General features: G+C 69.7%; 46 protein-coding genes. 27 read left to right on the top strand and 19 right to left on the bottom strand.

Going from position 1 to position 55603, the window contains the following annotated elements:
* Positions 1 to 113: 113 nt before the first annotated feature.
* Both H9652_RS03375 and H9652_RS03370 read right to left on the bottom strand, forming a co-directional pair.
* The gene (locus H9652_RS03375) at positions 114 to 758 is read right to left on the bottom strand and encodes a dihydrofolate reductase family protein (RefSeq protein WP_191794737.1); all 645 of its coding nucleotides are present in this window, start codon (positions 756 to 758) and stop codon (positions 114 to 116) included.
* Between the two features lie 351 nt (positions 759 to 1109).
* Positions 1110 to 1853 carry a DUF305 domain-containing protein gene (locus H9652_RS03370; RefSeq protein ID WP_191794733.1) on the bottom strand — a complete coding sequence of 248 codons (744 nt, stop codon included), beginning with the start codon at positions 1851 to 1853 and terminating at the stop codon, positions 1110 to 1112.
* A gap of 161 nt (positions 1854 to 2014) precedes the next feature.
* On the opposite strand from H9652_RS03370, the gene H9652_RS03365 reads away from it, so the two are divergent.
* Complete coding sequence (locus H9652_RS03365; protein WP_225227662.1) at positions 2015 to 3748, top strand: carbohydrate-binding protein; 1734 nt, start codon at positions 2015 to 2017, stop codon at positions 3746 to 3748.
* 197 nt (positions 3749 to 3945) lie between these two features.
* Positions 3946 to 4173 (top strand): hypothetical protein, encoded by a 228-nt coding sequence (locus H9652_RS03360; protein WP_191794731.1) that lies wholly within the window; start codon positions 3946 to 3948, stop codon positions 4171 to 4173.
* A 62-nt stretch (positions 4174 to 4235) separates the two neighbouring features.
* Here the strand turns inward: H9652_RS03360 and H9652_RS03355 are convergent, their stop codons facing one another.
* Together H9652_RS03355 and H9652_RS03350 are read right to left on the bottom strand one after the other, a co-directional pair.
* Positions 4236 to 4706: a (R)-mandelonitrile lyase gene (locus H9652_RS03355; protein ID WP_191794729.1), complete on the bottom strand. Its 471-nt coding sequence runs from the start codon at positions 4704 to 4706 to the stop codon at positions 4236 to 4238.
* Entirely contained in the window at positions 4706 to 5650 is a 945-nt protein-coding gene (locus H9652_RS03350; RefSeq protein ID WP_191794727.1) for a helix-turn-helix transcriptional regulator, read from the bottom strand. Before H9652_RS03350 ends, H9652_RS03355 begins: the two co-directional genes overlap by 1 nt.
* A gap of 101 nt (positions 5651 to 5751) precedes the next feature.
* Between H9652_RS03350 and H9652_RS03345 the strand changes: the two genes are divergently transcribed.
* The 6 genes from H9652_RS03345 (at position 5752) to H9652_RS03320 (ending at position 11699) form a co-directional block, all read left to right on the top strand.
* Entirely contained in the window at positions 5752 to 7149 is a 1398-nt protein-coding gene (locus H9652_RS03345; protein WP_191794725.1) for an MFS transporter, read from the top strand.
* Positions 7150 to 7204: 55 nt separating this feature from the next.
* A complete protein-coding gene (locus H9652_RS03340; protein WP_191794723.1) occupies positions 7205 to 8104 on the top strand; it encodes an aldo/keto reductase in 900 nt (299 codons plus the stop codon).
* A 78-nt stretch (positions 8105 to 8182) separates the two neighbouring features.
* Entirely contained in the window at positions 8183 to 9232 is a 1050-nt protein-coding gene (locus H9652_RS03335) for a zinc-binding dehydrogenase (protein ID WP_191794721.1), read from the top strand.
* 72 nt (positions 9233 to 9304) lie between these two features.
* Positions 9305 to 9550, top strand: a complete 246-nt coding sequence (locus H9652_RS03330; RefSeq protein ID WP_191794719.1) for a hypothetical protein — start codon at positions 9305 to 9307, stop codon at positions 9548 to 9550.
* Positions 9551 to 9804: 254 nt separating this feature from the next.
* Positions 9805 to 10323 carry a PadR family transcriptional regulator gene (locus H9652_RS03325; RefSeq protein WP_191794717.1) on the top strand — a complete coding sequence of 173 codons (519 nt, stop codon included), beginning with the start codon at positions 9805 to 9807 and terminating at the stop codon, positions 10321 to 10323.
* Positions 10230 to 11699: a DHA2 family efflux MFS transporter permease subunit gene (locus tag H9652_RS03320; protein WP_225227661.1), complete on the top strand. Its 1470-nt coding sequence runs from the start codon at positions 10230 to 10232 to the stop codon at positions 11697 to 11699. The genes H9652_RS03325 and H9652_RS03320 overlap by 94 nt, the downstream gene beginning before the upstream one ends.
* A gap of 152 nt (positions 11700 to 11851) precedes the next feature.
* On the opposite strand, the gene H9652_RS03315 is transcribed toward H9652_RS03320, so the two are convergent.
* Complete coding sequence (locus H9652_RS03315; RefSeq protein ID WP_191794713.1) at positions 11852 to 14509, bottom strand: replicative DNA helicase; 2658 nt, start codon at positions 14507 to 14509, stop codon at positions 11852 to 11854.
* 499 nt (positions 14510 to 15008) lie between these two features.
* On the opposite strand from H9652_RS03315, the gene H9652_RS03310 reads away from it, so the two are divergent.
* Positions 15009 to 16313 carry an MATE family efflux transporter gene (locus H9652_RS03310; protein ID WP_191794956.1) on the top strand — a complete coding sequence of 435 codons (1305 nt, stop codon included), beginning with the start codon at positions 15009 to 15011 and terminating at the stop codon, positions 16311 to 16313.
* A gap of 159 nt (positions 16314 to 16472) precedes the next feature.
* On the opposite strand, the gene rplI is transcribed toward H9652_RS03310, so the two are convergent.
* The 5 genes from rplI to H9652_RS03285 form a co-directional block, all read right to left on the bottom strand.
* Complete coding sequence (gene rplI / locus H9652_RS03305) at positions 16473 to 16922, bottom strand: 50S ribosomal protein L9 (RefSeq protein WP_138827012.1); 450 nt, start codon at positions 16920 to 16922, stop codon at positions 16473 to 16475.
* Positions 16923 to 16939: 17 nt separating this feature from the next.
* Positions 16940 to 17176: a 30S ribosomal protein S18 gene (gene rpsR / locus H9652_RS03300; RefSeq protein ID WP_030152654.1), complete on the bottom strand. Its 237-nt coding sequence runs from the start codon at positions 17174 to 17176 to the stop codon at positions 16940 to 16942.
* A 97-nt stretch (positions 17177 to 17273) separates the two neighbouring features.
* Complete coding sequence (locus tag H9652_RS03295; RefSeq protein ID WP_191791218.1) at positions 17274 to 17810, bottom strand: single-stranded DNA-binding protein; 537 nt, start codon at positions 17808 to 17810, stop codon at positions 17274 to 17276.
* A 148-nt stretch (positions 17811 to 17958) separates the two neighbouring features.
* A complete protein-coding gene (rpsF, locus tag H9652_RS03290; protein ID WP_030152648.1) occupies positions 17959 to 18249 on the bottom strand; it encodes a 30S ribosomal protein S6 in 291 nt (96 codons plus the stop codon).
* Between the two features lie 206 nt (positions 18250 to 18455).
* Complete coding sequence (locus H9652_RS03285) at positions 18456 to 20885, bottom strand: transglycosylase domain-containing protein (protein WP_191794711.1); 2430 nt, start codon at positions 20883 to 20885, stop codon at positions 18456 to 18458.
* Positions 20886 to 21241: 356 nt separating this feature from the next.
* Here H9652_RS03285 and H9652_RS03280 point away from each other — a divergent pair, with 356 nt between their 5' ends.
* From H9652_RS03280 to H9652_RS03265, 4 genes are all read left to right on the top strand, one after another.
* Positions 21242 to 21850, top strand: coding sequence for a PadR family transcriptional regulator (locus H9652_RS03280; RefSeq protein WP_138827010.1), 609 nt, complete (start codon positions 21242 to 21244; stop codon positions 21848 to 21850).
* A 51-nt stretch (positions 21851 to 21901) separates the two neighbouring features.
* Positions 21902 to 22993 carry an inositol-3-phosphate synthase gene (locus H9652_RS03275; protein ID WP_191791221.1) on the top strand — a complete coding sequence of 364 codons (1092 nt, stop codon included), beginning with the start codon at positions 21902 to 21904 and terminating at the stop codon, positions 22991 to 22993.
* A gap of 251 nt (positions 22994 to 23244) precedes the next feature.
* The gene (locus H9652_RS03270) at positions 23245 to 24582 is read left to right on the top strand and encodes an MFS transporter (protein ID WP_191794708.1); all 1338 of its coding nucleotides are present in this window, start codon (positions 23245 to 23247) and stop codon (positions 24580 to 24582) included.
* Between the two features lie 224 nt (positions 24583 to 24806).
* Positions 24807 to 26342, top strand: a complete 1536-nt coding sequence (locus H9652_RS03265; RefSeq protein WP_191794706.1) for an MDR family MFS transporter — start codon at positions 24807 to 24809, stop codon at positions 26340 to 26342.
* A gap of 81 nt (positions 26343 to 26423) precedes the next feature.
* On the opposite strand, the gene H9652_RS03260 is transcribed toward H9652_RS03265, so the two are convergent.
* Positions 26424 to 27842, bottom strand: coding sequence for a CCA tRNA nucleotidyltransferase (locus H9652_RS03260; protein ID WP_404821991.1), 1419 nt, complete (start codon positions 27840 to 27842; stop codon positions 26424 to 26426).
* Between the two features lie 183 nt (positions 27843 to 28025).
* Between H9652_RS03260 and H9652_RS03255 the strand changes: the two genes are divergently transcribed.
* The 8 genes from H9652_RS03255 (at position 28026) to H9652_RS03220 (ending at position 38950) form a co-directional block, all read left to right on the top strand.
* Entirely contained in the window at positions 28026 to 28685 is a 660-nt protein-coding gene (locus tag H9652_RS03255) for an NUDIX hydrolase (protein ID WP_138827005.1), read from the top strand.
* Complete coding sequence (locus H9652_RS03250) at positions 28682 to 31012, top strand: DUF6049 family protein (RefSeq protein WP_191794702.1); 2331 nt, start codon at positions 28682 to 28684, stop codon at positions 31010 to 31012. Before H9652_RS03255 ends, H9652_RS03250 begins: the two co-directional genes overlap by 4 nt.
* A gap of 158 nt (positions 31013 to 31170) precedes the next feature.
* Entirely contained in the window at positions 31171 to 32853 is a 1683-nt protein-coding gene (gene murJ / locus H9652_RS03245) for a murein biosynthesis integral membrane protein MurJ (protein ID WP_191794701.1), read from the top strand.
* Positions 32854 to 32912: 59 nt separating this feature from the next.
* Positions 32913 to 34808, top strand: coding sequence for a protein kinase family protein (locus H9652_RS03240; protein WP_191794699.1), 1896 nt, complete (start codon positions 32913 to 32915; stop codon positions 34806 to 34808).
* 142 nt (positions 34809 to 34950) lie between these two features.
* On the top strand, positions 34951 to 35997 hold the full coding sequence (gene trxB, locus H9652_RS03235; protein WP_191794697.1) for a thioredoxin-disulfide reductase: 1047 nt from the start codon (positions 34951 to 34953) through the stop codon (positions 35995 to 35997).
* The gene (gene trxA / locus H9652_RS03230; protein ID WP_138827001.1) at positions 35994 to 36320 is read left to right on the top strand and encodes a thioredoxin; all 327 of its coding nucleotides are present in this window, start codon (positions 35994 to 35996) and stop codon (positions 36318 to 36320) included. The genes trxB and trxA overlap by 4 nt, the downstream gene beginning before the upstream one ends.
* Positions 36321 to 36503: 183 nt before the next feature.
* Positions 36504 to 37835, top strand: coding sequence for an aminotransferase-like domain-containing protein (locus H9652_RS03225; RefSeq protein WP_318243963.1), 1332 nt, complete (start codon positions 36504 to 36506; stop codon positions 37833 to 37835).
* 164 nt (positions 37836 to 37999) lie between these two features.
* On the top strand, positions 38000 to 38950 hold the full coding sequence (locus H9652_RS03220; RefSeq protein WP_191794952.1) for a D-alanine--D-alanine ligase family protein: 951 nt from the start codon (positions 38000 to 38002) through the stop codon (positions 38948 to 38950).
* Between the two features lie 118 nt (positions 38951 to 39068).
* On the opposite strand, the gene H9652_RS03215 is transcribed toward H9652_RS03220, so the two are convergent.
* From H9652_RS03215 to rpmH, 8 genes are all read right to left on the bottom strand, one after another.
* Positions 39069 to 40319 (bottom strand): ParB/RepB/Spo0J family partition protein, encoded by a 1251-nt coding sequence (locus H9652_RS03215; RefSeq protein WP_191794695.1) that lies wholly within the window; start codon positions 40317 to 40319, stop codon positions 39069 to 39071.
* Positions 40316 to 41467, bottom strand: coding sequence for a ParA family protein (locus H9652_RS03210; protein WP_404821990.1), 1152 nt, complete (start codon positions 41465 to 41467; stop codon positions 40316 to 40318). The genes H9652_RS03215 and H9652_RS03210 overlap by 4 nt, the downstream gene beginning before the upstream one ends.
* Before the next feature lie 232 nt (positions 41468 to 41699).
* Positions 41700 to 42380 carry a 16S rRNA (guanine(527)-N(7))-methyltransferase RsmG gene (rsmG, locus tag H9652_RS03205; RefSeq protein ID WP_225227659.1) on the bottom strand — a complete coding sequence of 227 codons (681 nt, stop codon included), beginning with the start codon at positions 42378 to 42380 and terminating at the stop codon, positions 41700 to 41702.
* Between the two features lie 931 nt (positions 42381 to 43311).
* On the bottom strand, positions 43312 to 43833 hold the full coding sequence (locus H9652_RS03200; RefSeq protein ID WP_191794693.1) for a Jag family protein: 522 nt from the start codon (positions 43831 to 43833) through the stop codon (positions 43312 to 43314).
* Positions 43834 to 43907: 74 nt separating this feature from the next.
* On the bottom strand, positions 43908 to 44987 hold the full coding sequence (gene yidC / locus H9652_RS03195; RefSeq protein WP_191794691.1) for a membrane protein insertase YidC: 1080 nt from the start codon (positions 44985 to 44987) through the stop codon (positions 43908 to 43910).
* 58 nt (positions 44988 to 45045) lie between these two features.
* Positions 45046 to 45363, bottom strand: coding sequence for a membrane protein insertion efficiency factor YidD (yidD, locus tag H9652_RS03190; protein ID WP_404821989.1), 318 nt, complete (start codon positions 45361 to 45363; stop codon positions 45046 to 45048).
* Positions 45360 to 45725: a ribonuclease P protein component gene (gene rnpA / locus H9652_RS03185; RefSeq protein WP_191794689.1), complete on the bottom strand. Its 366-nt coding sequence runs from the start codon at positions 45723 to 45725 to the stop codon at positions 45360 to 45362. Before rnpA ends, yidD begins: the two co-directional genes overlap by 4 nt.
* Before the next feature lie 6 nt (positions 45726 to 45731).
* Entirely contained in the window at positions 45732 to 45869 is a 138-nt protein-coding gene (rpmH, locus tag H9652_RS03180; RefSeq protein ID WP_010849920.1) for a 50S ribosomal protein L34, read from the bottom strand.
* Between the two features lie 503 nt (positions 45870 to 46372).
* Here rpmH and dnaA point away from each other — a divergent pair.
* From dnaA to gyrB, 6 genes are all read left to right on the top strand, one after another.
* Entirely contained in the window at positions 46373 to 47806 is a 1434-nt protein-coding gene (dnaA, locus tag H9652_RS03175; protein WP_191794687.1) for a chromosomal replication initiator protein DnaA, read from the top strand.
* A 1338-nt stretch (positions 47807 to 49144) separates the two neighbouring features.
* Positions 49145 to 50275, top strand: a complete 1131-nt coding sequence (gene dnaN, locus H9652_RS03170; protein WP_191794685.1) for a DNA polymerase III subunit beta — start codon at positions 49145 to 49147, stop codon at positions 50273 to 50275.
* Between the two features lie 48 nt (positions 50276 to 50323).
* On the top strand, positions 50324 to 51223 hold the full coding sequence (gene gnd, locus H9652_RS03165) for a phosphogluconate dehydrogenase (NAD(+)-dependent, decarboxylating) (protein ID WP_191794683.1): 900 nt from the start codon (positions 50324 to 50326) through the stop codon (positions 51221 to 51223).
* A gap of 178 nt (positions 51224 to 51401) precedes the next feature.
* Entirely contained in the window at positions 51402 to 52616 is a 1215-nt protein-coding gene (gene recF / locus H9652_RS03160; protein WP_191794682.1) for a DNA replication/repair protein RecF, read from the top strand.
* On the top strand, positions 52609 to 53196 hold the full coding sequence (locus H9652_RS03155) for a DUF721 domain-containing protein (protein WP_318243962.1): 588 nt from the start codon (positions 52609 to 52611) through the stop codon (positions 53194 to 53196). The genes recF and H9652_RS03155 overlap by 8 nt, the downstream gene beginning before the upstream one ends.
* Positions 53197 to 53512: 316 nt before the next feature.
* Positions 53513 to 55582, top strand: a complete 2070-nt coding sequence (gene gyrB / locus H9652_RS03150; RefSeq protein WP_191794943.1) for a DNA topoisomerase (ATP-hydrolyzing) subunit B — start codon at positions 53513 to 53515, stop codon at positions 55580 to 55582.
* Positions 55583 to 55603 lie beyond the last annotated feature (21 nt).

Raw genomic sequence — 55603 nt, 5'->3', positions numbered from 1 at the left:
CCCCCCCCCCCCCCCCCCCCCCCCCCCGCGTCGCACGCTCCCAGCCCGACGGCGGCGCGCACCCCCGTCCGGACGGCTCGCCGCCCGCCACCCCGTCAGGGCGACAGGGCCGGTCACCGCCGCCAGAACAGGTGGTGCACCACGCCGCTCGGGCTCGGGACGACGTCGAGGTGGAAGCGGTCGAGCAGCTCGTCGGGCGACTCCCAGAGCCGCACCCCCGTCCCGAGCGTCACGGGCGAGACGGCGACGTGCAGGGTGTCGACGAGGTCGGCGTCGAGGAACTGCCGGATCGTCGTCGCCCCGCCGCCCAGGCGGACGCCCTTCCCGTGCGCCGCCTCCCTTGCCAGCGCCAGGACCGAGGCCGCGTCGTCGTCGACGAAGTGGAACGTGGTGTCCCCGAGCGTGATCGACGGGCGCACGTGGTGCGTCATCACGAAGACCGGGGTGCGGAACGGCGGCTCGTCACCCCACCAGCCCTGCCAGTCGAGGTCCTCCCACGGGCCGCGCTGCGGACCGAACTTGTTGCGGCCCATGATCTCGGCACCGATGCCCCGGTCGTAGTCGCGCGTGAGGTAGTCGTCCAGGCCACGGCTCCCTCCCGGCTCGGTGCGCATGGGCCAGCTCGCCGTCGCGCCTGCCCACGCGAACAGGCGCTCGGGGTCGACGTGGCCGAACGGCCTCTCGAACGACTGGTCCTCGCCCGCCGCGATGCCGTCGCTCGAGACGTTGAAGTTCTGAACTCTCACCAGCTGGGGCACGTGCTCCTCCTCAGGTCGTCGACGTCCTGTCCGGGATGAGACGCGTCGGAGCGGCGAAAGTCATCGCTCCGGTCTCCGGGACGCTGCCCGGCGGTGTCGCTCACCGTGCGACGGCTGCACCCCTGGCCACGATCTCCGGCTCGCCCGTCGTCGCGGCACGGGATGGTACGTCGCTCATCGCAGCGTCCTCACTGGCGTGCCGGACACGGCAGCGCCCGTCGGGAGATGGATCCGCGTGCGGGGGATGCGGCCGGTCGCCGGTCGAGACGCTCCGGAGGCTTCGGTCGCGTCCCTCGATGGTCGTACCGGGGCCCGGAGGCCGCAACACCTGGCGGGTCGTCGCCCCCGCGCTCAGAGCCCGTCGAGGAGGTCCCGCATCCGGTCGATCTCGCCGCCCTGGCCCGACGCCGTCTCGGCGGCGATCTCGTGCGCGAACAGGTCCTGACCGTCGACGAGCACGACGTCGACCATGTCGAGCGCGCCCCGGTGGTGCGCGATCATGCCCTCGAGGAAGAGCCGGTCGAACGTCGCGCCGCTCGCACCTGCGAGCGCCGCCATCTGCTCGTCGGTGAGCATCCCGACGACGGCCTCGCCGTGGCTCCCGTGCGTGCCGCCCGCCCCCTCGGGGACGCGCGGGCCCGTGCCGCCCGCGGCCTCCGCTCCCTCGGGCACCTCGACGTCGCGCGCCTGCAGCCACGACGCGAGCGCGTGGACCTCGGGCCCCTGCCCGACGGTGACGCGCTCGGCGAAGGCGCGGACGGCGTCGGACTCCGCGCGGTCCGGCGCGAGCGCAGCGATCTCGAGGGCCTGCAGGTGGTGCTCGATCATCCCGGCGACGAACCCGACGTCCGCCTGGTTCCAGGAGCCCTCGGCCGGGGCGCCGTCGAAGTCCTCGGGCGAGACGGTCTCGTTGCCCTCGCCAGGCAGCCCGGGCTGGACGACGACGCTCGACGGCGTGGACGTCGGCACCGGGTCGCCCGTGCACCCCGAGACCGCGAGCGCCAGCCCGACGAGGACGAACCCGCAGGTCAGCCCTCGGGCGCCCGGACGGGTGCCGCTCGACCACCCTGCGTTTCCACCGGGAAAACTCCGCATCCGCACTGTTCCCTCCGTGTAAAACCTCGCCGGAACCATCCCGTTTAAGTGGTGCATGTCACATTTGCCGGTCAGAATGCGCAGAACCCTATCAAGGAGGTGTTTCCCTCGTGCATCGAAGAACGCACAGGCGCAAGAGCCGGGTACTGCTCGCCTCGTCCGTGGCCGCAACCCTCGCCGTCTCCTCGCTCGCGGTCGCATCGGCGGCGTACGCCGAACCGTCCGACGGATCTCCCGAGGCGGTGGCCGACCTCCTGGAGCAGGCCCCGTCCTCGCTCCCCGCACAACGCCTCGCTCCCCTCGCCCAGGCCACCGACGTCCTGGCCCCCGGGGAGATCGCCGGCAGCCCCAACCTGACCCTCGTCGCCAACATCCCCAAGAATGGCGCCTTCGCGCCCGAGGGGCAGTACAACAGCGACCTCGCCTTCCAGGGCCGCTACGCGTTCGCCGGCAACTACGGCGGGTTCACGGTCTACGACGTCGCCGACCCGACGAACCCGCAGCAGGTCGCGCAGGTCGTGTGCGCCGGGTCCCAGAACGACATCTCGGTCTACGGAGACCTGCTCGTCCTGAGCACCGACTCCTCACGCAGCAACGCCTCGTGCGACAACGTCGCCCAGAGCGCCACGATCAAGGACTCGTGGGAGGGCCTCAAGGTCTTCGACATCTCCGACCCGACGTCGCCGCGGTACGTGTCGGCCGTCGAGACCCAGTGCGGCTCGCACACGAACTCGCTCGCACCGTCGAAGGACGGCAAGGACCTGTTCGTGTACGTCTCGTCCTACTCCCCCAACGCCTCGTTCCCCGACTGCAAGCCGCCGCACGACCTCATCAGCGTCGTCCAGATCCCGGTCGACGACCCGGCGTCGGCCGAGCTCGTCTCGACCCCCGTCCTCTTCCCCGACGGCGGCAACCCGGGCGGCAACGGCTCGAGCACGACGTCGGGCTGCCACGACATCACGACCTACCCGTCGAAGGACATCGCGGCGGGCGCGTGCATGGGCGACGGCATCCTCATGGACATCTCCGACCGCGCGCACCCCGTGGTCACCGAGGTCGTCCGGGACACGACGAACTTCGCGTTCTGGCACTCGGCGACGTTCAACAACGCGGGCACCAAGGTCGTCTTCACCGACGAGCTCGGCGGCGGCGGCGCACCGACCTGCAACGCGACGGTCGGGCCCGAGAAGGGCGCCGACGCGATCTACGACATCGTCGACGGCCAGCTCGTGTTCAAGAGCTACTACAAGATCCCGCGCGAGCAGGCCGCGACCGAGAACTGCGTCGCGCACAACGGCTCGCTCATCCCCGTCCCGGGCCGCGACGTCATGGTCCAGGCCTGGTACCAGGGCGGCATCTCGGTGTGGGACTTCACGGACTCGGCCAACCCGGTCGAGATCGCGTGGTTCGACCGCGGCGCGCTGTCCCCCGACCGGCTGATCCTCGGCGGGTCGTGGTCGGCCTACTGGTACAACGGCGCGATCATCTCGAACGACATCCAGAAGGGCCTCGACGTCCTGCTGCTCGACGACCCGGTGACCAACGCCGCGAAGTCGGTCCTGACGGACGAGCTCAACCCCCAGGCCCAGCCGACGTACGTGGAGCCGGCCGCCTGGTCGAAGAAGACGGCCTACGCGGGCGGAGCGACCGTCACGTACGGCGGCGCCGTCTGGCGGGCCCAGTGGTGGACCTCTGGCCAGACTCCCGGGGACCCGTGGGGTCCGTGGGAGGAGATCGCGGGCGTCGACTCGAAGGGCGTCGGGGCGTGGAAGCCGACCCGCGTCTACTCCTCGGGCGACACCGTGACCCACGACGGCACCACGTACACCGCGAAGTGGTGGACGAGGAACCAGGTACCGGGCGACCGCTGGGGTCCGTGGGCGCCGCAGGGCTGACCTGCGTCGCGCCCGGGCTGCGGCTCGGGTGACCGCTGCCCGACGGCGCCGCTCGCCTCGCAGGTGAGCGGCGCCGTCGGGCACGGGGCGGCACGGCCCTGCCCTGGCCACCGGGAGACCCACTACTGTGGGGTGCCCGCTCTGCCCCCAGCCGGTCCTGCGGCCAGGTGACCGGGACCGACGAACGGAAGGTATGGATGTCCACGCCCAGGGAACGACCCTTCGTCGCACTGATCGGTGCGCTCCTGTTCCTGGCCGGGGTGGTCCTCACCGCCCTGTTCGCCGCGGTCGCGATCTGGAACCTCGTACAAGGGGAACGAGGGGGAGCGTGGGAGATCTTCGCCGTCACCGTCCCTGTCGGGGCCCTCGGCTTCTGGCTCATCAGGGTCAGCCGGGTCCCGCTCGGCGAGGTCCTCAACATCTGATCGCGGAGCGCGTCGGTCGCTTCGGCCCGGAGCCGGGCGCTTCGCCGCTCGACGGACCGACGCTACGGGAGGCGGTCGGCCACCCGGCCGAGCGTGAGCATCCCCGTCGCGCCGCCCGCGAGCTCGTGCCGCGCGGGGGCGGCGTACTCCGTGTCGGTGACGTGCTCGAGCCAGGTCGTGCTCTGGACCGGGTCGTCGGCGCCCTCCGAGATCGCGAGGTGCTCCATGAACGAGTCAGGGGCAGCGCCGTGCCAGTGCTGCTCACCCGGAGGGCAGTACACCGTCTCGCCGGGCAGCGCCTGCACGACCGCGCCGTCACGGGTACCGACCAGCGCGACACCGGACGTGACGTGAAGGAACTGGCCGCGGGCGTGGACGTGCCAGGCGGTGCGTGCGCCAGGGGCGAAGCGAACGCGCCCGACGACGGTGCGTTGGTCACCGTCCTGCGGGCTGACGATCATGTCGAGCCAGACGTCCCCGGTGAACTGCGCGGCCGGGTTCTTCGTCGTGGAGGTCTGTGGCAGGACACGCATCAGCGATCTTCTCCTCGAGACGTGGACGGGGACTGGGACGGGGACGGGGAGTGGGCGGGGCGTTCCTCGTGCTCGCGGGTCGCGGCCCACGACGCGAGGAGCTTGAGCCCATCGTCGGACGGGGACCCCGGGACCGCGGTGTACACGTTGAGCTGCAACCCGTCGTCCGCGGGCAGGACCAGCGCCTCGTAGTCGAGCTCGAGCCTGCCGACGGCCGGGTGGTGGAAGACCTTGGTGCCCGTGCGGTGGAGCCGCACGTCGTGCGACGCCCACAGTCGACGAAAGTCCTCGCTGCGTGTCGACAGCTCGCCGACGAGCGCCGTGAGAGCGGTGTCGTACGGGTTCTTGCCCGCCTCGGCACGCAGGATCGCGACCGCGTCGTGCGCGATGCGGTCGTACCGGTCCCCCCAGAACGCCTGGGCCGCCTCCGGGTCGAGGAACTGGAACCGGGCACTGTTGACCGGCCTCTTCGCGATCCGCTCGGGCGACTCGTAGATGGGTGAGTACAGGGCCCGACCCAGCGTGTTCGCCCCGAGCACGTCGAGCCGACCGTTCCGTACGAACGCCGGCGCGCCGTCCATCGCGTCCAGGATCCGCTGAACCGCCGGGCGCAGGACGGGCGCAGAGGTGCGCCTGGCGCGTGATCGGGCAGCCCCGGACTGGTTCGCCGAGCGGGCGAGGTCGAACAGGTGGTGGTGCTCGGCCTCGTCGAGCTGCAGCGCCTGGGACAGCGCCTCGAGGACCTCCTCGGACACTCCGCCCAGGTTCCCGCGCTCGAGCCGCGTGTAGTAGTCGACGCTGACCCCCGCGAGCATCGCGACCTCCTCACGGCGCAGGCCCGGTACACGTCGGTTGCCGCCATAGGCGGGCAGGCCGGCGCGCTCGGGGGTGATGCGCGCCCGCCGACTGGTGAGGAACTCGCGGGTCTCGGCCTTCAGGTCCATGTCTTCGACGGTACGGCCGACGCCCTGCTTCTGGGAGGTTCTGCTGGTACCCGGAACACCCAGGACTCCCGCGCCCGCCCGCGAGAGCGTTCGCTGGCGTCATGACCAGCGCTCCCTCAGCCACCGCTCCTGCCCGACGGTCGTCCGCCTCCTCCCGTCCGACGCGCGGAGGGACGACAGCCGTCCTGGCGATCATCCTGGTCGGGTACTTCATGGTGATCCTCGACAACTCGATCGTCATCACCGGGCTGCCGCACATCCGTGACGAGCTCGCACTGACCACCGGAGCCGTGGCCTGGGTGCAGGACGCCTACCTCCTCACGTTCGGTGGTCTGCTGCTCCTGGGCGCACGAGCCGGTGACGTCCTAGGGCGGCGACGCATGTTCGTCGCCGGCCTGGCTCTGTTCACCCTCGCCTCGGTCGCCGTCGGGCTCGCCCCGACAGGCGAGGTCCTCGTCACGGCCAGGGCCGTGCAGGGTGTGGGAGCGGCCGTCCTGGCACCGTCGACCCTCGCGCTGCTGACCGCGAGCTTCCCCGAAGGCCCCGAGCGCACGCGTGCGACCGCGGCCTACGGGGCGGTCGCCGGGATCGGCGCGAGCGTGGGCCTGGTGGCCGGTGGACTGCTCGCCGACCTGGTGTCCTGGCGTGCGGGCTTCCTGGTGAACCTGCCCATCGGCATCCTCATGCTCGTCGCCGGGCTGCGCGTCCTGCCCGAGACACCGCGCTCGCCCGGCCGGTTCGACGTCCCGGGCGCCCTGCTCGCCACCGCCGGTCCCGCAGCGCTCGTGTACGGGTTCGTGCGCGCTGCCGAGGACGGCTGGACCTCCCCGGTGACGCTCACCGCGATCGGTGCCGGAGCCCTGCTCGTCGGCGGGCTCGTCGCCGTCGAGCGCACGGCCCGCCAGCCGGTCATGCCCCTGACACTCTTCGCGAGCCGAGAACGCGTCGGGGCGTACACCGCCCGCATGCTCTTCATCGGCGCGATGATGGGCTTCTTCCTGCTCACGAGCCAGTACCTGCAGGACGAGCGCGGGTTCTCCGCCCTGACCGCCGGGCTCGCCTTCTTCCCCATGACGGTCGTGAACTTCGTCGTCGCCCTCGCCGTCCCGCGCCTGCAACGGCGCACCAGCGGCCCGCTGCTGCTCGTGACCGGGCTCGTGCTGGCCACTGCCGGCATGGGCTGGCTCGCCACCGTCGACGCCACCACCTCGTACGCGCTGGGCGTCGCCCCGCCCATGACCCTGATCGGTGCCGGCCAGGGCCTGGCGTTCGGACCCCTCACCGCGTCGGGTATCGCCGGGGTCGAGCCTGCGCAGGCCGGCGCCGCGTCCGGCGTCGTGAACTCCGTGCACCAGCTCGGCGGCGCCCTGGGGATGAGCCTCGTGCTCGCCGTCTCCAGCACCTACCCCTCGGCGATGCTCGTCGGCGCGGTCCTGCTAGGCGCAGCACTGCTGGCCGCTGTCCTCCTCGTCCTCCCCCGCGCACCCAGGCCCTCCTGAGCGGGGTACCAGCAGGACCTGCCTCATCCGGCAGACACCTCCTAGCGTGAAAGGCATGACGACGAACCCGATCCCCACCCTGACGCTGAACAACGGCAACGAGATGCCCGCCCTCGGGTACGGCGTCTTCCAGACGCCCCCGCAGGAGACCGTCGACGTGGTCACCGAAGCGCTGCGTACCGGCTACCGGCACATCGACACCGCCGCCGCCTACGGCAACGAGCGCGAGGTCGGCCGCGCGATCGCCGGATCCGGCCTCGAGCGCGACGAGATCTTCGTCGAGACGAAGGTCTGGATCAGCGACTACGGCTACGACGCGACGCTGCACGCGTTCGACAAGTCCGCCGGCAAGCTCGGGATCGAGACCATCGACCTGCTGATCCTGCACCAGGCGCTGCCGAGCCGGTTCGACCTGACGATCGAGGCCTACAGGGCACTGGAGACGCTGCTCGCCGACGGCAAGGTCCGAGCGATCGGCGTCAGCAACTTCATGCCCGACCACCTGACCTCCCTCCTCGAGGCCACCACGGTGGTCCCGGCCGTCAACCAGATCGAGGTCCACCCCTACTTCCAGCAGAAGGGACTCCAGGAGCTGCACGCCGAGCACGACATCCTCACCCAGGCCTGGTCGCCGATCGGCGGCATCACGTTCTACCCCGGCTACGGCGAGGAACGTCGCAGCACCCTCGCGGACCCGACGATCGGCCAGATCGCCACCGCGCACGGCAGGACACCCGCGCAGGTGATGCTGCGCTGGCACCTGCAGCAGGGCCGCTCCGCGATCCCCAAGTCCGTCACCCCCGCGCGCATCGCGGAGAACTTCGCCGTCACCGACTTCGAGCTCACGGGCGACGAGCTGGCCGCGATCGACGCCCTGGACACGGGCGTCCGCGGCGGTCCCGACCCCGAGGCCATCACGCTCGAGACCTTCGGTCGCGAGATCCCCGAAGCCTGAGCACCGGCGTTCAGCGGCGCGGCGCCGCTGAACCACCTTTCCCTGAACCATCCCCGCACCACCGAGAGGCACCACCTCATGCGAGCAACACTCATGTACGGCGCCGGAGACGTCCGCATCGAGACCGTCCCCGACCCCGTCCTCCAGCAGCCCACCGACGCCATCGTGCGCGTCGTGCGGGCCTGCGTCTGCGGGTCGGACCTGCACCCCTACCACTCCATGCGTGGCTCGACCCAGGGCAACCCGATGGGCCACGAGCTCATCGGCGTCGTCGAGGAGACCGGCAGCGCCGTGACGAACGTCAAGAAGGGCGACTTCGTCATCGCCCCGTTCGCGTTCTCCGACAACACCTGCGTGTTCTGCCGTGAGGGCTTCCAGACCTCCTGCGTGCACGGTGGCTGGTACGGCTCCCCGAAGACCGGTGGCCTGCAGGCCGAGGTCGCCCGCATCCCGCTGGCCGACGGCAGCCTCGTCGTCGTCCCCGACGTCGACCCGGCGACCGCCGACGAGGGACTGCTGAACTCCCTGCTCACCCTGTCCGACGTGTACCTGACCGGGTACCACGCGGCGCACATGGCACAGGTCGAGGCGGGCCAGATCGTCACCGTGATCGGTGACGGTGCTGTCGGTCTGTCCGCCGTGCTCGCCGCCAAGCAGCTCGGCGCGGAGCGGATCATCCTCATGGGCCGCCACGCCGCGCGCACCGACCTGGGGCGCGAGTTCGGCGCGACCGACGTCGTCGCGGAGCGTGGCGCCGAGGGCATCGGGAAGGTCATGGACCTCACCGGGGGTGAAGGTTCGCACGCCGTGCTCGAAGCCGTGGGCCACATGCCCGCCTACGAGCAGGCCTACGGCGTCGTACGCCCCGGCGGGATCATCTCCCGCGTCGGCGTTCCCCAGTACGAGGACGCCCCCGTCGGGTTCGGGTCCTTGTTCGGCAAGAACGCACGCCTCGCCGGCGGCCCCGCCCCGGTCCGGGCTTACCAGGAGGCCGCGATCGCCCAGGTCCTCGCCGGGGAGATCAACCCGGGCAAGGTGTTCGACGCGACCCTGCCGCTCGAGGACGTCGCCGAGGCCTACCGCCTCATGGACTCCCGCGAGTCCCTCAAGGGCGCGCGGCGGCCCTGACCACCAAGGGGGGGCGCCCCGGCGCCCACCCTCCCCCCGTCTGTGTCCCCGACCCCGCCCCGGGGAGTGGTCATGGCCCCCACGCCGTCCGCACGCGCCCACCGCGACGAGCTGTTCCCCGACCACGTCTCGACGCTCGCCCGGACCGACCCCGAGCTCGTCGAGTACCTCGACAGCTTCGCGTTCGACGAGGTGCAGCGCACCGGCACCGGCCAGATCGACTCCGCCTACCGCGCCAAGTACGGCAACGGCTCGGCCGTCGACCACATCACGGCACCCGGCGCGCGGGCCACCACGCTGCGCGTCGAGCCGGCCTGACAACCTGCCGATCCGAGCGCTGCAGCCAGCCCCGAGGTGGCGACCCTGCTCTTCGGCGCGTGCTGCGCGTGCCCGACGGCGCAGCGCACCTCGGTGACCGGGCGCGGATCGTCTACGGCCCGGCGCTGTTCAGGGTCGTCGGCCTGCTCGTCGGTGTCGGAGCGGGCGTGGCTGCGCGAGACGGGGGTGTACGCCGCGGGATGCACGAGCGGCTCGCGGTAATCGTCCAGGCTAACCTAGGTTAGATTGGACGAGTGACGATCAAGATCTACGCCCTGAGTGTCCTGCGGAACGGCCCGGCCCACGGCTACGAGCTCAAGAGCCGGATACGGCGCCCGTCGATCGCGCCGGTCAACAACAACTCGCTCTACCCGGCCCTCAAGCAGCTGGAGCGCGACGGAGCGGTGACCAAGTCTGTCGAGCAGCAGGAAGGGCGCCCGGCGCGCAACGTCTACGCCATCACCGAGACCGGCCGCGGCATGCTCCACGACCTCGTGTCCACACTGCCGCGCGAGCTGGCGAGCGACGACGAGGAGTTCTTGCTCCGCGTCAGCTTCTTCGACGAGCTCCCGGTACCGTCGCGCCTCGGCGTCCTGGGAGTGCGACGGCAGATCGTCGAGCACGCACTCTCTCAGGTCCGGGGCCTCCTGGCCGAGGCCCCGCGGGACCCGGCCCTGCCATGGCGGCGCCGCGCACAGGAACAACTCGTCGATCGCCTCACCCAGGAGCTGCGCTGGCTCGACGACCTGCGCAACGAGGCGGAACGGTCGTGACCGTCGACGGCGCGGACACACGCCCCGGTGCCACGAGGATCGGGCGAGCAGCACGCTATGGACTGCTCATCGGCCCGTCACTCAGCATGCTCGACTCGAGCATCGTCAACGTCGCGGTACCGGACATCGCCCAAGACCTCCGCGCCGGGCTCGACACGGTCCACTGGGTCGTCTCCGGGTATCTGTTGTCCCTCGCAGTAGGACTGGCACTGACCGCGTACGCCTCACGCCGCTTCGGCACGATGCGTGTCTACCTGGTCAGCATGGCGCTGTTCGTCGCCACCTCTGCCGTGTGCGCCGTGGCCCCGAGCATCGAGCTGCTCGTCACCGCTCGGGTCGTGCAGGGCTTTGTCGGCGCTCCCCTGGTCCCGCTGGCACTGAGCATCCTGATGGGCAAGGACGGCCTGAGCGGTGGCAAGGTCCCGGTCTCCGCCGCCGTGGTGCTGTTCCTTGCTCCCGCCCTCGGACCGTCGCTCGGAGGCCTTCTGATCGGCGCCGGAGGGTGGCGGTGGGTCTTCCTGGTCAACGTACCGGTGGGCGCGGCCGGACTGCTGCTCGCGCTGCGCCTGCGCCACCTCGGAACGCGGGCACGGGCCGAGGCCCGGTTCGACCCGATCGGGTTCCTCTTGCTGTCGGCCGGTCTGGTGACCACGCTCCTCGGGGCCACGCGCGGCTCCGCCAGTGGATGGGGCAGCCCCGCACCGCTGTCATTGGTCGTCGCAGGGATCGGGCTGCTCGCCGCGTACGTCAGAACCGCGTCCCGGCGAAAGGACCCGCCGGTACGTCTCGACGTCATCCGAAGCAGTCAGTCGCTCCTCGCGCTGGTGCTTCAGGTGCTCGCCTCGGTCATCGCCTTCGGGACCGTGTTCCTGATACCGGTGTTCACCCAGCAGGTGCAAGGGCACACCGCTCTCGCCACGGGGCTCGCCCTGATCCCCCAGGGCATCGTCATGGGCCTGGGAACTGCACTAGGTCAGCGCATCTCGACACACATCCCACTGCGGACCCTGGTGACGCTCGGGTTCGCCGCGCTCGCCGCGTCGAGTGGCGTGATGCTGCTGCTCACGGACGACACACCGTTGTGGGTCACCGCGATCATGCTGTGCGGCCGCGCCCTCGCCGCGGGATTCGTCACGACGCCGCTCCTCGCCGCCTTCCTCGCACCACTCGGCGAGAGCGACCTTGCCGACGGCAACACGCTCTACAACATCACCCAGCGGCTCGGCGGTGCGGTCGGAGTAGGCATCCTCGGCTCGATGGTCGCGACGGGCGCACACAGCGGTGCGGCACTCGCCGCGTTCCACCAGGTGGGCGCCGTGCTCGTAGCGCTCGCACTCGCAGCGGCCGTCCTGGCCCGGTCGTTGACCCGCGCATGAGGAGGCCCGCGGCAGCCTCGTCACCTTTGACTGAAGGCACCCGCGTCGGCATGTCGGACGAAGGCAGCTACGAGCTGCACGTCACCGAGGAGTGTGAGCACCGAACGACGCGCGAAATCCTGGTTTGGTGCCCACCGTCGGATACAACAGCGTCAGACCTGCATGTCCACGAACCGCGCGTAGTGCCCCTGGAACGCCACGGTGATCGTGTCGGTGGGGCCGTTACGGTGCTTGGCGACGATCAGGTCGGCCTCGCCGGCTCGCGGGGACTCCTTCTCATAGGCGTCCTCGCGGTGGAGCAGGATGACCATGTCGGCGTCCTGCTCGATGCTGTTGTGGACGGCGATGCCGTTGGCGACGAAGTTGTGGGTCCCGACGACGGTCGCGTCGTAGACCGGCTTCTCGCCCTCGGGGGTGATCGACACGACCTCGTCCCACAACAGGTCGTTGACCGCCATGATCTCGAGCTCCTCGCCGCCGAGGACGTCCGCGATCTTCCCGAGACGCTGCCGTGAGGGAGACGCCTTGAACATCGTGCTCCCGCTGTACTGCGTCCCCATGGCCTCGGCGAACTTCCGGTGCGACATGCCGCGCTCCTCGAGGAGCACACGGACGTCGTCCCACACCTGGCGCGGCACGGTGTCGACGTCGGTGTTCGCGCGGGTGTCCCGGATGATCTCGAGGAGCCGCTCGGCGGCGGCCCCGCGCTGACCGTGGACCCCGATCTCCTGGAGGAAGCGCCGCTGGTCGTCCACGCCGGAGATGTCGAGCGTGTACCCGGTCCGGTACGCGCCCTTGGGGGTGGCCGTCCGCAGGCGGGTGGAGATGCCGAAGCGCAGCAGCAGGCGGGACAGTCCGTCGACGAGCTGTCGTGAGGTCGAGGCGTAGTAGATGCGGCCGCTGCGGCCGTTCGCGTTGACGGTCACCGAACCGTCGGTCGCCCAGATGTGCCGGACGAAGAGCGCGATCTGCTCCTTCGGCAGGTGGAACACGGTCGAGGGCACGAACTTCTCGTGGCTCCGCGCCCCGAAGAGACCCAGGTCGTCGAGCCACTCGGCCACGGGGTTCCGCTTGCCCCGGGCGAGCCGGTACGGCGCGGGGAGCCGCAGCGTGGTGCAGCGGGCGACCGCGTACTCGTCGCGGATCGGGGTGATACCGAAGGCACCCGCGGCCTCCGAGACGACCGCGAGGTTCTTCTCGTCGATCGACGCGTAGCGGATGGGTTGACGCTTGACGAACGAGCCGTCGCCCAACATGTGGGCGAGCATGACGACCTTGCGGTCGTCCCACGCGACGTTCTGCTCCGGGCCGGGGACGTGGCGCGGAACGCCGAGGCGCGAGCCCACCTGCAGCTCGCCCAGCGGCGTCCAGCCCTCGTAGGTGAGGAACGGGTGGTTCGCGGTCGCGCTGATCTCCTTGCCCGAGGCCAGCTTGAGGCGGAACGTCTCGCGCGTCCCGGTGGGGAACACGTGCGTGAGGTGGCGTCGCACGTACTGGAGGCGCTCGTTGAGCGCCCACACGGGCACGTCCTTGGCACCGAGCGCGTAGAGCTCGCCCATCGTGGTCTCGGCGCCCGTGTCCGCTCGCAGGATCTTGGTGTCCTCGGTGAGGCAGCCCGACTCACGCAGGTCGCTCATCGCGGGCTTCTTGTCCGTGCGCTGCTCTGCACCACGGTTCAGCTGCGAGATCGCGATGACCGGGACCTCGAGCTCCTTTGCGAGGAGCTTGAGCGCACGGGAGAACTCGGAGACCTCCTGCTGTCGGGACTCGACGCGCTTGCCCGACGTCATGAGCTGGAGGTAGTCGATCACGACGAGCTTGAGGTCGTGCTTCTGCTTGAGCCGGCGGCACTTGGCGCGGATCTCCATGAGCGACATGTTGGGCGAGTCGTCGATGAAGAGCGGCGCCTCGGAGATCTTGCCCATGGTGCCGGCAAGCTTCTGCCAGTCGTCCTCCCCCATGGAGCCGTTGCGCATCTTCTGCAGGTGGATGCGTGCCTCGGCGGCCAACAGACGCATCGTGATCTCGTTGCGGCTCATCTCGAGCGAGAACACGACGGACGTCATGTTGTGCTTTATGGAAGCACTCCTAACAATATCGATTCCCAGCGTCGACTTGCCGATCGCCGGACGTGCCGCGATCACGATCATCTGCCCGGGGTGCAGCCCGTTGGTCAGCCGGTCGAGGTCGGCGAACCCCGTCGGGACCCCCACCATGCCTTCGCCGCGGTGCCCGGCGGCCTCGATCTCGTCGACGGTCCCGCCGATGACCTCGCCCAGGACGATGTAGTCCTCGGCGGTGCGTCGCTCGGTGACGGCGTAGACCTCGGCCTGCGCGTTGTTCACGACGTCGTCGACGTCGCCGCCGTCGGTCGCGTAGCCGAGCTGGACGATGCGGGTCCCGGCCTCGACGAGGCGGCGCAGCACGGCCCGCTCGCGCACGATGCGCGCGTAGTAGCCGGCGTTGGCCGCGGTGGGGACCATGGCCATGAGGTCGTGGATGTAGGGCGCGCCGCCGATCCGGCCCAGCTCGCCGCGGCGCGTGAGCTCGGCGACGACCGTGATGGCGTCGGCGGGCTCGCCACGGCCGTAGAGGTCGATGATGACGTCGTAGATCGACTCGTGCGCCGGCTTGTAGAAGTCGGTGCCGCGGATCTGCTCGATCACGTCCGCGATGGCGTCCTTGGACAGGAGCATGCCGCCGAGGACGCTCTGCTCGGCCGCGATGTCCTGCGGCGGGGTGCGGTCGAACCCGGGACCGCCGCTGCCTGCGGGTGGTCCGAAGCTCGACTCGAGCTCGTCGATCGACATGCGGGCCCCTCACTCCCCCGGCATGGCCGGGTATCGTCCTGCGTCGCACATCTGTTCTACTCCGGCCCACCGACACGTCCTGAGCCCGCGTCGTCGAGGGGTGTCGTGTGGTGCTGCACCGTCGACCGTCCGTAGGCCCGAGCATGCACGACTCAGCGACAGTAGATCGCGCTTCCATCCCCCGCAAACGACCCTGTTCACAGAGGTGTGGACAGCCTGTGGACAGACCCCGCCAGCCTGTTCACAGGCATGTGGACAACCATGTGGACAACTGACGAGTTGTCCCCTGTACACGTCCATGAGCAGCCTGTTCACTAGGCTCAGGGGTGTGGACGAAAGAAATTCCGGCGACACGCCGAACGCACGCCAGCCTGCTCCCGGTCAGCCCACCGACGCCGATCGTTCACCCCGTTCACCCGAGGGCCGCTCCCCGGCCCCCGAGGAGGGACCGCACCGGCCGCCGTCGTCCACAGGCGACGCTCCCCCGAGCCGTCGTCTCATCGACAAGCAGATCCTGGCCCTCGCGGTCCCTGCCCTGGGGGCGCTCGTCGCGGAGCCGATCTTCGTGCTCGTGGACAGCGCCGTCGTCGGGCACCTGGGGACGGCCGAGCTGGCCGGGCTCTCCCTGGCCTCCACGGTCCTGCTGACCCTCGTGGGGCTGTGCGTCTTCCTGGCGTACGCGACCACCGCGGCCGTGGCCCGGCGCATCGGCGCGGGCCATCGTCGCGAAGCCCTCCAGTCGGGGATCGACGGCATGTGGCTCGCGCTGGGCCTGGGCCTGGTGCTCGCGGCGACCCTGTGGATAGGGGGTGGCTGGGCGATCGGCGCGATGGGCGGCACGGGCGAGGTCGCCGAGCACGCGCTGGTGTACCTGCGGTGGTCGGGCCTGGGTCTTCCGGGCATGCTCGTCGTCCTGGCGTCCACGGGCGTGCTGCGCGGCCTGCAGGACACCCGCACGCCCCTCTACGTCGCCGCGGGCGGCGCGACGTTCAACGCGGTCCTCAACGTCGTCCTCGTGTACGGCGTGGGACTGGGGATCGCGGGCTCGGGCATCGGGACGGCCGTCGCGCAGCTCACCATGGGCGCGGTGCTCGGCGTCGTCGTCGTGCGTGGTGCCCGACGCGAGGGCGCGTCGCTGCGCCCCGCCGCGGGCGGCATCTGGTCCAACGCGCGTGCGGGCGCGCCGCTGTTCGTCCGCACGCTCTCGCTGCGCCTCGCGATCCTCCTGACGGTCTTCGTCGCGACCGGGCTCGGCGAGGTCACGCTCGCGGGCTACCAGGTGGTCGCATCGGTGTGGGGGCTCGCGGCGTTCGCGCTCGACGCCCTCGCGATCGCCGCGCAGGCCCTCGTGGGCCACGGCCTGGGCGCGGGTGACCGGTCGCACGTCCGTTCGGTCTTGCGCCGCACGCTCCAGTGGGGCGTCGGCGCGGGCGCATCGCTGGGCCTCGTGATGGCCGTGGGCGGCTGGTGGTTCGCGCTGTTCTTCACGTCCGACCCCGACGTCCGCACGGCCGTCGCCCTCGGCATGGCCGTGTGCGGCCTGCTGCTGCCCATGGCGGGGTGGGTGTTCGTCCTGGACGGCGTGCTCATCGGCGCCGGGGACGGCCGCTACCTCGCGTGGGCGGGCATGGTCACGTTCGTCGTGTACGTGCCGTTCGCGCTGGCGGTCCGGGCTCTCGCGCCCGACGGCGCCGCGGGCCTCGCGTGGTTGTGGGCGGCCTTCGCGGGGGTCTTCATGGCGGCGCGCGCCCTGACCACGGGGCTGCGTGCGCGCAGCGACCGGTGGATGGTCACCGGGGCGTGAACGGACCTGTCAGAACGAGCGAGGCCCAGAGGCCACGCTCGTTCTGACAGAGCGGTCCAGCGGAACGCCGACGGCCCGGCCCCCTCCGCAGAGGGGACGGGGCCGTCGGGTGAGATCTCCGATCCATCCATCCCTCACGGGACAGGGGCGATCAGTCGATCAGGCAGCCACCACGTTGACCGCGATGTTCGCCGAGACCTCGGCGTGCAGGCGGATGGTGACCGTGTACGAACCGGTCGACTTGATCGGCTGGCCGATCTCGATCTTGCGCTTGTCGACGGACGGGCCGCCGGCAGCCTTCACGGCCTCGGCGATGTCACCGGTGGTGACGGCACCGAACAGACGGCCGCCCTGGCCCGCCTTGGCCTGCACGACGACAGGCTTCGACTGCAGCGAGTCGCGCGTCGCCTTGGCCTCGTCGAGCGTCGCGATCTCGCGAGCCTTCCGAGCCTTGCGGATCGCAGAGATCTGCGACTCGGCACCCTTGGACCATCCGGTCGCCAGGCCACGGGGCACGAGGAAGTTACGGGCGTACCCGTCCTTGACCTCGACCACGTCGCCGGGCTCGCCCAGGCCGGTGACCTCGTGGGTCAGAATGAGCTTTGCCATGTTCTATCCCCTCTCGATCAGCGTGCGGACGACGAGTACGGCAGGAGCGCCATCTCGCGAGCGTTCTTGACGGCACGTGCGATCTGACGCTGCTCCTGGACGGAGACGCCGGTCACGCGACGGGCACGGATCTTCCCGCGGTCGGAGATGAACTTCCGCAGCAGGGTCGTGTCCTTGTAGTCGACCGACTCGATCTTCGCCGACTTCAGGGGGTTGGACTTCTTCTTGGGCTTGCGCACCACTGGCTTCGCCATGGTGTTGCTCCTTCACAAGGTGCTATCCCCGGCCGGGGTGGGTGCCGTCGTCGGGCACCTGCCCTGCCGGGAAGGGTTTGTCTGGGGTGAGCGGTGACTAGAAGGGGGGCTCGTCCGAGAACGAGGACCCACCCGACGACGCGGGGCCAGCCGTGGCCCACGGGTCGTCGTTGTTCTGCTGGCCACCGCCGGAAGCGCTGAAACCACCGCCGCTCGAAGCGCCGCCGCCACCGAAACCGCCGCCACCGCCGAAGTTGCCGCCACCCGAGCGCTGGGCCCGGGTGACCTTCGCGGAGGCGTACTTCAGGGAAGGACCGATCTCCTCCACCTGCAGCTCGACGACCGTGCGCTTCTCCCCCTCGCGGGTCTCGTACGAACGCTGGACCAGACGGCCCTGAACAACCACGCGCATGCCCTTGGTCAAGGACTCGGCGACGTTCTCCGCGGCCTCGCGCCAGATCGAGCAGCGCATGAACAGCGTGTCGCCGTCCTTCCACTCGTTGCTCTGGCGGTCGAAGGTGCGCGGCGTGGACGCCACGGTGAAGTTGGCGACGGCAGCCCCTGCGGGGGTGAAGCGAAGCTCCGGGTCCCCGGTCAGGTTTCCGACCACCGTGATGACGGTTTCACCAGCCATGCCAGCTCCTCATTGTTCGTTGCGTATCGAAGAAACTTCGAAGGGGATGACCCCCGTCCGCGGACATCCCACCACGTGCCACTGACGGCGCCCATGAGGACGCGCAGAGCACCGGGACGGCGCGAGGGAAGTCAGACGTGCGAGGCGATCAGCGAGCGTCGGTGCGCAGGACCTTCGTGCGCAGGACGACCTCGTTGAGGCCGAGCTGACGGTCCAGCTCCTTGGCCGTGTCCGACGTCGAGGTGAAGTCGACGACGGCGTAGATGCCCTCGGACTTCTTGTTGATCTCGAAGGACAGGCGGCGACGGCCCCAGATGTCCACCTTGTCGACAGTGCCACCGTCGGTCTTGATGACCGTCAGGTACTTGTCGAGCGACGGAGCAACGGTGCGCTCCTCGATCTCGGGGTCGAGGATGATCATCAATTCGTACTGACGCATGCGGTTAACCCACCTCCTGCGGACTCAGCGGTCACGGTCTCTCCGTGACAGGAGGGTTGTGCGTCGCTGTGCCGTCCCCGCACTGATGGCAGCACGGATCGAGACACAGCAAGATCCCAAGGTACCCGGTCAGGGCCGGGGTCGGGAAATCTGGGGGACGAGCCGGCGCCGGCGGCGCCCCGGGGGGGCCGCCGCCGGAGCCCGGGCTAGTTGCCCCTGCCTCCGCCGTTGCCCTGGCCGGCCGACGCGTCCCCGCCGTTGCCCTCCGGTGGGGTCGTCGGTGTCGGCGTGGGCGTCGGGGTGGGTGTCGGGTTGGGCGCACTGGGCTTGGGGCCCTTCGACAGGACGATCGAGACGCGGGAGCCGGGTTCGACCTGCTTGCCACCGGGGGCGCGGATCACCACGCCCGGCGGCTGGTCGGACCAGTCCTCCGTGAAGCTCACCTCGAGCCCGAGGCCCGCCAGGATCTGCGCGACGTCGTCCTTCGACCTGCCCACGAGGTCGGTCGGGACCGTCGCCAGCTCGGGGACCACGGGGTCGGGCTCGACGGGCTCGTCGACCGGCGGGATCTCGGTGGGCTCCTCGCTGGGGGTCTCGGTCGGGATCGGCTTCTTGGGCGTGTACTTGGGGAACTCCTGGACCTCCGCGTACTGCGGGAGCGCGAGCACGCCCTCCATGTACGAGGTCCAGGCCTCGACGGGCCACGTGCCACCTGTGATGGCCGGGTTGCGCCCCGTGGCCCACTTGCCGAACGGGGTGATCGACTCCTGGGCGTGCGTCTCGTCGTTCGTCTGGTAGAGACCCACGACGGTCGCGAGCTGCGGCACGTAGCCGGCGAACCAGGCGGACTTGTTGTCGTTCGAGGTGCCCGTCTTGCCGGCGACCGGGCGTCCCACGGCCTTGGCAAACTGGCCCGAACCGCCCTTCTGCTCGACGACCTGGGTCATCGCATAGGTCGCGGCGGCCATGACGTCGGGCTCGAAGACCTTCCCGTTCCGGCCCGCGGGCTCCCAGATCTCCGCGTCGTTGCTCAGCATCTTGACCGACTGCACCACGTGCGGCGTCGACTCGTAACCCTGGGCGGCGAACGTCGCGTACGCGTGCGTGATGTCGAGTGCTCGCACCGACGCGGAGCCCAGCACGTTGGACGGGACCGCCGCGAGGTCCTGGGTGTTCTCGGGGATGCCGGCGCGGATCGCGACCTCCTTGGTCGCCTCGGGACCGACCTCCATGTTGAGCGCCGCATACACGGTGTTGACCGAGTTCGCGGTCGCCTTCACCAGGTCGATCTGGCCGTACCCGTAGTTCCCGAAGTTGACGACCTTTCGGTCCCCGTCGTAGAAGCCGGGAACCTGGATCCCGTTCTCGCCGTCGTACCGGGCAGACAGGTCGATGCCCTTCTCCAGAGCGGCGACGAGGGTGAACGGCTTGAAGGTCGAGCCGGCCTGTGCCACTCCTCGCGTGGCCGAGTTGTACTGCTTCGTGACGAAGTCAGGCCCGCCGTACACGGCCTTGACCGCACCGTCGGCCGGGTCGATCGAGACGATCGACGGCTTGAGGTTCGGCGACGCCGGGTGGTCCCCCTCGCGGGGGATGGTGGTCTCGGCGGTCTGGACCGCCATGGCCTGCATGTCCTTGTCGATCGTCGTGGTGATCTTGTAGCCCTTGACCTCGAGGTCACCCTCGTCGTTCCCGGCAGCGACCCACTCGTTCTTCACCAGCTCCAGCAGGTAGCCCGCCTGGCCGCCCTTGGAGTTGGCCTGGACCTTGTCCTTGACCTCGGGGAAGGCCGCCTCCGCCTTCTCCGCAGCGGTGATGTACCCCTGATCGGCCATGCGGTTGATCACGCGCTCCCACTTCTGCTGCGCGATCTCAGGGCTGACGGCGGGGTCGTAGTTCGTCGGGTTCGGGATGATCGCCGTGATCATCGCCGCCTGGGAGATGGTGAGCTCCGACGCCGGGATGCCGAAGTACGTCTGCGCCGCAGCCTCGATCCCATGCGCGCCACGACCGAAGTAGATGGTGTTGAGGTAGTTCCCGAGGATCTGCTCCTTCGGCTGCTTCTGCGTCAGGCGCAGGGCGAGCATGGCCTCGCGGAACTTGCCCGCGTAGCTGGAGATCGTCTCGTCGGAGTAGTAGCGCTCGGCGTACTGCTGGGTGATGGTCGAGGCACCCTGTCGGGCGCCGCCCGAGAGGTTGTTCAGGAGGGCGCGCCCCATGCCCTTGATGTCGATCCCGGAGTTCTCCCAGAAGGTGGCGTCCTCCGACGCGACGACGGAGTTGCCGACGTACTTCGGGAGCGTCTCGAACGGGACGATCACACGGTTCTCGGTGAGGAAGTTCCCGATCTCCGTCACGCCGTCGGAGTAGTAGACCGTCGTCTTCTGCTGCTTGGCGTAGGCAGCCTCTGCGGGGACCGTGGTGGTGGCGTAGGCCGCGATGAACACTCCGGCGACCAGCGCGACGCCGGCCAGGAACGTCCCGAGCAGGACGCGCCACGACGGGAGCCAACGGCGGAATCCCTTGACGTGGGACCGGGGGTAGTTGAAGAAGCGGCGCTTGCGCGCCGTGGTGCCCGTGCGCGCCGTGCCTCCGGTGCGCGCCGTGCCCTTCGTCTGCCTCGCGGAGCTCGCCACGGTTCACCTTCCTCTGGGGGTCACTTCAGGTCCGGACCGGACCGCGCTGCGCCCAGGGGGAGGGCGACGGGGACGCGGGACATGCATCGGACCACCCTGAACAATAGGCCGTCAGCCCGTGAGGACAAGGACCTGCACAGGGGGAGGAGCATTGTTTCGCCACAGCCCCGCGGCAGTTCCGCCAGTCCTTCACATCTGGTCGGTCGCACGGGCCGCACAGCGTTCTATGCACCGGCGCATTGCGCAGCGGTTCGATTGCACCTAGCCTGTCGATGTATCGACTCGATACATCGAGTAGGTGAGCAAGCCCGAACCGCCCTCCGCGCGGCCACGGTCCCGGCGGAAGAGGAGGTGTCATGGCACGCAGTCGTTCGGACGTGCTGGAGACCGCCATCCTCGGCCTCCTGAACGAGTCCCCGCTGCACGGGTACGAGCTGCGGAAGCGGCTCAACCTGATGCTCGGCTCGTTCCGTGCCTTTTCCTACGGTTCCCTCTACCCGGCGCTCAAGGCGATGGTCGCGCACGGCCACATCGTCGGCACCGAGTCCCCTACCACCCCTCCCCACGCACTGTCCGGCAAGCGTGCCCGGATCGTGTACCAGCTCACGGCCGAGGGCAAGGAGCGTCTTCAGACGGTCCTCGCGACCTCGGGACCGTCGGCCTGGGAGGACGAGAGCTTCGACGTCCGGTTCGCGTTCTTCGCGCAGACCGACGCCGAGACCCGTCTCCGCATCCTCGAGGGCCGGCGCAGCCGGCTCACCGAGAGGCTGGAGTCGGTCAAGGAGTCCGCCGCCCGCACTCGCGAGCGCCTGGACGAATACACCCTTGAGCTGCAGCGTCACGGCCTGGAACAGGTCGAACGTGAGGTTCGCTGGCTCGACGGACTGATCACGACCGAGCGCGACCGTCGTCGCACCCGGCCGTCGAGCGGCCCCGAGAACCGTCACGGGCAAGACAACCACTAACTATCAAGCCGTCGGCGCGCAGCGCCCCGGCACTGACAGCAAGGAGCGAGGATGTCCTCCATCCGCGTCGCCATCGTTGGCGTCGGAAACTGCGCATCTTCCCTGGTCCAGGGCGTGCACTACTACCGCGATGCTGACCCGAGCAGCACCGTGCCCGGACTGATGCACGTGCAGTTCGGTGACTACCACGTGTCCGACCTGGAGTTCGTCGCCGCTTTCGACGTCGACGCCAAGAAGGTCGGCTTCGACCTCTCGGAGGCCATCAACGCCTCGGAGAACAACACGATCAAGATCGCCGACGTGCCGCCCCTGGGTGTCACCGTCCAGCGCGGTGTGACGAACGACGGCCTCGGCAAGTACTACCGCGAGACCATCGAGGAGTCGGACGCCGAGCCGGTCGACATCGTCGCCGCACTCAAGGAGTCGGGCGCCGACGTGCTCGTCTGCTACCTGCCCGTCGGTTCGGAGATCGCCGCGAAGTACTACGCGCAGTGCGCGATCGACGCGGGCGTCGCGTTCGTCAACGCCCTGCCGGTCTTCATCGCCTCCGACCCCGAGTGGGCCGCGAAGTTCGAGGCCGCCGGTGTCCCGATCGTCGGCGACGACATCAAGTCGCAGGTCGGCGCGACCATCACGCACCGCGTGCTCGCGAAGCTCTTCGAGGACCGCGGCGTCGTGCTGGACCGTACGTACCAGCTGAACGTCGGCGGCAACATGGACTTCAAGAACATGCTCGAGCGCACGCGCCTCGAGTCCAAGAAGATCTCGAAGACGCAGGCCGTGACGTCGAACCTCGAGGGTCCCCTCGGTGGCAAGACCGAGGACCGCAACGTCCACATCGGCCCGTCGGACTACGTCGCGTGGCTCGACGACCGCAAGTGGGCCTACGTCCGCCTCGAGGGTCGCGCGTTCGGCGAGGTGCCCCTGAACCTGGAGTACAAGCTCGAGGTCTGGGACTCCCCCAACTCGGCCGGCATCATCATCGACGCCGTGCGCGCCGCGAAGATCGCCAAGGACCGCGGCGTCGGTGGCCCGATCCTCTCGGCCTCGACGTACTTCATGAAGTCCCCGCCGGTCCAGATGGAGGACACGAAGGGCCGTGCGGCTCTGGAGGCCTTCATCTCCGGTGAGAACGAGCGCTGATCCGTAGCGAGCCTGCGAGTGCAGGACCAGCGCGACCGTAGAAACCTGCGCTGATCCGACGCTCGCGAGGAGGGTCCGGAACCTGAGGGTTCCGGGCCCTCTTCGCATACCCGTCTCGCCTGCCGGGGCCGGTCCCAGCCCCCTGCCCACCCCACCCCCGCACCCCGGTGCACCCCCGGATCCGGAGGGGCGCGCCGCCGTCGGGCCGTCCGGGGGCGGGGATCGCTCTCACCACCGCATACCCTGAACCGGTGGGTGTGATCTCGGAACTCGGCGTCCTGCTTCGGCTGCGCGACTTCAGGAAGCTCTTCGCCGTCCGGCTCGTCAGCCAGGCGGGCGACGGGATGTTCCAGGTCGGGCTGGCGTCGCTCCTCTTCTTCTCCCCGGAGTCCCAGGGCACGGCGGCGTCGATCGCCGCGGCGTTCGCGGTGATGCTGGCCCCGTTCACGATCGTGGGTCCGTTCGCGGGGGTCTTCCTCGACCGGTGGAGCCGGCGCCAGGTCCTGGTGTGGGGGAACGCGGTGCGCGTGGTCCTGACGGCCGCGACCGCGGTCCTCATGCTGACCACGGGCGTGACGCCGTGGATCTACGTGCTGGCGCTGGCCACGCTCTCGGTCAACCGCTTCCTGCTCGCGGGCCTGTCGGCGGGCCTGCCGCGCGTGGTCGACGGTCCGCTGCTGCTCACGGCGAACTCGCTGACCCCCACGCTGGGCGCCGCGGCGGCCTTCGTGGGCGGTGGCATCGGTTTCCTGCTCAGCCTGACGTTCGAGCCGGGGCGGGAGAAGGACTCGGTCGCGCTGGTGTGCGCGGCCCTCGTGTTCGGTGCCGCGTCGTTGCTGGCGCTGCGCATGTCGCGCGGGCTGCTGGGGCCGGACCGGCCCGCGGAGGCGGCGATCACGACGGAGATCGCGAAGGTCGCGCGCGGCCTCGCGGACGGCGCCCGCTATCTCATCGCGCGCCGCACACCGGGCCAGGCCCTCATGGTCATGGCGACGCACCGGTTCCTGTACGGGGTCACGTTCATCGCGTCGATCCTCATCTCGCGCAACCTGCTCTCGGACCCGGGCAACACCACTGCGGGCCTGGCGACGTTCGCGACGGTCGTGGGCCTCACGGGGGTCGGTGGCGCGTTCGCCGTCGTGCTGACCCCGACGCTCTCGCGGTACACGGGGCCGCACCTGTGGATCGCGCTCATGCTGGGTCTGGCGTCGGCGAGCCAGCTCCTGCTCGTCACGACGCCGTCGCGCACGGTCGTATACGCGGGCGCCCTGCTGCTGGGCCTGGCCGCGCAGGCGACGAAGATCGCGGTGGACACGATCGTGCAGCGCGACACCGCGGACGCCTTCCGGGGACGCGCCTTCGCGTTCTACGACGTCCTGTACAACGCGGCGTTCGTGGGAGCGGCCGCCCTCGCGGCGTTCACCCTGCCGGACACGGGGTACTCGCGTCCGGTCTTCGTGGTCCTCGCGGTCGCGTACGCGGCCGCCGCGCTGGTCTTCGGCCGGTTCGGCGCACGGCACGCCGCAGGGCCCGACGGCGCCGCTCCCCTTCCCGAGGCGGCTCCCGACGAGCACCCCGCGGCGGGGTGACGTAGCCCACCCGCTCGTTCTCCGCACGGCCCTGCGCCGCGGCGGGCCGCCGCCGTGCCACCGATGACTCCTGCCCGGAAAAGGAGTCGTCAGGACCGGGGGGAATATCCGAGGATAACTGAGCGTAGTTCTCGTAGGGCGTACGACATCCCGACCGACGCTCCCCCTCTCGCTGCGCGCCGTCCCCCGTCGCGTGAGTGCGCACCGACCCCACAGGAGAGCCCATGCAGGTACCGCAGAGCACCGCCCCGTCCTTACCCGTCTCGGAGAAGCTGTCGCGGGAGAACTTCCTCGTGATCGCACTCCTCCTCGTCTCGGCGTCGGTCGTGATCCTCAACGAGACGACCATGGGCGTCGCCCTCCCTCACCTCATGGAGGAGATGGGGATCACGGCGTCGACCGGCCAGTGGCTGACCACCGCCTTCATGCTCACGATGGCGGTCGTCATCCCGGCGACGGGCTTCCTGCTCCAGCGTCTGGGTACGCGCGGGGCGTTCCTGCTCGCGATGTCTCTGTTCAGCGCGGGCACGGCCCTCGCGGCGTTCGCGCCGGGCTTCGGCTGGCTCCTCGGCGCCCGCGTCGTGCAGGCGTCGGGCACGGCGATCATGATGCCGCTGCTCATGACGACCATCATGACGCTCGTCCCGCCGTCGGCCCGTGGCCGGATCATGGGGAACGTCGCGATCGTCATGGCCGCGGCCCCGGCCCTCGGACCCACGCTGTCGGGCCTGGTCCTCGAGACCCTGTCCTGGCGCTGGATCTTCGGCCTCGTGCTGCCGATCGCCCTCGTCGCCCTCGTGTTCGGCGCGAAGTACGTCAAGGACTCGGCCGACCGTACACACACGCGCCTCGACCCGTTGTCGCTGTTCCTCGCTGCCCTCGCGTTCGGTGGGCTGGTCTTCGGCCTGTCCAACCTGGGTGAGGCCGCACGCGCCACGCCGGCCGTGCCCGTGTGGATCCCGCTCGTCGTGGGGCCCGTGTTCCTCGTGCTGTTCGTCGCGCGCCAGCTCGTCCTGCAGCGCCGCGACGCGGCACTGCTCGACCTGCGCGTGTTCTCCTCGCGCGGCTTCACGGTCTCGCTCGGCATCATGTCGGTCGCGATGATCGCGCTGTTCGGCTCGATCATCCTGCTGCCGCTGTACCTGCAGAGCTCGCTGGGTCTCGACCCGGTCTACACGGGCCTGATGATGCTGCCGGGCGGCCTGATCATGGGTCTGCTGGGCCCGACCGTCGGACGCCTGTACGACCGCCTCGGCCCGCGCCCCCTGGTCCTGCCGGGGCTCAGCGCGGTCGCCGTCTCGCTCGCAGCGCTGACCACGGTCGGCGCCACGACGTCGCCGTGGTTCGTCCTGGGTGCGCACGTCGTGCTGAGCCTGGGCCTGGCCTTCGTGTTCACGCCGCTGTTCACGGGTGCGCTCTCGGCGCTCAAGCCGTCGCTGTACTCGCACGGGAGCGCCATGATCGGCACGGTGCAGCAGCTCGCGGGCGCGGCCGGGACGGCGCTGTTCATCGCCGTCATGACCTCGCACGAGGTCGCCCGGGCCGCCGAGGGCGCGAGCCCGCAGGTCGCCCTCGCCGACGGTGTGTCCTCGGCGTTCGTCTGGGGCGCCGTGGTCATGCTCGTCGCGGTCGCGCTGTCGTTCCTGCTGCGCAAGCCGGCGGCCGTGGAGGCCCCGGCCGTCCTGTCCGACGACGTCACGCCCCTCGCGCAGGACGCCCCCGTCCTCGAGACGGCGGGCGAGGCGACCGAGCGCCGCTGACGGTTCGACCGGTCCCGCGGGGGACCGGGCGCGAAGGGCGGGCACCGACGGTGCCCACCCTTCGCGCGTCAGGACCGCGGGTCACGCCTCGCGCCCGGCCCACCAGGTCAGCAGCTCCTCACGAGCGACGTCCTCGCCGAGCGGTCCGCGGTCCAGGCGCAGCTCCAGCAGGAACTTGTAGGCCTGCCCCACCTCGGGACCCGGCGAGATGCCCAGGGCCTCCATGATCTGCTGGCCGTCGAGGTCGGGGCGGATCGAGGCCAGCTCCTCCTCGCCACGGAGCCGTTCGATGCGCTGCTCGAGGTCCGTGTACGCGTCGGAGAGACGCTGCGCCTTGCGCTTGTTGCGTGTGGTCGAGTCCGCGCGCGTCAGGCGGTGGAGGCGCTCCAGGAGCGGACCCGCGTCGGTCACGTAGCGGCGCACCGCGGAGTCGGTCCACTCCCCCTCGCCGTAGCCGTGGAAGCGCAGGTGCAGCTCGACGAGCCGGGCCACCTGCTTCACGGTGTCCTTGTCGTAGCGCAGCTCCTTGAGGCGCTTCGCCGCGAGCTTGGCGCCCACGACCTCGTGGTGGTGGAAGCTCACTCCGCCGCCCGACTCGAACCGGCGCGTGGCCGGCTTGCCGATGTCGTGCAGGAGCGATGCGAGGCGCAGGACGAGGTCCGGGCCCGGCACCGCGCCGTCGGGCCCGGTCTCCTGGGCGATCGCCTGCTCCAGCACCGTGAGCGAGTGCTGGTAGACGTCCTTGTGCCGGTGGTGCTCGTCGATCTCGAGGCGCAGCGCCGGGAGCTCGGGCAGGACGTGGTCGGCCAGACCCGTCTCGACGAGGACCTCGAGCCCCTTGCGGGGGTCGTCGGACAGCAGCAGCTTGGTCAGCTCGTCCCGGACGCGCTCGGCCGAGACGATCTCGATGCGCGACGCCATGTCGACGATCGCCGCGTGCGTCGCGGGCTCGACCTCGAACCCGAGCTGGGCCGCGAAGCGCGCCGCCCGCATCATGCGCAGCGGGTCGTCGTCGAACGAGCGCTCCGGGGCGATCGGGGTGCGCAGGACACCGATCGCGAGGTCGCCGAGCCCGTCGTGCGGGTCGACGAACAGCATCTCCGGGACCCGGACCGCCATGGCGTTGACCGTGAAGTCACGCCGCGACAGGTCACCGACCAGGGTGTCGCCGAACGCGACGAGCGGCTTGCGCGACGCGGCGTCGTACTCGTCCGTGCGGTACGTCGTGACCTCGACGACCAGCTCCCCCACGCCCCGCGGGCTCCCCTTCGGTGCGAAGCGCTTGGCCCCGATCGTGCCGAACTCCTTGCCGATGTCCCAGTGCGCGTCGCCCCAGGCCGCGAGCAGCGCCTGGGTCTGGTCCGGGTCCGCCGACGTGGCGAAGTCGAGGTCGTTGCTCGCTCTCCCCAGGAACGCGTCCCGGACCGGACCGCCGACGAGTGCCAGCTCGTGGCCGGCCGCACGGAACAGCTCGCCCAGCTCGATCGCGGCGGGCGCCATCTCGGTCAGCACCGCCAGCGCACGCCGGAGGAGCTCGAGCTGTTCGGGCGTCGTCGGCACCCCGCGAGACCCCTCGGCGGGCAGCACGACGGGGTCGGGGACGGGAGAGTTCTGGGAAGGAGTCGGCACGACATCCAAGCGTGCCAGATCAGGCGCGGACTCCACACTCGGTAATGTTGGGTCATGTCCACCCCAGCGCACTCTCCGGACCATCGCGGTGTACCTGCACCGCCCGGTGGTCACGCGCTGCGGAGAGACCCGGAGACCCACCGGGACCCCGTCCCGTCGCCGGGGCCGCCCCCACCGCTGCCCGTCGTCGAGGAGATCTCCGCAGGTGGGCTGGTCGTCGACACGTTCGAGGGCCTGTTCCGCGCGGCGGTCATCGCCCGCCGCAACCGCGGCGGTCGGCTCGAGTGGTGCCTGCCGAAGGGGCACCTCGAAGGTGAGGAGACCCCGGAGGAGGCCGCCGTCCGGGAGATCGCCGAGGAGACGGGGATCACGGGATCCGTGCAGACGCCGCTCGGGATCATCGACTACTGGTTCACCGGCGAGGACCGCCGTGTGCACAAGGTGGTCCACCACTTCCTGCTCCGGGCGACCGGTGGGCGGCTGACCGTCGAGGGCGACCCCGACGGCGAGGCCGAGGACGTCGCCTGGATCCCGTTCGACGAGCTGCCTGATCGCCTGTCCTACCCCAACGAGCGACGGCTCGCCGCGGTCGCCCACGACGTCCTCCGGGGGCGACGCACGAACGCCCACTTCCGGGGTACCGTGACTCGCACCGTCGTCCGTACCAGCCGGCCGGCACCCGACGACCCACGGAACCCGACCGACCACCCATGAGCTTTCACTTCCCCGGTGGCGCGCGCCGCGCCTCGACGCGCCGTCCAGCCGCGCGCGACCCGCTCTCGTCCCAGGGCGCCCCGGCGCACGGCACCCCTCGGTCGTCGACGACCGCCACCCGACGAGCGTCTCGCTCGCGCACGCGCGCTCTTCTCACCTCCCTGTTCGTCCTCGGGCTCGCCGTCCTGCCGTCGGCCGCGGCCGCGACACCCACCTCGCCCACCGCACTGTCGGTAGCGGAGGATGTCCGGACCGCGCCCCCCGGGACGGGCGTCGCCGCGGACACGGACCCGACGACCTCGTCCGCCGAGGCGGGTGCGGTCTCGACGACGCTCGTCTCGATGTCACCGGCCACGGTCGGGCCCGGTGACACGCTCACGGTCGTCGCACGGATCCACAACGGCACCCAGGACACGCTCGAGAGCCCGCGGGCCACGCTCGGCGTCAACTGGCGTGTCGTCGGTACCCGGTCGGCGCTCGACGCATGGGCCGAGGCCCCCACGTCGCAGCAGGTCGCCGGGCGCATGACCGTGGAGAACCTGGATCCTCTCGCCCCCGGCCAGGACACCACCGTCACGTTCTCGGTCGCGGCCGACGACCTCAACCTCGCACCCGGCTCGGCGTGGGGCCCACGTCCCCTCTCCGTCACCGTCGAGGACGGCGGCGAACGCCTCGACGTCCTGCGCACGTTCTTTCTGTGGGGAGAGTCGCCGGCGCCCCTCCCGGTCAAGGTCAGCCTGATCGCGCCCGTGACCGGTCCCGCCCTAGGACTCTCTGCGACCACCGGCGACGCCGGGACTCCGGGCACGACGAGCGTCGAGGTCCACGCCGTGGACGAAGCGGTCGATGCCGACCGGCGCCTGGGTCGACTCGTGTCCGCGACCGCGGACGTCCCGGAGATCGCGTGGGCGATCGACCCCGCGATCCTCGCGGCCGCCGAGACGTCCGCGGCCCCCGCCTCCCATGCGTGGGCGACGCTCGTGCGCGAGGGGACCGCCGCACGGACCGTCTTCGGCCTGCGCCCCTACGACCCGGACCCCGCCGCCTACGCCCAGGTGGGCGCCACCCTCCCGGCGACGACGACCCCCCTCCCGGGCGGCGCCACCCTCGACCCGGCCTGGCGGACCGACCTCACCTATCCGACCGACGACGTGCTCGACCAGCGAACCGTCCGCACGAGCGTCCAGTCAGGTTCACCGCTGGTGGTCGTCCGGGGCGACGGGCTCGCCCCGGAGAGCTCGGTGAACCACACCCCGACCGGCCTCGCTACCGTCGCGACGGACGCGGGCCCTGCGACCGCCCTGGTCGCCGACCACCAGCTCACCAAGGTCTTCACGGAAGCCACCAGCTTCGAGCGGGACGCCGACGACCTGTCCGCGGCCGACGCGACGCAGCGACTCCTGGCCGACCTCGCGGTCGTCGCCTCCGAGCGACCCACCGAGACCCGCCATCTCGTCGTCGCGCTCCCCCGCTCGTGGGACCCGGACGCCGCCGCGCTCTCGGCGGTCCTCGGAGCCTTCCACGGGGCGAGCTGGGTGGACGTCTCCTCCATCGACGACCTCCTCTCGTCGCCGGTGCCGGACGTCGCGAGGACCTCGCTGCCCGGGGCCGAGGTCACCGAAGGAACCCTGCCGGCCGCGGAGATGAACGCGCTCGAGCGCGCCCGCGCCGAGGTCGCCGACTTCGCGACGATCGCCTCCGATCCCGCACCGGTCGTCCAGGGCGCGGAGCCCGCCCTCGTGGTCCCCTCCGCGATCGCCTACCGTTCCCTTCCCGACGAACGGACCGAGGCGGTGGACACCGCGGTCGAGGGAGCAGCCATGGTCCGGTCGTCGGTGTCCGTCGTCCCCCGCGGGCTCGACGTCATGCTGATCAACACGTCGGGCAATCTCCCCGTCAGGGTGCGCAACGCGCTCGACCAGCCCGTCACCGTCCAGGTTGCCCTGCGGCCCGACAACGGCCTCCTCAAGGTCGTCTCGTTCCCCGCCGGCCCGGTTCCTGCCGGGGCCGAGGTCGACTTCAAGGTTCCCGTCCGGGCCATCGGCAGCGGCGACGTGAGCGTCTCGGTCGAGCTCCTCAGCGTCCCCGCCGGCACCGTCGTCTCACCACCGTCGGAGTTCGTCGTGCAGGTACGGGCCGAGTGGGAGAACACCGGGACCGCGATCTTCGCCGGAGTCGTCGCGCTCCTCATGATCGGTGGCATCTGGCGCACGATCCGACGCGGCCGGTCACCGCGCCGCGTCGCCGAGCTGACCCCCGCGACAGGCGTCCCGGGAGCTCAGGGCGGCGCGACGCCGTCGGGCCGCTCGACAGGTCACGACGGGTGAAGCACGCCCGACCCGCCGGCGCTCCACGGACCCGCCGTACCAGCCCAGCAACCACGCCGGCGCTCGGCGACACCGGTCGTGAGACCGCCGACGCTCCCGAGGAGTCCGCGCCTGCCGCTGCCCCCGCGAAGAGCAGCCTCGGCCGGAGCTCGGCGCTCATGGCCTCCGGAACCGCGGTCTCCCGCATCCTGGGGCTCGTCCGCAACGTCCTGCTCGTCACCGCGATCGGGACCACGGGCCTGGCCGCGGACGCGTTCGACGTCGCCAACAAGATCCCGAACGTCCTGTTCGCGATCCTCGCGGGGGGTGTGCTCAACGCGGTCCTCGTCCCGCAGATCGTCCGCGCATACCGCTCCAAGAACCCCCAGGAGCGCCTCGACAAGCTGCTGACCCTCTCCGGGGTCCTGCTCCTCGGGCTGAGCCTGATCCTCACGGCGGGCGCCGCGGTGATCGTCACGCTCTATACCGACGGGTGGGGGTCGGCGCAGTTCTCGCTCGCGGTCGCGTTCGCGTTCTGGTGCACACCGCAGCTCTTCTTCTACGGTCTGTACACGCTGCTCGGTCAGGTCCTCAACGCGCGCGGGCAGTTCGGCCCGTTCATGTGGGCACCGGTCGTCAACAACATCGTCTCGATCGTCGGGTTCGGCGCCTTCATCGCGATCTACGGGCCGTACGCGACCGGCGCGGCCGACGACCTCGGGACGTGGGACGGTACCAAGATCGCCGTCCTCGCCGGGACGGCGACCCTCGGCGTCGCCGCCCAGGCGCTCGTCCTGATCCTGCCCCTGTGGCGCGCGGGGTTCCGCTGGCACTTCCGCCTCGGGATGCGCGGGATCGGGCTGCGCTCCGCCGGACAGGTCGCGATCTGGACGTTCGGCGCCGTCATCCTCGAGCAGGTCGGCGTCCTGTTCACGACCCAGTTCGCCTCGAGCGCGCCCGCTGCCGCACTCCAGCAGGCCTTCGGTGCCTACGCGGGCGACCCCATCGCGAACGGGGTCGTGACCGGCGTCGTCACGGGCGCCCCCGAGGCCTTCGCGGTCGCCGGCAACGCTGCGTACACGCAGGCGCTCATGATCTACCTGCTCCCGCACTCGCTCGTCACGGTGTCGATCGCCACGGCCCTGTTCACCGGGATGAGTGCCGCCGCCGGCGCCGGGGACTTCGCGCGGGTCCGGCACGACCTCTCGCGCGGCGTGCGGACCGTGGGCGTCTTCACGGTGTTCGCCACGGCCGTGTTCGCGATCCTCGCGCTGCCGATCACCAAGCTCCTGCTCATCAACGTGACCGCGGCGAGCGCGGTGGCGGTCAGCCAGATCCTCGTCGCCATGGCGTTCGGACTCGTCCCGCTCGGCGGCATGGTCCTCATGAAGTGGGTCTACTACGCGTACGAGGACGGGAAGACGGTCTTCTGGATCCAGGTCCCCGCGACGCTCGCCCTCGTGGGGATCGCATGGCTCGCGACCCGTACGCTCGACCCCGTGTGGTGGGTCGTCGGGGTCGGCGCGGCGATGTCGCTGTCGAACGTCGTCGCGGTCCTGCTGCGGACAGCAGGCCTACGGCGCAAGCTGCACGGGCTCGACGCGTTCCGCATCGTGCGGATGCACGTCAAGACCGTGCTCGCCGCGGGGATCAGCGCCGCGGCCGGCTGGGGGGTCCTCCAGCTCTTCGGCGACCTGTACGGACTCTCGTGGCTGCGTGCCGCCGTGGTCACTACGGTCGTCGGGATCGTCATGACCGTCGTGTACATCGGCGGTCTCAAGGTCATGAGGGTCCGCGAGCTCGACCAGCTCGCCGACCCGTTGCTCCGCAAGCTCGGCCGGCGACGCCCGGCCACGAGATAGAGGACGCCCGTACCATGTGGGGGGAAGATGTCAGCGGCAAGGAAGTTCGAGGTGGGCAGGTGACCGCAGCAGGACCCGGCACGACACTGGTGGGGCGCTACCTGCTGGCCGAACGGCTGGCGAGCGACCTGGTCGACGTCACCGCCTGGTCCGCGCACGACTCGGTCCTGAACCGTCCCGTGCGGGTCTCGTTGCTCGCCGGGGAGCACGTCGCGGAGGCGATCGACTCGGCGCGGCGCGCCGCGCTCGTCACCGACCCCCGACTGACCCGGGTCCTCGACGTCGGGACCGACGACGGCGTCGCCTACGTCATCACGGAGCCCTTCGCCGGGATCACGCTGTCCGAGGTCGTGGCGGGTGGGATCGTCGACGCCCAGCAGGCGCGCGCGATCGTCGGCGAGGCCGCGGCCGCGCTCGAGGTCGCCCGTCGACGCGGCGTCCACCACCTGGCACTGCGTCCCGAGGCCCTGCGGGTCGACGGCGACCGGGTCGTGGTGACGGGTCTCGGGCTCGACGCGGGCATCAGCGGTCAGGACCAGCACGACGCCGACGAGACGTCACGCACCGACACCCTGGGACTGGTGGCACTGCTCTACTACGCGATGACGGCGCGCTGGGCGGGGACCAGCCTCGACGTCCCGTGGATCAGTCCCGACTCCGTCCACCCCCTGCCTGCGCAGCGCGACGCGACAGGAGTGCTCCCGCTCTCGACGCTCGTGCCCGGAGCGCCGTCCGACCTGTCGGAGCTGTGCGCCAAGGTCTTCGCCGACGCCGAGTCCGCCCGTGCTCGGGCCGGCGCGGACCGTGCGACGACGAACGACGACACGCAGGAGTTCGACAGCCTCTCCGCCCCGCCCTCGTCCCCAGCCGACCTGGTGAGCGCGCTCGAGCCGTGGGGCTCGCTGTCCGTGGTCGCCGCACTCCCGACGTTCGTCCAGCCGGCCGCGCCCCCCGCCGCGACGCGCGTCAGCCGACAGTCGATCCGGAGCGCGTTCGACGTACCGCTCTCGACCCCTCCGGGAACTCCTCCGCCCGCGGTCCCGTTCCACCGGCCCGCCACCGGGCGCATCCACCGGGTCCCTCTCACCGGCTCGTCCTCCCTCCCCGACGGTGCCAGCTACCCCGCTCCCACCTACGCCGACACGCCCGCCGCCTACCAGGCAGCTCCGGCGGGGTCCGCGACGGGTTCCTACCCGACCGCCCCGCCTCCCCCTCCCGTGCCGTCGGCCCCGGTCGGGCTGGCTGAGCACGCTCCCGCCGACGTTCCTGCCCCGCAGGCACAGACGGGTCCGTTCACGACGACGAGCGCGAAGAAGACCAGCGTCAAGACCACCTGGATCATCATGCCGATCGTGCTCCTCCTGGTCGTCGTCGCCGTGATCTGGGGAGTGAAGTCCGGGCTGGGCCAGTTCGGCGCCGTCGTGACCCCGGGCGCCGGGCAGGGGGGATCGGGTACGAACGGCGCCCAGACACCGAGCGAGACGCCGGGCGGCGGCGAGGTGCCGGTGAACACCGAGCCCCTCCCCATCGCCGCAGGCGGCCTGCTGGATCCGGACGTCGCGGACCCGAACGACGTCGGCGAGAAGCCCGAGGCCGTGCCCCTCGCCATCGACGACGATCCGTCCACGTTCTGGTACACGTACTCGTACAACTCGGCTGCCTTCGGCGGCAACAAGTCGAGGACGGGCTACACCTTCACGCTCGACGACGAGGCGACCGTCCAGCGCATCGTCCTCGACACGAACAACACGGGTGGCCGCGTCGAGGTCCGCGCCATCACGGACGCCGAACCGACCGGCGGCGACGTCCTCGCATCGGCGGCCTTCTCGGAGGACGTCGAGCTCGAGCTCGACCCCGCGACGGAGGGCACCACGTTCGTCCTCTTCATCACGGAGCTCCCGACGAACCCCGAGGGCAAGTTCCGCGTCGAGCTCAACGAGATCACGGTCTATTGATCCCGTGGCTGCGCCCCGGCCGGGGGCGCAGCCCGTCGCTCGTGCTGACCATCCACAGGCCGACCGGCCGACGGTGCCCTCGGAACAGAACGGCGCCACTCGGCGTTGGACCCGGTGCACCACCCACCACTGAGGAGTACACGTGACGGAACAGACCCCCACGACCGCGCCGCGGAACGTCATCATCGTGGGTTCGGGCCCCGCCGGGTACACGGCTGCTGTGTACGCCGCGCGCGCGGGCCTCGAGCCCTTGGTCCTGGCCGGTTCGATCACCGCGGGTGGCGCGCTGATGAACACCACCGAGGTCGAGAACTTCCCCGGCTTCCCCGACGGCATCATGGGCCCCGAGCTCATGGACAACCTGCAGAAGCAGGCCGAGCGCTTCGGCGCCCAGGTCGAGTGGGACGACGCGATCGAGCTCAGGCTCGACGGCCCGGTCAAGACCGTGGTCACCGGCAACGGCGAGACCTACACGGCGCGCGCCGTCATCCTGGCGACCGGCTCCGCGTACCGCGAGCTGGGCCTCGACGACGAGAAGCGTCTCTCCGGCCGCGGCGTCTCCTGGTGCGCGACGTGCGACGGCTTCTTCTTCCGCGACCAGCACATCGTGGTCGTCGGCGGTGGGGACTCGGCTGTCGAGGAGGCGACGTTCCTGACCCGCTTCGCGTCCAAGGTGACCATGGTCCACCGCCGTGGCGAGCTCCGCGCATCGAAGATCATGGCGGATCGCGCCAAGGCCGACCCCAAGATCGAGTTCGCCTGGAACAGCGAGGTCGTCGGGATCCATGGCGAGAACAAGGTCGAGTCCCTGACGCTCCGCGACACGATCACCGGCGAGGAGCGTTCGATCGACGCGACCGGCCTGTTCGTCGCTATCGGGCACGACCCGCGCTCCGAGCTCGTCAAGGGTCAGATCGACCTCGATGACGAGGGGTACATCAAGGTCGTCGGACGCACGACCGCGACCAACCTCGAGGGTGTCTTCGCGTGCGGCGACGCCGTGGACCACACCTACCGCCAGGCCATCACCGCCGCCGGGTCGGGCTGCTCCGCAGCGCTCGACGCCCAGCGCTACCTGACCGAGCTCGTCGACGCGATCGAGGACGCCGAAGGGCTTCCCGAGATCGCCGGCACGCCCGAGTCCCCCGCCCCCGACGAGCTGCCCCGTGCACTGGAGGAGATCCGATGAGCAACACCGTCAAGGTCACCGACGACACCTTCAAGGCCGAGGTCCTCGAGTCGGACATCCCCGTCATCGTGGACTTCTGGGCCACCTGGTGCGGGCCGTGCCTCCAGATCGCCCCGATCCTCGAGGAGCTCGCCGGGGAGTACGCCGGCAAGGTCAAGATCGCCAAGCTCGACTCCGACGAGAACCCCGCGATCACCGCGGCGTACGGCGTGATCTCGATCCCGACGCTCAACTTCTACTCCGGTGGAGAGCTCGTGAAGTCGATCGTCGGGGGGCGGCCCAAGCGCATCCTCGCCGAGGAGATCGACGCGCTGATCGCCTGACGCGCACGACGTCCTGAAGGGGCGGTCGGGTCCACCGGACCGACCGCCCCTTCGGCGTCCCGGCCCGGTACCGCGGCCGCCCCTCCGCCCAGGACGCGCCCCGGGTTGAGCAGGCCCCCTGCTTCGGTCCGCGAACCGGCCCCTTCACGGTTTCCCCTGATTCGTCATGGGAGACTGGGGAGCGTGAGCACGACACCGACGCACCCCGCTCAGCCCGCCGCCTCGGGCGGCACCCGCCTCGACCCGTGGTTCGGCGCCTACGCCGAGCGCGCCCACGGCATGCGAGCGTCGGAGATTCGCGCCCTGTTCGCGGTCGCGAATCGCCCCGAGGTCGTCTCGCTCGCCGGCGGCATGCCCTACCTCGAAGGTCTCCCCCTCGACGTCATCGCGGACGCGATGCAGAAGCTCGTCGCGACGCGTGGCACGACCGCGCTGCAGTACGGCTCAGGACAGGGCGACGAGTCGCTGCGCGAGAAGATCGTCGACGTCGTGCGCCTCGAAGGCATCGACTGCCACCCTGACGACATCGTCGTGACCACCGGCTCCCAGCAGGCGCTCGACCTCGTGACCCGGATCTTCATCGACCCGGGTGACGTGATCGTGGCCGAGGCACCGAGCTACGTCGGCGCCCTCGGAGTCTTCCGCTCGTACCAGGCCGACATCGTCCACGTTCCCCTCGACGAGCACGGTCTGATCCCCGAGGCGCTCGAGGAGACCCTGACCCGGCTGGCTGCGGAAGGTCGGCGCGTCAAGCTTCTCTACACGGTGCCCAACTTCCACAACCCCGCAGGCGTGACGCTCTCGGTCGAACGGCGTCCCCGCATCCTCGAGATCGCCCAGCGCTTCGGCGTGCTCGTGATCGAGGACAACCCCTATGGGCTGCTCGGCTTCGACGGCGACCCCCTGCCCGCCATGCGCTCGCTCGACGACCAGGGGGTCCTCTACCTGGGCTCCTTCTCCAAGACGTTCGCTCCGGGTTATCGGGTGGGCTGGGTCGTCGCGCCGCATGCGGTCCGCGAGAAGCTCGTGCTGGCGAGCGAGTCGGCGATCCTCTGCCCGTCGAACGCCTCGCAGCTCGCGATCGCGACCTACCTCGAGACCTGTGACTGGCAGGGCCAGATCAAGCAGTTCCGTGAGCTCTACCGAGAGCGGCGCGACGCCATGATCGGCGCTCTCTCGGAGCACCTTCCGTCGGCCTCGTGGAACGTGCCGAACGGCGGGTTCTACACGTGGGTCAAGCTGCCCGACGGTCTTGACGCACGCTCGATGCTCCCCCGAGCGGTCACCGCACGTGTCGCGTACGTCCCGGGGACGGCGTTCTACGCCGACGGGACGGGCGCGGACCACGTCCGCCTGTCCTACTGCTTCCCGACGCCGGAACGCATCAGAGAGGGCGTCCGGCGGTTCGCCGGGGTCGTCTCCGCCGAGCGCGAGCTCGTGGACCTGTTCGGCACCTCCGGGGCCCAGGATCCCGACCTCACCGACGTCGAGAACCCTGGCCCCAACCTCGCGTGAGCGCCACCCCTGCCCTCGTGAGAACCCCGCTGAACGTCGAGAGGACCAAGACCGTGGGTACCGCTGCGGAATCACAGACCGTCACCGAGGACGTCGCCGAGCGTGCATCAGCCGCTCCACAGAGCCCCGGCGCTGCAGGCTCGACCGGTGCAGGACACCGCCCTGTGGAGCGCGTCGTGGTCCTCGCAGGAGGCCTGTCTCACGAGCGCGACGTCTCGCTCCGCTCGGGCCGACGCGTTGCCGACGCCCTGCGAGGTACGGGCATCGAGGTGTCGGTCCACGACGTCGACGCGTCACTCCTCTCCTTCCTCGCGCAGGAGACGCCCGACGTCGTCTGGCCCCTCCTGCACGGCGCGAGCGGCGAGGACGGTTCGGTCCGTGACGTGCTGGAGCTGCTCTCCCTCGACTACGTGGGGACCGGTCCTCGGGCCTCGCGAGCAGCCTGGAACAAGCCCATCGCGAAGAACGTCGTACTCGGCGCGGGGCTCTCCACGCCCGACTACGTCACGCTCCCCCAGAGCCTCTTCCGGGAGCTCGGGGCCCAGCCAGTCCTCGACGCGGTCGTCGGCCGTCTGGGCCTCCCCCTCGTGGTCAAGCCCACCCGTGGCGGATCCGCACTGGGGGTCACGCTAGTCCACCGCGCCGAGGACCTCCCTCGCGCGATGGTCGACTGCTTCTCGTACGGCGACATCGCCCTCATCGAGCGCGCCGTCGAGGGGACCGAGATCGCCGTGAGCGTCGTGGAGGGGCCGGAAGGTCCGGAGGCGCTCCCCGCCGTCGAGATCGTGACCGACGGTACCTACGACTACGACGCGCGCTACAACCCGGGGCGTACGAGCTACTACGCCCCTGCTCGGCTCTCTCCCCAGGTCGCCGCACGTGTTGCAGACATGGCCGTCCGTGCCCACCTGGCGCTCGGACTCCGCGACCTGTCCCGGTCGGACCTCATCGTCGACGCCGAGGGGAACCCTCACTTCCTCGAGGTCAACGTCGCGCCCGGGATGACCGAGACATCGTTGTTCCCGCAGGCCGCACAGGCTGCGGGTCGAGACCTGGGTGACCTCTACCGCGCGATCGTGACGCAGAGCGCCGTCCGTCAGAGTGCCACGCGCTGACGCCTCACTCGCCTGACCAAAGACATCGGCCCCGATGAGCACTCGCTCATCGGGGCTGATGTTTCACGTGAAACGTCGAGGTCCTGGTCTGGCTACGCCGACCTGGTGACCCGTCAACCTACTGGCGCAGCAGACCCGGGTCCTGCGGTGCCATCAGGTCGAGAATCCGGTTGAGGTCCTCGACCGAGGCGAACTCGACGGTCAGCCGCCCCTTGTTCTTCCCCAGGTCGACCTTGACCCGCGTCTCGAAACGGTCCGAGAGCCTCGTCGCCAGCTCGTCGATCGCCGCACTGCGCTGGCCGGGCCGCGGAGCTCGCTCGACCGGACGCTTCGCATCCAGGCCGCCGAGCGCGACGATCTCTTCGGTGGCGCGCACCGACAGACCCTCCGAGACGATGCGCTGCGCGAGGCGCTCGATCTCGGCACCATCCGTGAGCCCGAGCAGGGCTCGCGCGTGTCCGGCCGACAGCACTCCTGCGGCCACGCGGCGCTGGACCAGCGGGGGAAGGCGGAGAAGACGCAGCATGTTGGAGATCTGTGAACGGCTCCGGGAGATGCGAGTACCCAGCTCCTCGTGCGTGCAACCGAAGTCGTCGAGGAGCTGGCGGTACGCCGCCGCCTCCTCCAAGGGGTTCAGGGCGCTGCGGTGCAGGTTCTCGAGGAGGGCATCCCGCAGCAGGTCGGCATCGTCCGTCTCTCGAATGATGGCGGGGATGACGTCGAGCCCCGCGGCCTGGGTCGCCCTCCACCGCCGTTCGCCCATGATGAGCTCGTAGCCGCCAGGATTCTCCTGGTCGCGGCGCACGACCACTGGCTGAAGGACGCCGATCTCCTTGATCGAGCCGACGAGCTCGTCGAGCTCGCCTTCGTCGAAGACCGTGCGTGGCTGACGTGAGTTGGCGCGGATCAGACCGACAGGAAGTTCGGCAAACGTGGCGCCGGGAACCGGCACCAGATCGACCGACGCCCGCTCGGTCACGGTGTGCGGGCTCTCCTCGGCTCCTGTTTCACGTGAAACATCGGCGTCGACGTCGTCGGTCTTTCCACGCTCACCCGACCCGCCATCTGCGACAGACGCGCCAGCACCATCTGTCGCCGAGTCGCTGGTGACCGCTGCGATGTCGGCCACGTCCTGCTCGTCAACACCGAGAAGGGAGGCGGGAGAGTCGGCTCCGGTGCGCTCGATCGTCAGCACGGAGGCGCTGGACTCGCCAGACCCCACTCCCCCAGCCTCTGGGTTCGCGTTCTGAACGACCTCAGCGGCACGCGGGGCGGAGGGGAAGAAGACGTCGACCGGACGCTCACGCTCAGGACTGGTCGGAATCAAGGCTCCGAGACCACGACCGAGCCCACGGCGCTTCTCACTCATCGTGCATCCTCCTGGTAGCTAGGCAGCACTGCCCATCGCTCGGCGAGGTAGTTCTGCCGCGAGACGTTGCGAGACGCTCCGTCGACTGATGGGACAGGCAAGGGCTCGGGCCGGCCTCTGTCGGCCACCTCACGAGCAGCTTCGAGATAGGCCAGCGCACCGGTGGAGCTCGGATCGTAGGTGATCACGCTCTGACCATGGCTCGGAGCCTCCGAGATCCTCACGGAACGAGGGATCGATGTCTTGAGGGTCTGCTCGGGGAAGTGCTCCCGCACTTCAGCGGCGACCTGCTGCGCAAGGTTGGTACGGCCGTCGTACATCGTGAGCAGGATCGTCGAGACATGAAGTCGTGGGTTCAGGTGAGCCTTGATGAGCTCGATCGTCTTCAGGAGCTGGCTGAGCCCCTCGAGTGCGTAGTACTCACACTGAATGGGGATCAGGACCTCGCGACCGACCACGAAGGCATTGACCGTAAGGAGCCCGAGACTCGGTGGGCAGTCGACGAGGACGTAGTCGATCGGTTCAAGACCTTGAGCGATCCGTTCCTCGAGGAAGTCGTCGACGGCCTTCCGTAGTCGTGTTTCACGTGAAACCAACGAGACCAGCTCGATCTCAGCACCCGACAGGTCGATCGTTGCCGGCACGCACCACAGCGTCGGGAGGTCTGGACACTGCTGGACCGCGGACGACAAGGGCGCACCGTCGACGAGCACCTCGTAGACGGATGGTGTCCCCGCCCGATGCTCGACCCCCAACGCAGTCGACGCGTTGCCCTGCGGGTCGTTGTCGATCACCAGCACGTTGAGACCGGCCTGTGCGAGACCCGCCGCGAGATTGACGGTGGTCGTCGTCTTCCCGACGCCACCCTTCTGGTTGGCGATCGTGATGATGCGTGTCGATCCCGGGCGCGGGAATCGTCGTCCCTGAAGGTCGATCCGACGCCGTGCGTCGATCGTCAACTGGGCAGCAAGCGGAGTCTCATCGTCCATCTCGGGAAGGCTCGCCATGAGCGCTTCTCGTCGACTCTCGTCGAAGTTCTCCGACAGGTAGCCGTCGGGTGTTTCACGTGAAACATCCGCCAGGTACGCCACCTCCGGGCTCTCGAACGGGATGTCCTGCTGCTGGTCGGAACTCTCCGTCACGCCCATCTCCCTCACTTGACCTACTCCAGCATGCGCCCCGCCGCAGCCTCATCCGTGGACCGCCGAACGCGTGTCGTGACCGAGTCTTCCGGTCGGCCAGGCAACGCACTCGTCCGCCACCCTGTGCCACCCTACGTGCTCCGCGTGGCCGCCTCGTCGCGAGGCACAGCCCACGACCCGGCGCGGTCCCTCCTGCGACCAGACAGCGCCGGTTGAGCCCAGGAAGGCGTTCAGCGCCTCAGACCTGAACTGCAGTGCGTCGGACCCGGAGCACGGTCGTCGGCTCGACACCCTCGACGCTGAACGCCTCGAGCACCTCCGGCTCCTCCGTCTTGTACTTGCGCAGTACCTTGCGCGCGGGCTCGATCTCGTTGATCACGTTGCGTCCCTTCAGGACGACCATCTCTCCGCCGCGTTCGACCAGCGGAAGCGACATTCGAGCCAACTTCTCCAGCGCAGCAACGGCACGCGAGGTCACGGCGTCACACTGGAACGCGCCGTGATACTCCTCCGCCCGCCCACGCTTGACCTCGACGTTCGACAGCTCGAGCTCGTCGACCACCTCGGAAAGCCAGGCGCACCGACGTTCCATGGGCTCGATCAGCAGAACCTGCGCGTCGGGCAGCATGGCGGCGATGACGATCCCCGGAAGGCCGGCGCCGGAGCCGATGTCGGCAATCGTGCCGTTCGCTGGAAGGAACTGCACCACGGCTGCGGAGTTGAGGATGTGCCGTTCCCAGATGCGGGACACCTCGCGCGGCCCGATCAGTCCGCGCAGTTCCCCCTGGTCATGCAGCATCTCGGCGAATCGAGCGACGGCAGGGTACGCGTCGCCGAAATACGCCCGCACCTCTGGAGAGTCGGAAAGTGTTTCACGTGAAACATCGCCCTCGACGGCGTCGCTCATCTCGTTGGTCATCTACTCCTCTTTCAGTGCTCGAGCCCCACGGAATACAGGGCTCGACCGAACAGCCCGGGGTCCATGGTGTCACGTCTCGCACGGCCATGGAGGGATGCCCAGCGGCGCCGGACGACAAGCTGGCACCTGGCGAGGGTGCCTGCGTCATTGGCAAGGCATGACAGCGGAAGGGCGAGTGGGAGGAAGTGCCCACCGTGCGATCGCCTCACCCCGGGGAGCGCGAGAACCTGGGCTGCCGAGTGCTGAAGGGAACGACCGGGGCGCGCTGCCGTGCGCTGTGTGCCGTGTGCCGTGTGCCGTGTGCCGTGTGCCGTGTGCCGTGCGCCCCACCAGATCACACCCCGCGACGGCGGAACCCACGGTCGCTGCTGTCCACTCGAAGTTCCGCGACCTGGGCCACCAGAAGCACTACAGCCGACCTCCAGAGCGACACCATGCCCGGGACCGTCCAGTACCGCCCTGGCGTCGTCCGGACGCTGCCAGGGTGGCCCGGCATCGTCGCATCCTCACCGCCGCATCGTCGCTGCGGCGCCGACGGATGAGCTGGCACGGGGATACCCACCTCCTGCCGCTCCTCGGCACACGCGACGGCCAGCTCCTGGATCCGGGGTGGAGCCAGCCCGCACAGCCCGGAGCCACTCCTCACTTTCAGGAGTCGAACCGGCTGGTAGCGCGAATCACACGGCTCCGTCGCGCCGACCAGAACTCTGCCGATCCCCCGCGCCACCCCCGTCGCGACAGGGGCGTGATGCGCTCCCCCGCTGGACGAGCCCACGACAGGCCCGCCTCCCGCGCGATGCGCCGGACGGGCTGAGCCCACGCGAACGCGCCCCGCGGTGGGGTACTCGATACACCTGCCCGTGCCATACGCACGAAGCCGCCCGGCGTTTCACGTGAAACACCGGGCGGCTTCGAGAGGAAAGAGGTTCGGTCAGGATTCCTCGGAGGGTCGGATCACGACGTAGCGCTCCGGGTCGGTCCCCCGCGAGTCGCTGGTGAGTCCGGCCGCTGCGACGACGTCGTGAACGACCTTGCGTTCGAAAGCGTTGAGGGGCTCCATCGAGAGTTCGGTGCCGGACTCACGAACCGTCGCGATCGCCGTCGTCGCGAGCTCCGTGAGCTCGACCTTACGCTGCGCCCGGAAGCCGGCGATGTCGAGCATGAGGCGGCTCCGCTCGCCTGTCCGCGCCTGGACCGCGAGCCGCGTGAGTTCCTGGAGAGCATCAAGAACCTCACCCTCCTTGCCCACGAGGTGCCGGAGCGAAGCAGGCTCGTCGGCGACGATCTCCAGCGCAGCGCGACCGTGATCGATGTCGATATCGATGTCACCGTCGAGATCGGCGATGTCGAGGAACTCCTCGAGGTAGTCCGCAGCGACTTCCCCTTCCTCTTCGAGGCGCGTCATCTCGTCGGGGGCTTGGTCTTCGGCAGCGGGGGCGTCGGTCGACGACATTGCTGACTCCTTGGGGGTCATGAGAACCCCGGGGTCTCGAAGGAACCTCGGCGCTCTCGGATCAGGACTTGGGGCTACTTCTTCGGCTGCTTCGGCTTCGGGGAACCCTTACCGGTCCCCTTGGCCGGGCCGTCGGTCTCACCATCGACCGGGGCATCGTTGACCGGGGCATCGTTGACCTCGGCAGACGGAGCCGTCGTTCCGTTGATGACGCGAGGCGTGCCTGGCTTCTGGCGGTCCTTGCGCTTGGGCTGCTGACGCTGGCCGCGGGGCTGCTCGATGACCGGAGCTGCTTCCTCGACGATGCCCTTGGCTGCGGCCTTGCGAGCCTTGCGCTCCTTCATCAGGCGCTCAGCCTCGGATCCCGGGGCGGGCATGCGCTTGATCGTGTAGAACTGCTGGCCCATGGACCAGAGGTTCGTCGTGGTCCAGTAGACGAGGACACCGACGGGGAAGTTCACGCCGGAGACCGCGAAGATGAAGGGGAAGACGTAGAGCATCATCTTCTGCGTCGACGCCATCGGGCCTTCGAGAGCCGACTTCGGCATGTTCTTCATCGTCAGCTGGCGCTGCGTGAAGAAGGTCGTGGCGCACATCGCGACGATCAGGGCGCCGATGACGATCTTCGCCTGCATGTCGTCGGTCTTCAGGAAGATGTCCGAGAGGTGCGCGCCGAACAGCGACGAGCTCTCGATGTCTCCCGCGACGCTCGCGTCGATCGGCCCGATCGCATCGGCCTTGCCCTCTGAGATCGGCACGAGGCCGTTGAGCACGCGGAACAGAGCGAAGAAGATCGGGGACTGCAGCAGGATCGGCAGGCAGGAGGCGAACGGGTTCGTCCCGTGCTTCTTGTAGAGCTCCATCGTCTCGCGGCTCATGGCCTCACGGGACGCCGGGTCCGACTTGCCCTTGTACTTCTTCTGGATGGCCTGCATCTCGGGCTGCAGCATCTGCATGCCACGCGAGGCCTTGATCTGCTTGAAGAAGAGCGGGATCAGGAGGATACGGATGATGATCACGAGCCCGACGATCGAGAACACCCAACCGAGACCGGGGCCGTCACCCATGCCCAGGAACACGAGTCCCTGGTGGCACAGGTACATGATCCACGCGACGACCCATTCGATCGGCTCGAGGAACTTGAAGAAGTCCATCCGTACTACTCCCTAACCTTCAACAAACTGGGTCCCGCCGACGTCGCCGGCAGGAGGACTAGTGCGAGTGCTTCCTCAGCGCCTCGGGGACGTCGTCGACGCCACCTCTGCTCCAGGGGTTGCACCTCAGCAGCCGCCAGACGGCGAGCCGTACGCCTCGCAGCACACCGTGCCGTCGTATCGCGACGAGCGCGTACTGCGAGCACGAGGGGTAGTACTTGCAGGTTGGCCCGGTCATCGGTGAGATGACGCTCTGATAGGCCCTGATGAGCCCGACCAGCACGAGCAGCGGGATCTTCTGGACGAACCGCCACGAACGCGTGATCCAGCTGGGCGAGCCCATTCCTGCGTGATCGGCCTGGACGGTCGCGCTCATGCTTCGGCCGATCGGCGGTCCCACTGGGCGACCGCTCGTTTGATGCAGGACGCTAGGTCCTGGTCGAGCCGGGCGAAGTCGCTGTCGGAGGACGCGGGAAGTGCCCTCACGACCACTCGGGTCCGTGGCGGCAACGCATCCAGGTACGCCGAAGACGCGGCGCGCAGGCGCCGCTTCACCTTGTTCCGGTGCACAGCGTTGCCTACGGCCTTGGATACGACAAAACCGACCTGTGGTGGCTCGTCGCCCCCAGGGTCTTGGGAGAGATGAACCACCACGGTCGATCGTCCCGCGCGCACGCCACGTCGCACCGCCCGTTCGAAATCTACGGAACGGCGCAAGCGGTGCGCCGCGGGTAGCACCTGCTGTCAGGCAGAGAGCTCGGCGCGGCCCTTGCGACGACGGGCTGCCAGGATGGCGCGGCCGGCGCGGGTGCGCATACGCAGCCGGAAACCGTGGGTCTTCGCACGGCGCCGGTTGTTCGGCTGGAAAGTCCGCTTGCTCACGAGGTACTCCAAGAACGTCGGGGAGGTACACCGTCTATGTCCTCGACGATGCAGTGCTACAGCTGGAAGGGATGCAGTTCTGCACCCCAGCCGCCCGTGTACCCGCCACGATCAGTCCGTGGATTCGCCCCCGTGAGGGCGCGCGAAAGTACCTGGAACGGCTGTATGACGTTACGCCGCGGACCCCCCTCGGGTCAAACCCGGACCACCTCACGCCGAGCCTGTCATGATATGTCGCTCAGCTGCTGATACGTCTACTCTGATCCTGGTGCCGTCAGGCAGCACGCAAGCGGTAGGCGGCTCGTGGTCGGGTCGCGGGCCACGCTGCGGACCTTTCGACGACCGGCAGGCTGCCGGCAGACGACCCGCAGCCGACCGATGCAGCCGTGCGTTGCCACTACTCCCCACAGGTTGTGGAAAACTATGTGGATAACGGGTCCGCGTGGCACACTCCAGACTGATCCTGATCATCATGCAGCACCCGACGACGAAGGAATCACCTGGTGTCCAACCCCGACGAGAACATCACTGACGTCTGGGCTCAGACCATCGCCGTCCTCGAGGCCAGCCCCGACATGACGCCGCGGCAGATCGCCTTCATCAAGCTGGCCAAGCCTCTCGCGATCCTCGACGACACCGTGTTCATCGCCGTTCCGCACGAGCAGACTCGGACCTACCTGGAGACCCGGGTGCGCGACGAGCTCGTCTCCGCGATGGCGGGGGCACTCGGCCGGGACGTCCGCTTCGGGATCACCGTCGACCCCGAGCTCGCCGCCGAACCGCCGTCCCCCGCTGCCCTCACCGCGAGCGTGCCCGAACCCGCGATGCCGGTCCACGTCGAGCCCGAGCGCGAGCGCGAGCGGATGCTCCCCGCGCCGGTCCCACAGCGTCCGCACGCCGAACCGACCCGCCTCAACCCGAAGTACATCTTCGAGACGTTCGTCATCGGGTCCTCGAACCGCTTCGCCCACGCGGCCGCCGTCGCCGTCGCCGAAGCACCGGCCAAGGCCTACAACCCGCTCTTCATCTACGGGCAGTCCGGGCTGGGCAAGACGCACCTGCTGCACGCGATCGGTCACTACGCGCACAACCTGTACCCCAACGTCCGGGTGCGCTACGTGAACTCCGAGGAGTTCACCAACGACTTCATCAACTCCATCGGCGAGGGCAAGGCCGGCGCGTTCCAGCGCCGCTACCGTGACGTCGACGTCCTCCTCATCGACGACATCCAGTTCCTGCAGGGCAAGGAACAGACGATGGAGGAGTTCTTCCACACCTTCAACGCGCTGCACAACGCCAACAAGCAGCTCGTCATCACGTCGGACCTGCCCCCCAAGCAGCTCAACGGCTTCGAGGACCGGCTGCGCAGCCGGTTCGAGTGGGGCCTCATCACCGACGTGCAGCCCCCCGACCTCGAGACCCGTATCGCGATCCTTCGCAAGAAGGCCGCGAGCGAACGTCTCGCCGTACCGACGGACGTGCTGTCCTACATCGGTTCGAAGATCTCGACGAACATCCGCGAGCTCGAGGGCGCGCTCATCCGCGTCACCGCCTTCGCGAACCTGAACCGGCAGCAGGTCGACCTCGCTCTGGCCGAGATCGTCCTCAAGGACCTCATCACCGACGACGACGCCTCCGAGATCACTCCTGCGAGCGTCATCGCGCAGACGGCGGCCTACTTCGGGCTGACCATCGAGGACCTGTGCGGCAGCTCCCGATCACGTGTCCTCGTGACCGCGCGGCAGATCGCCATGTATCTGTGCCGAGAGCTCACTGATCTCTCGCTGCCCAAGATCGGGCAGCAGTTCGGCGGCCGTGACCATACGACGGTCATGCATGCGAACCGCAAGATCACCGAGCAGATGGCCGAGCGCAGGTCGACGTACAACCAGGTCACCGAGCTGACGAGCAGGATCAAGCAGCAGCACCGGGGCTGAGCCCTGGTCGTGCCGCGAGCGGTCGCGCTTGCTGGATGGGGTCACCCTGGGTGAGGTGGGCGAGGATGTTCCCCGCTCTACCCTCCGCGCCCTCGTCCCTCGGGCGCTCCCGCCAGCCCCACCACGAGCCGGGCGCATCCTCGCCCACTCCCCTTCGTCGTACCGTGGGTGCACCGCGGGCCGCGTGCACTGCCGGCCAGGGCGAGGATGCACCGCCCCGGCGCCGCGTCCTCCGCTCGTCCTCCAGCAGGCCGTGCCTGGGCGCCGTGCCCGACGCGGCTCTCGGACAGCAGACGTTCGTCCCCCGCCGCTCGACGTCATCCACAGACCCTGTTCGCCCTGCCCCGAAGGCCGTCGGATCAGACGCGCCGCGATGCGGAGATCCGGCCGCCGCACGTCCCGGGACCGGTGTCACCGTCGACACGGTCCCAGCTCTCAGGTCACGTCCTGCCGGTTATGCACCTTAAGCGGCTTTCCTGTGGATGAACTTCGTCGCGCACCTCGCCGCTGTGCACAGACGCCCGACGACGGCGCTCATCCCCTGGATGACGGCTCTCCACAGTCCTGTGGATGCACAGGCAGCCAATGCCCATGTGTACAAGTAGCGGTGGATATCCACTTGTCCCCATAGTTGTCCACAAGGCCTGGGGGTATGTCCACCGCTGGCCGCCGACCGTCCCCAGATCGGCAGTCGTGCGTCCCCAGCCGCCTGTGTACAGCGCACTCTGTGCTGTGTACAGATCACTCGGCGGCAGGCATCCCCCCACAACCTTGTGCACCTACCTGTGGATAACTGTGGACGACGGGGCACATCGTGTGGACAGAGGAGGGCCGGTCGGTGGACGGCGATCTGTGGACAACTCGTCGTCAACAGTGCCTGCGATTTACCCACAGGCCCGTACCCACTTCGTCCACACGCAGAATCGGCCCCTGACCTGCGCGAAGACCCGTTTTCCACACTTTGCACAGCACCGATGACTACGACGAATGATCTCTAAGCAGGAAAAATCCACACGCCTTCATCTGGTCCCGCGCCGTTCGAGCTGCCCCAACTCGCACCTGTGACCGCCGTCACAACCAGCGCCGGGAGTCGAGCCGGAGCGAGCGAGCATCCACCACGATCCACAGAGCGTGCCAGAGGTACCGGGCAGTGCCTGGTCTCGCGTAGGGTTCATGCGGGCACGACGACCCGTACAGGTCTCGTCCTCCCCGACGGCGAGGAGGACGACGCGAGGAACCGCGACGTGTGGTCTTCATTCACCAGCGAACTCACCCCTGTGTACCGCGCGGTCGAGTGCCTGACATGTGAAGATCGATCCATGGACGAGAGGGTGTGGGATGAAGTTCCGGGTTGAGCGTGATGTCCTGGCCGACGCAGTGACCTGGACGGCCCGTACGTTGCCGACGCGGCCTCCGGCTCCCGTCCTCGCAGGGGTACGCATCGAGGCCGACAGCGTCGGGACGATCGGGCTGTCGAGCTTCGACTACGAGGTCTCTGCGCGCTCCGAGATCCCTGCCGAGGTCGTCGAGCCCGGTACGGTCCTCGTGTCGGGCCGTCTTCTCGCGGAGATCTCGCGCGCGCTGCCGGCCAAGCCTGTGGACTTCGCGGTCGAGGGCAACAAGGTGATCGTCACCTGCGGCGCGAGCCGGTTCACGCTGCTGACGATGCCCGTGGAGGACTACCCCGCGCTGCCCGCGATGCCGGAGCTCTCGGGCACGGTCTCGGGAGACGAGCTGACGCACGCGGTCGCCCAGGTGACGGTCGCTGCGAGCCGTGACGACACCCTGCCCCTGCTGACGGGCGTGCGCATGGAGATCGACGGCGAGCGCATCACGCTGCTCGCGACGGACCGCTACCGACTCGCTCTGCGCGAGCTCACCTGGACCCCGTCCTCGCCCGACTTCAACGCCGTCGCCCTCGTCCGTGCGCGGACCCTCAACGACGTCGCGAAGTCCCTGGGCAGCTCGGGCCTGGTCAACGTGGGGCTCACGGCGGGCTCGGGCGTCGACCTCATCGGCTTCGAGGCGGGCGGCCGCCACACGACGTCCCAGCTCGTCGACGGCGACTACCCCGCGGTCCGTCGTCTCTTCCCCGACGAGACCCCGATCCACGCCGTCATGGCGACCGCTCCGCTCATCGACGCGGCCAAGCGTGTCTCGCTCGTCGCGGAGCGCAACACCCCGATCCGCCTGTCGTTCACGGACGGTCAGGTCGTGCTCGACGCCGGCCAGGGGGACGACGCGCAGGCGTCCGAGGCGCTCGAGGCGGTCCTGGTGGGCGAGGAGATCTCGGTCGCCTTCAACCCGCAGTTCCTGCTCGACGGCCTGGGGGCCCTGGGGACGGACTTCGTCCGCCTGAGCTTCACGCACCCCAACAAGCCGGTCGAGTTCACCGGTCAGGAGTCGCTGGACGGCGAGGACTCGTCGCACTACCGCTACCTGCTGGTCCCCATCCGCTTCGCGAGCTGACCTCGGCCGGTCGCGCACGGAACGAGCTCAACGGTACGGAGGCACACGATGGTCACGCACATCGGTCTGGTCGGACTCGGCAAGATGGGCGCGAACATGCGCACGCGCCTGCGCGCCGGGGGGATCGAGGTCACGGGGTTCGACCAGAACCCGGAGGTCTCGGACGTCGCGTCGCTCGCAGAGCTGGTCGCCGCCCTGCCCGCAGGTCAGCGTCTCGTGTGGGTCATGGTCCCGTCCGGGCCGATCACGCGCGGTGTCGTGACCGAGCTCGCCGGGCTGCTGTCCGCGGGTGACGTCGTCATCGAGGGCGGGAACTCGCACTTCTCCGACGACGCCGTGCACGCCTCGGAGCTCGCGCCCCTGGGCATCGGCTACCTGGACGTCGGCGTCTCCGGCGGCATCTGGGGTCTCGAGAACGGCTACGGGCTCATGGTGGGCGGCGATGCGGCGCTCGTCGAGGCCGCGATGCCCGTCTTCGACGCGCTGCGCCCCGAGGGGCCGCGCGAGGAGGGCTTCGTGCACGCCGGGGCCGTGGGTGCCGGGCACTACGCGAAGATGGTGCACAACGGCATCGAGTACGGCCTGATGCAGGCCTACGCCGAGGGCTACGAGCTCCTCGAGGCCAAGGACATCGTCACCGACGTCCCCGGCACGCTCAAGGCCTGGACCCGCGGGACGGTCGTCCGGTCGTGGCTCCTGGACCTGCTGGTCAAGGCGCTCGAGGAGGACCCGGAGCTGGGCGAGATCAGCGACTGGGTCGAGGACTCGGGCGAGGGCCGCTGGACCGTGGACGAGGCGATCGACAGCGCGGTGCCCCTCCCCGTGATCTCTGCCGCGCTCTTCGCGCGCTTCGCGTCGCGCCAGGGGGCGTCGCCGGCGATGAAGGCCGTCGCCGCGCTGCGGCAGCAGTTCGGCGGGCACGCCGTGAAGCCCGCCGGCGGTTCCTGAGGCGGACGTGCTCCCTGCCCGACGACGTCGCTCACCCGGTAGGTCGTCGCACCGGGGAGGCCGCACACTGGTAGGCGTCGCCCGGTGCCCTTCTCCACAGGCAGTCCACGTGCTGTGGAAGATCGGCCCCGCGACGACCGTTCCCCTCGACCTGTTCGACCCGACGCCGTAGGACCTGATGTACATCTCCCACCTCTCGCTCACGGACTTCCGCTCGTACACGTCGGTCGACGTCGAGCTCGAGCCCGGTGTGAACGCCTTCGTCGGACCGAACGGTCAGGGCAAGACGAACCTCGTCGAGGCGATCGGCTACGTCGCGACCCTGGGCAGCCACCGCGTGCCGTCGGACGCGGCCCTGGTGCGTGCGGGGGCCTCGCGGGCCGTGGTCCGGGCGCGGATCGTCCGGGGCGACCGGGCGAGCACGGTCGAGATCGAGATCGCCGCGGGCAAGGCCAACCGTGCACGGATCAACCGTGCGCCGGCCGGCAAGCCCCGTGACGTCCTGGGGATCGCGCGGACCGTGCTGTTCGCCCCCGAGGACCTGGCGCTGGTCAAGGGCGACCCGGACGGCCGCCGTCGTTTCCTCGACCAGCTCGCGGTGCTCCTGGTGCCGCGGTTCGCGGGGGTCCTCTCGGACTACGACAGGGTCCTGCGTCAGCGCAGCGCGCTCCTCAAGTCGGCCGGTGGTGCGATGCGCGCCTCGCGCTCGTCGACCCCGGACCTGCGCACGCTCGACGTGTGGGACGCCAAGCTCGCCGCGACGGGGGCCGAGATCGTGGCGCTGCGTCTCCAGCTCGTCGCGGCCCTCCAGCCCTACGCGGCGGCGGCCTACGAACAGGTCAGCTCGGGCCAGGGCGAGGCGCACATCGCCTACCGCTCCTCGGTGGCCGCCGCGCTGGAGGACACGCGCGACGGCGTCGGGCAGGAGATCGGACCGCAGACCGTCGAGGCGCTCGAGACACAGCTCCTCGAGGCCATGGCGGCCCTGCGCAGCAAGGAGATCGAGCGTGGTGTCTGCCTCGTAGGGCCGCACCGGGACGACCTCGTCCTGACTCTCGGCGGGCTGCCTGCCAAGGGCTACGCGAGCCACGGCGAGTCGTGGTCGTTCGCGCTCGCGCTGCGTCTCGCGTCGTACCGGCTCCTCACGGACGGGGCACCGGAGGCGGCAGGCTCGCTCCTGTGGTCGCCGGACTGGGGTCCCGACGGCGAGCCCGTCCTCCTGCTCGACGACGTGTTCGCCGAGCTCGACGTGCGTCGCCGCGACCGGCTCGCGGACCTCGTCGCGGGCGCCAACCAGGTCATCATCACGGCGGCCGTGCCGGAGGACGTGCCGCGGCAGCTCTCGGGGCTGCGGCTCGACGTGCTCGACGGCCGGGTGACCAGGCGTGCGTGACACCCCGGACGAGGACGGGACGACCCGCGAGGGCGACGAGGAGGTCGCCCGTCCCGCAGGGCTACCGGTCGGTGAGGTCGTGGACCTCACGCCGCCCGCCCAGGTCGCGCGCGAGGCGCTCAACCGCGCCCGTGCGGCCGCGCGCGCCAAGGGCATCCGTCCGGGACAGCCGTCGCGTCGCGTCCTGGCCGACCCTCCGCCGTCCACAGGGGCGCGCCCTGGTGGACGGGACCCGCAGACGTTCGGTGCGGTCGTGCAACGCCTGCTGCACGAGCGCGGGTGGGTCCAGGACGTGTCGGTCGGCGGGGTGATCGGGCGGTGGCGCGAGGTCGTGGGCGACCAGGTCGCCGACCACTGCGAGCCCGAGACCTTCGAGGACAAGGTGCTCGTGGTGCGCGCCGACTCGACCGCGTGGGCCACGCAGGTGCGCCTGCTGACGCCCCGGCTGCTCGAACGCCTCGCGCAGGAGGTCGGTGAGGGCGTCGTCGAGACCGTGACCGTGCTGGGTCCGACCGGACCCAGCTTCCGGCGCGGACCGAAGTCCGTGCGGGGCCGCGGGCCGCGCGACACCTTCGGCTGATCGGACGCCCGGTTCGTGCCCTTATGTCCGTCCGGAAGGGGGGTCGGTCGCCGCCGCCGGTGCGCAGATCCACCACCCTGTGGAGAACCTTGTGGAGAACTTGCCCGCAGGGGCTCAGAATCCGCTGTTTCGGCCACCTCCCAGGTAGAATGGAGAGGTCATTCCGGGTACCTCCGCGAGCACCGTCTGGTGCACTGCGCGAGCCGGAACCGATGAGCCGTGCAGCGATCCTCCCCAGCGGGTGAACCTGTCGCGTGCATGATGACGAGGAGCGTTTCCGCCCGTGGCAGACCACACAGACAACGTCCCATCCAGCCTGCCTCCGGAGAGTGGTGAAGGACCGGGCAAGGACCGGGACCCCTCTGGCGGCACGTACGACGCGAGCAACATCACCGTCCTCGAAGGGCTCGAGGCCGTGCGCAAGCGGCCCGGCATGTACATCGGGTCGACCGGTGAGCGCGGACTCCACCACCTCGTGTACGAGGTTGTGGACAACTCTGTGGACGAAGCCCTCGCGGGGTACGCCGACACCATCGACGTGACACTTCTGGCCGACGGAGGTGTACGGGTCAAGGACAACGGTCGTGGCATCCCCGTCGCGATCCACCCGACCGAGGGGAAGCCCACCGTCGAGGTCGTCATGACGATCCTCCACGCGGGCGGGAAGTTCGGCGGCGGCGGCTACGCGGTCTCGGGCGGACTGCACGGTGTGGGCATCTCGGTGGTGAACGCGCTGTCGCGCAAGGTCCAGACCGTGGTCAAGCGTGACGGCCACACCTGGAGCCAGAACTTCAAGGACGGCGGCAAGACCGACGGACCCCTCGTCAAGGGCGAGGCCACCTCGGAGACCGGCACGACCCAGACGTTCTGGGCCGACCCGGAGATCTTCGAGACGACCGAGTTCGACTTCGAGACGCTGCGCTCGCGCTTCCAGCAGTACGCGTTCCTCAACAAGGGCCTGCGCATCACGCTCACGGACGAGCGCCGTCAGTTCCTCGACACCGACGACGAGGTCACGGGGCAGGTCACCGACCCCGCCGAGGACCTCGTGGCGGCTCCCGAGGGTGAGGACGAGTTCAAGCCCCGCGTCGTGTCGTACAAGTACGACGACGGGCTCGTGGACTACGTCAAGCACCTCAACTCGGCCAAGAAGGTCGAGCTGATCCACGACGAGATCATCGACTTCGAGTCCGAGGACAAGGAGCGGCGCATCTCGGTCGAGGTCGCGCTCCAGTGGACCGGCTCGTACTCCGAGTCCGTGCACACGTTCGCCAACACGATCTCGACGACCGAGGGCGGTACGCACGAAGAGGGGTTCCGTGCGGCCATGACCTCGCTGGTCAACGAGTACGCGCGGGCCAAGGGCATCATCAAGGAGAAGGACGACAACCTCACGGGTGACGACATCCGCGAGGGCCTCACCGCCGTCCTGTCGATCAAGCTCGGCGAGCCGCAGTTCGAGGGTCAGACGAAGACGAAGCTCGGCAACACCGAGGCGAAGTCGTTCGTCCAGCGCGTCGTCCGTGCGCAGCTCACGGACTGGTTCGACTCGCATCCGACCGAGGCGCGCGACATCATCCGCAAGGCGATCCAGGCCTCGCAGGCGCGGCTCGCGGCCCGCAAGGCGCGCGAGGCGACCCGTCGCAAGGGCCTGCTCGAGTCCGGCGGCATGCCGGGCAAGCTCAAGGACTGCCAGTCGAACCGTCCGGAGGAGTGCGAGGTCTTCATCGTCGAGGGTGACTCGGCAGGTGGCTCGGCGGTCCGTGGCCGCAACCCGCACAACCAGGCGATCCTCCCGCTGCGCGGGAAGATCCTCAACGTCGAGCGTGCGCGCCTCGACCGGGCCCTGGGCAACAACGAGGTCCAGGCCCTGATCACGGCGTTCGGCACGGGCATCGGCGAGGACTTCGACATCGCCAAGCTGAGGTATCACAAGATCGTCCTGATGGCCGACGCCGACGTCGACGGCCAGCACATCTGCACGCTGCTGCTGACGTTGCTCTTCCGGTACATGCGCCCGCTCATCGAGCACGGCCACGTGTACCTCGCGCAGCCGCCGCTGTACCGCCTCAAGTGGTCGAACGCGCCGCACGACTACGTGTACTCGGACCGGGAGCGCGACGCGTTCCTGCTCGCCGGTCAGGCCGAGGGCAAGCGCATCCCCAAGGAGAACGGGATCCAGCGCTACAAGGGTCTCGGCGAGATGGACTACTCGGAGCTGTGGGACACGACCATGGACCCCGACCACCGCACGCTCAACCAGGTGACGCTCGACGACGCCGCAGCCGCGGACGAGATCTTCTCGGTCCTCATGGGCGAGGACGTCGAGTCGCGACGCAACTTCATCCAGCGCAATGCCAAGGACGTGAGGTTCCTGGACATCTAGACGGCGTGGTCGGGTGCCGCG

It is taken from the genome of Oerskovia rustica (genome assembly GCF_014836555.1).
Classification (GTDB): Bacteria; Actinomycetota; Actinomycetes; order Actinomycetales; family Cellulomonadaceae; genus Oerskovia; species Oerskovia rustica.
The sequence above is the reverse complement of the archived record's forward strand: the minus strand, read 5'-3'. Positions and strand labels throughout refer to the sequence as shown.

Coding starts and splice junctions, on each gene's coding strand:
- H9652_RS03370 (WP_191794733.1), bottom strand. CDS start 1,853: ATGCGGAGTTTTCCCGGTGGAAACGCAGGGTGGTCGAGCGGCACCCGT.
- H9652_RS03360 (WP_191794731.1), top strand. CDS start 3,946: ATGTCCACGCCCAGGGAACGACCCTTCGTCGCACTGATCGGTGCGCTC.
- H9652_RS03355 (WP_191794729.1), bottom strand. CDS start 4,706: ATGCGTGTCCTGCCACAGACCTCCACGACGAAGAACCCGGCCGCGCAG.
- H9652_RS03350 (WP_191794727.1), bottom strand. CDS start 5,650: ATGGACCTGAAGGCCGAGACCCGCGAGTTCCTCACCAGTCGGCGGGCG.
- H9652_RS03345 (WP_191794725.1), top strand. CDS start 5,752: ATGACCAGCGCTCCCTCAGCCACCGCTCCTGCCCGACGGTCGTCCGCC.
- H9652_RS03340 (WP_191794723.1), top strand. CDS start 7,205: ATGACGACGAACCCGATCCCCACCCTGACGCTGAACAACGGCAACGAG.
- H9652_RS03335 (WP_191794721.1), top strand. CDS start 8,183: ATGCGAGCAACACTCATGTACGGCGCCGGAGACGTCCGCATCGAGACC.
- H9652_RS03330 (WP_191794719.1), top strand. CDS start 9,305: ATGGCCCCCACGCCGTCCGCACGCGCCCACCGCGACGAGCTGTTCCCC.
- H9652_RS03320 (WP_225227661.1), top strand. CDS start 10,230: ATGGCGGCGCCGCGCACAGGAACAACTCGTCGATCGCCTCACCCAGGA.
- H9652_RS03315 (WP_191794713.1), bottom strand. CDS start 14,509: ATGTCGATCGACGAGCTCGAGTCGAGCTTCGGACCACCCGCAGGCAGC.
- rplI (WP_138827012.1), bottom strand. CDS start 16,922: ATGGCAAAGCTCATTCTGACCCACGAGGTCACCGGCCTGGGCGAGCCC.
- rpsR (WP_030152654.1), bottom strand. CDS start 17,176: ATGGCGAAGCCAGTGGTGCGCAAGCCCAAGAAGAAGTCCAACCCCCTG.
- H9652_RS03295 (WP_191791218.1), bottom strand. CDS start 17,810: ATGGCTGGTGAAACCGTCATCACGGTGGTCGGAAACCTGACCGGGGAC.
- rpsF (WP_030152648.1), bottom strand. CDS start 18,249: ATGCGTCAGTACGAATTGATGATCATCCTCGACCCCGAGATCGAGGAG.
- H9652_RS03280 (WP_138827010.1), top strand. CDS start 21,242: ATGGCACGCAGTCGTTCGGACGTGCTGGAGACCGCCATCCTCGGCCTC.
- H9652_RS03275 (WP_191791221.1), top strand. CDS start 21,902: ATGTCCTCCATCCGCGTCGCCATCGTTGGCGTCGGAAACTGCGCATCT.
- H9652_RS03265 (WP_191794706.1), top strand. CDS start 24,807: ATGCAGGTACCGCAGAGCACCGCCCCGTCCTTACCCGTCTCGGAGAAG.
- H9652_RS03260 (WP_404821991.1), bottom strand. CDS start 27,842: ATGGCGCCCGCCGCGATCGAGCTGGGCGAGCTGTTCCGTGCGGCCGGC.
- H9652_RS03255 (WP_138827005.1), top strand. CDS start 28,026: ATGTCCACCCCAGCGCACTCTCCGGACCATCGCGGTGTACCTGCACCG.
- H9652_RS03250 (WP_191794702.1), top strand. CDS start 28,682: ATGAGCTTTCACTTCCCCGGTGGCGCGCGCCGCGCCTCGACGCGCCGT.
- murJ (WP_191794701.1), top strand. CDS start 31,171: ATGGCCTCCGGAACCGCGGTCTCCCGCATCCTGGGGCTCGTCCGCAAC.
- trxA (WP_138827001.1), top strand. CDS start 35,994: ATGAGCAACACCGTCAAGGTCACCGACGACACCTTCAAGGCCGAGGTC.
- H9652_RS03215 (WP_191794695.1), bottom strand. CDS start 40,319: ATGAGTGAGAAGCGCCGTGGGCTCGGTCGTGGTCTCGGAGCCTTGATT.
- H9652_RS03210 (WP_404821990.1), bottom strand. CDS start 41,467: ATGGGCGTGACGGAGAGTTCCGACCAGCAGCAGGACATCCCGTTCGAG.
- rsmG (WP_225227659.1), bottom strand. CDS start 42,380: ATGACCAACGAGATGAGCGACGCCGTCGAGGGCGATGTTTCACGTGAA.
- H9652_RS03200 (WP_191794693.1), bottom strand. CDS start 43,833: ATGTCGTCGACCGACGCCCCCGCTGCCGAAGACCAAGCCCCCGACGAG.
- yidC (WP_191794691.1), bottom strand. CDS start 44,987: ATGGACTTCTTCAAGTTCCTCGAGCCGATCGAATGGGTCGTCGCGTGG.
- yidD (WP_404821989.1), bottom strand. CDS start 45,363: ATGAGCGCGACCGTCCAGGCCGATCACGCAGGAATGGGCTCGCCCAGC.
- dnaN (WP_191794685.1), top strand. CDS start 49,145: ATGAAGTTCCGGGTTGAGCGTGATGTCCTGGCCGACGCAGTGACCTGG.
- gnd (WP_191794683.1), top strand. CDS start 50,324: ATGGTCACGCACATCGGTCTGGTCGGACTCGGCAAGATGGGCGCGAAC.
- recF (WP_191794682.1), top strand. CDS start 51,402: ATGTACATCTCCCACCTCTCGCTCACGGACTTCCGCTCGTACACGTCG.